Raw genomic sequence first — 57671 nt, 5'->3', positions numbered from 1 at the left:
GAATTGTCTATTTTCTTCTTTAAAACTGGTTTGTTTTTTACAGGAATATTTGGATTGTGCATGGTTTTTCTGTTGGGTCGCGAAATGTATTTTTATGTTCAAAATATGGTTTTGCTTTACAATAAAACCATTTCATCGATTTTGCAGAACGATTTTACGTCAGATTTTTCAAAACATAAAATCAACAAAAATTATGGCGATTTATTTCAGCTCTATGAAACTCTGAAAGACAATCGTAACGAACAGATTTCTAGAGATATTATTTATCGCTCTATTTTGAATAATATTGAAACGGGAATCATAATTTTGCAAAAACAAGAAGACGACTGGAGTATTTTTTTAATGAATGATTATTTTTCGAGTCATTTTAATGTTCCGAAAGTTTCAAAATGGAAATATCTTAAAAATCAATTGCCGTCTTTGTGTGAAATTCTGGAAGAAGATGGTTTTCATGAAGTTAAAACTTCATTAGAAATTAGTATCAACGAACAAAGTAAACATACCTTTGTTCTTCAAGCTTCTCGAACTGAAATTTTTGAACAGGATTATTTTATCGTTTTATTAGATTCGATTCAGAATGTGGTCGAAAAAAAGGAAAAAGATGCTTGGATAAATTTGATGAAAGTCATTTCGCACGAACTTTTAAATTCGATTACGCCAATTCGTTCCATTTGTCAAAATTTGGAAGATTTGGTAGAGCAAGATTCGCTTTCTACAGAAGATTTGGAAGACATCAAACATAGCGTGCAAACTATGCTCAGAAGAAGCGATCATTTGCAGAAATTTGTTGAAGGCTACCGAAAGCTGGCGATGCTTCCATCTCCTAAAAAAGAAGAGGTAACCTTACAGGATTTGATTGACAACTGTATTCAAATCATGAATCCGTTGTTTAAGAAAGAAAATATTGAAGTTGTTAATACTATTAAAGGGAAATATCGAATTTATGTAGATCAGCAGCAGATTGAGCAAGTATTGATTAATCTGATGACAAATTCGATTAATGCATTAGCCAATACGATTTCCAAACAAATTATAATTTCGGCTGAAGCCAAAGACAATCGAATTTTTATAAAGATTTTGGATAATGGAAAAGGAATCGAGAAAGAAATTGAAGACAAAATATTTCTTCCGTTTTTTACTACAAGAAACGAAGGCGCGGGAATAGGCTTGACTTTATCTAAAAATATTGTTGAAGCGCATGGCGGTTATATCAATCATTATACTAAAAATGAAACAACAATTTTTGAGATTTGTCTGATTGAATAGCATTAAAAATGTTTATTGAAAAAGGCATTTTAAAAGCTCATATTTTTTTTTAAATTTGTGAAAGAAGAGTTGCCAATAAACTCTCCTAAATAAAGAAATTTTCAAAAAATGAGTATAAATTCAACTTCTTCAATAACTTCTAATTTTCTTAGTGATTTAAAAACACAAACTTCTGATTCTCACAAGAAATTAGAAGAACTTCCAGTTTCTATGTCGATTATGTCACCAAACATGAAAATCGAAGAATATACTTATTATTTAAGTTTAATGCACGACGTTCATAATGATACGGAAGGTTTAATTTTTCCTCTTTTTTCTGATTTAATTGATGATTTAGAACAAAGAAGAAAGAAACATCTTATAGAGAATGATCTTTTATTTTTAAATTCAAAGAAAACTAACTCAGAAAAAGTTTTTCAAACGGAAGGAATTTCAACTCCTTTTGCGTTGGGAATTTTATATGTTGTAGAAGGTTCGACACTTGGAGGAAGATTTATTTTAAAAAATGTATCCAAATTGCCTGAACTTTCAGGAGAAAATGGTGTTTCTTACTTTAACGGTTATGGCGATAAAACAGGAAGTTTTTGGAAATCTTTCCTGAATTTTCTTGCCGAATACGAACAAGAACATAATTGCGGAGATGAGATTATAGAAGGAGCAATTGTTGCTTTTGATAGTATTTACAAGCATTTTGATCGAACATCTACAAATGAAGATTAAGGATATAGTTAATCGCGATCTTGTTAACTTAAGCAATTGCGAACATGAACCCATACATATTCCAGGCAAAATACAGCCACACGGCTTTTTACTTGGCATTACACTAAAATGGAAAATAGATTTCTGTTCAGAAAATGTTGCCACTTATTTTGGAATTTCTCATACTGAGATGTTAGGCAAAGATTTTTCAGCAGTTTTTGGCGTTACAGCCGAGGAAGAAATTTTAGCTTACACTAATGGTGATGAGTTTAGAGATGCTTTTCCTTTAGAAATAGAATTATTGGGTAAATTATTTCAAATCAACATTCATAAAAGTGACGGTATTTATGTTCTTGAAGCCGAATTGCTGTTTGTTGATAGAGAAAAATTGGCAGATGCTTACAAACAAACCATTCAGTTTGTAAGTCAGATGAACAAAACCACTTCACTTAAAGATTTGTGCGCACTTGTAGCACAGGGAACACGAGAAATTACGGGTTATGATCGCGTAATGATTTACCGTTTTGATGAACAATACAACGGAGAAGTATTTGCAGAAGATTGTCGTGAAGACCTAGAACCTTTTTTAGGATTACATTATCCACATACAGATATTCCAGCTCAAGCCAGAGAATTATATATTAAAAATCTGCTGAGATTGATTGTAGATATCGATTATCTACCTGTTCCTATTTATACAGTTGATGATAAAGAGGGGAAAAATCTCGATTTAAGTCTTTCTATTTTAAGAAGCACGTCACCGATTCATGTAGAATATTTAAAAAATATCGGAGTTGGCGCAACATTGACTATTTCTCTTATTCATCATGGAAAATTATGGGGATTAATTGCCTGTCATCATTATTCAGAGAAAAACATATCTCCTGAAATTAGACTTGCAGCAAAACTTCAAGGGCAATTTATTACTTCTCAAATAGATATAAGGCAATCAAATGATGAATATATTAGTGCTCAGAAAACGAATCTAGCATTAGAACAATTGACTAGTCTAGATCTTCCTGTTTTAAAGGAATCAATAGAGAAGATTGTGCAAGCTCCACAATTGTTAGAAATTGCAAATGCCTCAGGAGTATCTATTATTACCAGAGATAAAATCTACAAAAATGGTCTTACGCCATCTGATGATCAAATTATTAGTTTAATAAGGCAACTGAAAAGTAAAGATATAACTGATTTTTTCTCAACAAATAAAATTAGTGACCATTTTCCGGAATTTGATGAAAATTCGAATTTTGCGGGAATTATTTACAATACATTAGGTAATAATGGACACGTAGTATGGTTTAGACCAGAAACGGTTTCAGAAATTAAGTGGGGTAGTGACCCGGAAAAGAGGATTTTAAAAGACAGTACGGGACTACATCCTGGGAATTCATTTAATATTTACAAACAAATTGTAAAAAACCAAAGTAGCAACTGGAAACAGTATGAAATTAATGCTACGATTCAATACACTCATACTTTGCATAATCAGTTGATATTGATTATGTTGAGTGAGGAGGAGGAGAAATATCGCAGCCAAAGCGAAATCTTAAAAGAAACCAATTCTGAACTTGAAAATATCAACTGGATTAGTACGCATGATTTGCAAGAGCCTTTGCGTAAAATTCAGCTGATTACTTCTAAAATGTTATCAGAAATTGATGTTATTTCGACAGAATCGATTTCAAATTCATTAGAAAGAGTTTCAAAATCTGCCAATAGAATGAGCGGATTATTGGAAGATATTTTAAAATATACCCGAATTAAAAACACAAGAGATACTTTGCAAGAAGTAAATCTGAATGAAATTCTAGAATCGACAATCAAAGAAATGAGTGAAGCAATTCTAGAAAACAATGCGATAATTGAATCTGAAAAACTACCAGAAGTTCAAGCTATTGGTTTTTTAATGAGACAGTTATTTGTTAACATCATTCAGAATTCGCTAAAATATGCATCGCAAGACAGAACACCGAAGATTACAATTACGGCTTCTCAAGAGCCTGTAATTATACATGATTTGTTTAAGGTATATTGTCATTGGGTTCGTTTCTCTGATAATGGAATAGGTTTTGAACCTCATTATTCCCAATCTATTTTTAAAATTTTTACCAGACTTCATACGCAAGAAGAATATACAGGATCGGGTATAGGTTTGGCATTATGCAAGAAAATCATGCAGGCAGTTGGCGGAGATATTCGAGCCGAAGGAAAACCTGGAGAAGGAACTGATATTATAATTTATTTTCCTTGTGATCCTGAGGATACACTTTTGCCATTGTAAGATATATTATTTTAAACACATAGAAACATAGATTTATTCTTTTACAAACAGTTAATCGAAAGAAACTAGTTTCTAACACATAGTCAACTATGTTTGTTTAAACAAGTGAAACGCCTTTACTAATAATAGTGAGCTATGTTTCTATTTGTTGAATAAATTCTCGCTTATTGATTTAATCGTATTTAATCTGCTAAAATCTGTTTAAATCTTGGTGAAATAATAATATCTAATTTTTATCAGCGACAATTTTGATTTTAGGCTTTTTAAAATTGACTTCAGAAATAATGGTCGCCGAAAAAATTAAAGTTCCGCCCAAAAGCAAACGCCACGACAGATTTTCTCCTAAAATAAAAAAAGCACCAATAGCACCAAAAACAGGTTCAAACAGATAGATTACAGCAACGCGTTCGGCAGATAAATAACGTTGAGAAATATTAGAAACCGTATACATAAAAGCTGTAGAAAACAAAGCACAATAAACAACGCCAAGCCAGAAAGTATCACTTTTTGGAAACCATTCTGCATGTGGATCTGTAAATGCCAAACAAAAAGTAAACAAAGCACAAAACGAGAACATTGGAACAATCGAATACAAAAGATTTTTTGATATGGAATGTTTTTCGACTGAAATCAAGTAAACAGCAAAAGCAAATGCGCCCGCTATAGTTAAGAAATCACCAAAATTTATAGTGAATTTGTCCTGTATTGCGATGATTGCCAAACCAGTTAAAGCAGTCAAAGCGGCAATCCAGATTTTTAATGGTGTATTGGTTCTATAAAGAGCTAATTTTAGAATTGGAATAATGATCACCGTTAATCCTGCAATAAAAGAACATTGAGAAGCTGTTGTGTATGTTAGAGCAACAGTCTGTAATTGGATGCCTAAAAACATTGGAACAGCAAGAACAAAACCTGTTTTGATGGCTTCCAAATTCATGTTTTTAACGTATTTCCAAAAAACAATACTCAAAACTATTACCGCCAGAAAGAAACGATAAAACAAAAAAGTGTTAGGAGAATAATTGCCTATTGCCATTTTGGTAATCGAATAGGAGATACCCCAGAAAGCAGTGCCAAGAATTAGCAAAAGCAGTAAAAATTGTCTTTTTTTCATTTAAATTGAGGTGTCTTTTTGTTTAGATTAAAAAATCCTGCCAATCTTGTCATTTCTCGGAATGACAAACTAAGGGTTTAAATTTAAACTGCTAGCTAGATTTATAGAACTTTTTTCATCATTAAATCAGTTTGTTCATCATTTCCTAATTTAAAAATATGGGTGTCAAATTGTACAAAACCATTTTTGGTGTAGAAACTAACGGCTCTGAAATTTTTTTCCCAAACACCAAGCCACATGTAAGATGCTCGTATTTCTTCGGCAGTTTGTTCCGCTTGAGCGTAAAGTGCTTGCGCGACTTTTTTTCCGTGAAATTCTTTGGCAACGTAAATACGTTCAATTTCCAAAGCATTCAAATCTTCTTTTTCCGTTTGAGCAGCATCCGTATTTAATTTTAGATAACCGACTACTTTTTCTTCTAATAGAGCCAAATAAAAATAAGAATTAGGGTTATTTAGTTCTGATGAAAGCTTTTCAGTTGCAAAACTTTCATTCAGATATTTATCCATATTTTCTTTGCTATTCACTTCCGCAAATGTTTCAGAAAACGTTTGTCTGCCAATTAATTGAAGCGCGTTTAAATCTTCTACTGTTGCTTTTTTTATTTCTAATGAATTCATTTTTTTATTCTTTAATGCATTAAAAGCTATTTTTGTTCTTAATAAATGTGTAAATTGCATCAATGGATTTACAGCAAATTAAATATTTTTTAGCGTTGTCACGCGAACTTCATTTCTGGAATACAGCCGGAAAAATGAATATCACGCAATCTGCACTAAGTCGCCAGATTCAGTCTTTAGAGAATCAGCTTGGTGTTCAGTTGTTTGAACGCAATAAACGAAATGTCAAGCTTACTGCTGCTGGCCAATTCCTAAAAGAAAAATGGGAAGTCGAATTGAATAAATTAGAATTTATTCATCAATCTGCCCGCCAGATTCAGTTGGGAGAGAGCGGTACGATTACCATTTCTCATCCGGATTCTATTTCAGCTTCCATTATGCCTGAGATTTTATCTCGTATTTCTGATGCTTTTCCGCAACTTAAAATCAAATTGGTTCAAGTTCTTTATGAGAATCAGCAGGATTTTCTTCGCAATTATAAAATTGATTTGGCAATTACAAGAGATATCAATAATGCAAAGGATATTGAATCTCAAAAAATCCATACAGACCATTTAGCGATTGTTGTACCCGAAGATCATCCGTATCAAACTCCCGAAGATTTAACCAAAGAAACGCTTGCCTCTCAAAAGTTTATCTTGCCAACTAATGATGAAGGAAGCAGTTACAGTGACCTTATTAGACGATTATTCAATTCTTTAGAGAACGCTCCAGAAGTCTATCTTCATTCCGAATTCGGTTCAGCCATTATTGCTTTGGTTCGAAAGGGGCTCGGAATTGCGATTTTACCTGATTCTTATCTTTTCCATGAAATTCCAGGAATCCGATTTATTAAACTTCCGTTGGAAACCGATTTGTATATCAACTGGCGAACCGAAGATCATAATCCAGTATTAGCTAATGTTTTAAAATTGATTATTCCCTAAATTTTAGGCACGAAGCATTCCGATATGTGGAATTCCATCTTCATCATAAACTTCTCCTTGTTCTACAAATCCTAAAGATTGATAGAATTTGGATAAATGATATTGTGCACTAATGCGAATTGAACCCTTTCCAAATTTTTCTTCACAGCCAGCAATTGAAGCTTCCATTAATTTTTTTCCTAAACCCAATCCGCGATGCGATCTTGCAATTACAACTCGCCCTATGGCAATTTCATTGTATGATAAACCGGCGGGAAGTAAACGCGTAACACCTGCCAATTCGTTATCAACAAAATATAAAAGATGAAAACTTTTTTGGTCTTTATTATCTAAATCAAGATAAGGACAGTTTTGTTCGACTACAAAAACGTCACTTCTTAAACGAAGTAAATCGTACAATTCGTGATTGGTTAATTCATCAAATGATTTAATAGAATGGCTAAATGTCATTTTTATTTTATGCTTTAATTTTCAACAAAGATAAAATAGAGAATAATGATTAAAAATGCTATTTTTTTATCATGTGATGCTAAAAATGCATTAATATTTAAAAGGAAATTTTGTCTAATTGGTAATTTCAAGTTTATATCCTTTACCTCGTACAACAACAATATTTACGTTGGCATCGACGTCTAATTTTTTTCTAAGTTTTGATATAAACATATCCAGACTGCGTCCAACAATGACACCTTCATCTTCCCAAATTTCTTTTTGAAGTCGATTTCTCTCTATTGTATTGTTGGGAGAAAGTGCAAAAATATGAAGCAGTCGCGATTCGGTTGCGGTCAATTCTATTATTTTATTGTTTGTAAGTAGTTTTCTGTTTTTTACTTCAAACTGTAATGTGCCTAATTCTAATACATCACTTTCTTGATTTTCCAGTAAAGGTTTTCGTGATTTAATTGATTTAAAAAAGATGAAACCTACAAGAGCACAAAGAGGCAAACTTAAAAGATATCTATTTTCGACAACCTGTATGTTTGATGGTTTGAATTTAATATTTATGGTGTAATTTGCTTTCGGTTGCATTCTTTTTCGACATGGTACAGCATCATTTTTTTTGTTTTTTGCTACTGCGTATCCATAAATTACACTAGAATTTTGAGAATTCAAAACAGTCACAACATAATCTGACGCTCGAGGATCTTGAGACAAAAAACGACGGATAATATTAACTAAAGTGTCGGGTTGAAAAGTAAAACTCTTTTCAAACTGGATTTCATATTCATTCTCGTCAATCTTTTTTATCGGAAGAACTCTAGATGTACTATCTCCTGATTGTAAAAGTACTTCATGCCCGATGCTGCGAAGCAAAATTTCCCTTTTGGCACTATCAAAAGAATTATTGCCAGTCTCGTTGAAAGCAAAGCAGATTACAGTAATAAACACAACTGCGATCACTCCAAATAGATATTTGTACTTCTTCTGCAAGATATTTTGGCTATAAAGCATATTGTCAATAGTTTATTTACAAAGTTTACAATTTTATTTACAATTCAAATTGCTTCAACCGGAAAATATGAAAGTAATTTTGCCTCAACAATTTTCTAAAACAATAAAAAAATGAAGCAATATGCACCCCTTTACACTTTGTTCTTGATGTTTATTTTTTTTACTTCTTGTAAAGATTCCAACCACACAAACAATCCGATTCAAATTAGCAAAGCAGAGAAAGATACAGTTTCGCTCTATGGACCGACTGGAATGGTTAGAAATATAAGGCAAGATAAAAAAGGAAATATTCTGATTGCTGCTTTCAAAGGTGTTTTTCGATACGATGGAAAAACGTTTACGAATCTAACAAGTAAGATAAAATCGCCCACTTTTTGGGATGTGTTGGAAGATCGCAAAGGAAATCTTTGGTTCGCTTCTAAAGATTCAGGTGTTTATTATTACAATAAAAAAGGCTTTCAACACTTTACAATCCGAAACGGACTTGCCAGTAATTTCGTCGGATCTATTTATGAAGATAGGGCTGGTAATATTTGGTTTGCTACTGGCGGCGGCGCAAGCCGTTACGATGGAAAATCTTTTCGAAATTTTACAACAAAAGATGGACTTTCAAGTAATGCTGTTACTTCGATTATGGAAGATAAAACCGGAAAATTATGGTTTGGAACCAGAGAAGAGCCTTGTTATTATGATGGAAAGAAATTTACGGTGTTCAAAAAAATAAACGGGAAGCCTTTTTACAATGTTTGGTCTATAATCGAAGACAAAAAAGGCAATATTTGGTTTGGTGGCTCTATACTCAAAGACAGAAAAGGCGAGAGAGGCGACACTTTGGTTCTTGAATTTGGTCTTTGGCGTTATGACGGAATTGATTATACAAAGGTTTCAAATAAAGGAACTTCGATGATATTACAAGATAAAAATGGAGATATTTGGACAACGGGTGCATTAAAGGTCAACGGGAATTGGGTATTTTCACGTTATGATGAAGAATCTTTATATGATAAAAATCCAAATGTTACTGAAATATTTGCACAAAAAGGATTGGGAATGCTTTGCGGTATTTTGGAAGCTAAAGATGGAAGTATTTGGTTTGGTTCTATGAATGGCGTGTATCGTTATAATGGAAAGACACTTACAGATTTTTAAAATAAAAAAAAGAGTTTATTAATGTATAATTTTTTTCTTTGTAAGCTTCAGAGAAGCAAAATATTTATAACAAAGGATAAAAGTTTACAGCAAAAAGCTCCGGAGGAGTGACATATTTTGTGCGATCTTTATATAGCACTCCTTCGGAGATTTTTTTATTTATGTTTTTTGTAAATCTATAACCATTTCACCCTGCCGGGATTTTACAGATAAAATAAATTTTATAATATTCCGTCCAACAAAAAACTGTGTTTTGAGACAGCTTCTGTTTTACGATGAACAGTTTTTCTTAATGCGAAACCGCTTTTAAACCAACAATAGAACCAACTAAAGTTGCTAAAAAGAACAATCTCCAGAAAGCTGCTGGTTCTTTAAAAACAAAAATACCGACTAAAACTGTTCCAACGGCTCCAATTCCTGTCCATACCGCATAAGCTGTTCCTAGTGGAAGAGTTTCTGTCGCTTTCATCAATAAAAGCATACTAACAGTTAAGGAAATAAAAAATCCAATATACCAATAATACATTTCAGTTCCAGTAGTTGCTTTTGCTTTTCCAAGACATGAGGCGAAGGCTACTTCAAATAAGCCAGCGATGATTAAAATAATCCAGTTCATATAGTTAAAATTTTGTGGTGCAAAGTTCTTTTATCGAATTCGGAAAAAATTTAACAAATGATAAAAAATCTATTTATTTTAATCCGTTAGTTGAAATAAGATTAAATAGTTTCGTTCAACAGTTAAAATCTAATTTATCTGCTAAAATCTTTTAAAATCTGCGTGAAATATTTTTTTAGATATGAAATTTTTCACGCAGATTACACAGATTAAAGCAGATTTGCTCAGATTTAAATATAATCTAATGGGTAGAATTGAAAATAAATTCTTAAGAGATTATTTTAATTCTGCCCGAATTCTGCTTAAACTCACTTGCGTAATTCCTAAATAAGATGCAATATGGCCTAATTGAACTCTTTTTATGATTTCTGGATGATCTTTCATCAACTCCAAATAACGTTCTGAAGCATTTTTGAATTGTCTAGAAATCAAACGTTCTTCAGTTTTGATCAGTTCTTTTTCAGCAAATTTTCGTCCCCAATTGGCAATATGAACATCTTCATGGAACAGTTTTCGAAGATTCTCGGTTTTAAGTTCGTACAATTCGCAATCTTCCAGAAGTTCAATGTTTTCGTATCCAGGCTGGTCTTCGACATAACTTTTCATCGAAATTACTGTTTCGCCTTCTTTTCCAAACCAGAAAGTTACTTCGTTATCTCTTTCAATAAATGCTCTTACCAATCCTTTTTTTATAAAATAAATATTGAATTCTATTTTGTTGGCTTTTAGTAAAATATGCCCTTTCGGGAAAGCGATTTCCGAAATATTATTTTGAAGCTCCAATTTGGATTGCTCAGGAAGTAAGTGTATTTGGTCTAGAATATTTGAAATATCCATTTTATTTTTTCATTAAAGATAGTAGATGTAATGACTACCAGAAAATTTCATTCAAAAAAAATCCCATTTCAAAAAGAAATGGGATTTAAAATCACCTCTGCGATGAGCTATAAAACAGAGGCAATTTTGACCAATATAAACACTAATTAACTCCTCCGCCTAAAGCTTTGTACAACAATACTTGTGAGTTTGCATTTCGCAATTGAATATCTACAAAATCCAGTTCTGCTTGCAGTTTGTTTTTCTGAGCATTAATAATTTCGAGATAATTGGCGTAACCACTCAAATACAGATCGTTTGAAACATTTACAGCAATTTCAAGATGATCAATTTCTTTTAATTTATATTTCAAAACATCTTCATAAGCTTCGTTTCTGTGCAATAATGCACTCAATTCGTTAAAAGCCGTTGTTACGCTATTTTGATATTGCAGAAATGAAATTTCTTGTCTTCTATTCGAAACATAAAATTCCTGTTTGATCTGACCTTTGTTGAAAACAGGAGCCGTTAATCCTCCCAAAATCTGCCAAGCAAAAGAGCCTGCATCAAATAAAGTGTTGAAAGAAAATGAATTAAAACCTGCATAACCACCCAAATTTACAGTTGGAAAAAACGCTGCACGAGCTGATTTTGCGTCTGCATTACTGGCCAATAATTCAAAATAAGCTTCTGAAACATCGGGCCTTTTATGAATAATAGAATCTACGCTGATTTTTTGATTTAAAACCTCTAAATGACCAGCTAAGAAATCTCTACTTCTGTCTATTTTTCCTCCGTATTCACCTAAAAGTGTTAGCAAAGCTTTTTCCGTCTGATCAATACTTAGTTTCAATTCAGAAGCTTCGGCATGAATATTATTGTTTTGCGCATTAAATTGCTGCACAGCTAATTCAGTTGCTTTTCCGACAGACCTTTGAGCCGAAACAATGTCTAGTGCTCTTTCCTGTGTTTTTAAGTTATCATCATAAATTGTAGCTTGTTTGTCTAAAGCGATAAGCTTAAAATACAAGTCGGCAACATCTCCTAAAAGACGTGTTTGCAATAAACGCATTCCTTGCTGAGAAACAAAATAACGTTGCTGTGCCGCTTTTTTGCGATTACTCAGTTTTCCCCAAATATCAGCTTCCCAAGAAACTTTTCCTCCTAAAAATAAATTAGGGGTAAGATCTTCGTTAATTCTTTGTTTTTCGCTAATATTCTGCGAAAAATTGGTGTCGTAATTACCAACGCCATCCATAGTATATTTTCCGTAATGCGTTCCAGAAGCATCAGCCACTAGTTCTAAAGAGGGCAGAAGTGCCAATTTCGCGACTTTTAAATGCGAATTGGCAATCAGGATTCTTTCCTGCATAATTAAATAATCAGGATTTTTGGCAATCGCTTTTTTTAGTAATTCCTCTAATTTGGGATCTTTAAAAAAAGTTTCTGTTTTTAGTGGAATAAAATTTTCTGTTGAAGCTTCTTTTCGTTGAGTATCAAAATTCTCTGGAAGCTTTGCAGCGTCTAATTTTGTACTGACTTTAGGCGCAGAACAGGCTGTCAAAAGTGAAATTGCGGTTATTACAACGGCACTTTTGGTTGTCCTTAGAAAAGGCATATTTGCATTTTTATATTGATTTAATATCTCTTTCATTGTTTAATTTTGTTTGTTCAATCTGCTAAGCAATTTTTAAAAAACACTAAAAACATTAGTTTTTAATTCTACTAACTAGCTTAGTTTTAATCTGCATAAATTTGCTTTAATCTGTATAAATCTGCGTGAAATACTTTTGCATATAGATTTTTTCACGCAGATTTTAAAAGATTTTAGCAGATCAAATAAGATTTTATTTGTTGGCTGAAACTATTTTATTCTATTTTTTACTCAACGAATTAATTGTTAGACTTATTCACTCGTTTTTCCAATTTTGCAAACAGTATATAAAGTCCCGGAATAATCAAGAGACCAAACACAGTTCCTATTAACATTCCTCCCGCAGCTGCTGTTCCGATGGAGCGGTTACCAATTGCACCTGCGCCAGAAGCAATACACAGCGGAATTAATCCTGAAATAAAAGCAAAAGAGGTCATCAAAATAGGTCTGAAACGAAGTCTGGCTCCTTCAATCGCGGCTTCGACAATGTCACGACCGAGTTTGTTCTGTGCCATAGCAAATTCTACAATCAAAATGGCATTTTTGGCGAGCAGACCAATCAGCATGACGAGTGCTACTTGAGCATAAATATTATTGTCGAGTCCGACCATTACAAGCGCAATGTAAGAACCGAAAACTCCAACCGGAAGACTTAATAATACTGGGAACGGAAGCAATAAACTTTCATATTGCGCTGCCAATAGTAAGTATACGAAAAGTATACAAAGCGCAAAAATGTATATGGTTTGATTTCCAGATAAAATCTCTTCACGTGTCATACCAGACCATTCCAGTTCAAAACGGCTAGGCAATTTTTCTGCTGCGATTCTTTCAACAGCAGCGATGGCATCTCCAGAACTGTAACCCTCAGCAGGTTCACCGTTAATCATAGCCGACATATACATGTTGTAACGCGTTAAAACTTCTGGACCATAAACTCTTTCTAATTTGATAAAGGTTGAAAAAGGAATCATTTCGCCTTTATCATTCTTCAAATACATATCTAAAATGCTTTCTGGATTTTGACGAAACTGCGGACTTGCCTGTACCATCACTTTATACATTTGAGAGAAACGGATAAAATTGGTTGCATAAAAAGAACCTAACATCGTCTGCAAAGTGCTCATGGCATTGTCTACCGAAATTCCTTTTTTAGCCGCAAGATCATAATCAATATGAATTAAATACTGCGGAAAAGTGGCGTCAAAACTCGAAAATGAATTCTGAATTTCTGGAGAAGCATTCAGTTCTTTGATAAACTCTTTGGTTACTTTATCGGTGTTGGTAATACTTCCGCCAGATTTATCCAGTAAACGAAGCTCAAAACCACTGGTGTTACCAAATCCAGGAACTGTTGGCGGTGCAAAAATCTCGATTTGCGCATCAGAAATTCCTTTTGTTTTTTCGGTAAGTTCTGCCATAAATTCGGTTACAGAAATATCACGTTCGCTCCAGTCTTTTAAGTTGATCATTCCCATTCCGTACGAAGCTCCAGCAATTTCAGTTACAATACTGTATCCTGCAAGAGTGGTTACGTTGTCAACTCCTTTAATTTCTTTTGCAATTCGTGTTACTTCATCTAAAGCTTTTTCAGTACGTTCTACCGTTGCGCCTTGTGGCGTTGTAACGCTTACATAAACCATTCCTTGATCTTCGGTCGGAATAAATCCAGATGCCAAGAATTTGGTTGTTCCCCAAGTTAAGACACAAAACAGCACTAATAAACCAACTGTAACGGTGTTACGATCTGCAAATTTCACTAATACTTTGATGTATTTTGAAGTGATATTATCAAACCAGTTGTTGAAACGTTGGAAAAAACGATCCAATAATGATTTTTTCTCTTTATTAGGATCGTGCGCTTTTAGCATTATAGCGCAAAGGGCAGGAGTAAGGGTGAGCGCGTTAATTCCCGAAATCACAATACTAATTGCCATCGTTAGAGAAAACTGCCTGTAGAAAACTCCCACTGGACCGCTCAAGAAAGCAACCGGAATAAACACGGCAGCCATTACAATCGTAATCGCAATAACAGCGCCTGTAATTTCTTTCATGGCGCTAATAGTAGCATCCATTGGTGACATATGTTCTTCGGAGATTTTTACGTGAACGGCTTCGACGACGACAATGGCATTATCTACTACAATTCCGATGGAAAGAACCAAGGCGAAGAGCGTCAATAAGTTAATCGAGAATCCCATCATCGACATAAAAGTAAATGAACCAATAAGCGCGACAGGAACTGCCAATACCGGAATCAAAGTCGATCTCCAATCTTGAAGGAAAAGGAAAACGACGAATGCTACTAAGATAAAGGCTTCAACTAAAGTTCTTAATACTTCATGAATAGAGGCATCAAGAAAACGAGAAACGTCATAAGCAATGTTGAATTCCATTCCAGGAGGAAAAGAAGAACCTTTCAATTCTGTCATTTTTTCTTTTACGCTGGCAATAACTTCAGAAGCATTAGAACCTGGGCGTTGTTTTAGCATGATCGATGCAGAAGGTTTTCCGTCGGTTTTAGAAACCATTCCGTAACTCATGGCACCAAATTCAATTTTAGAAATGTCTTTCAATCTTAAGATAGTTCCGTCAGCATTTGCTCTTAAAGGAACTTCTTCATATTGTTTAGGTTCGAAAAATTTTCCGCCGTATTTAATTACGTATTGTAGCTGATTGTTCATTTGTCCTGAACCTTCACCAACTTTTCCCGGAGCAGCAGAAATGTTTTGTTTTTGAAGTGAACTAATCACTTCATTTGCCGAAATATTATACGAAAGCATTTTTTCTGGATCCAGCCAGACACGCATCGAATATTCTTTTTGTCCCATGATTTCGGCGCGTCCGACACCGTCAATACGCTTTAATTCCTGCAGAATATTAATATCCGTAAAGTTGAAGATAAACTGCTCATCTTGAGTTTTGTCGGTACTTGTGATATTCAAATACATCAACATACTGTTTACTTCTTTTTCGGTCGTAACTCCCGCACGAATTACCTCTTCGGGAAGTTCGTCTAATATTGTTGTTACACGGTTTTGGACGTTTACGGCAGCCAGATCGGGATCGGTTCCTACTTCGAAGAAAACCTGAATTAAAGTCAAACCATCATTAGAAGTTACCGTAGACATGTACGTCATTCCGGGTACGCCATTGATAGCTCTTTCTAACGGAAGGGCGACAGCATTAGCCGAAACCTCTGCATTTGCTCCTGTATATTTTGCTGTAACGGTTACAGACGGTGGTACAATATCTGGAAATTGGGTAATAGGAAGCTGAAACAATGCCAGCAATCCCAAAAGGACTATCATAACCGAGATGATTAATGACAATATTTTCCTTTTGATAAATAACTCTATCATTTTAATTTTTTTAGATCAATAATTAAATAACTGTTTTACAGGTCGATAAACTACATTTGTTTGATGTTGATTTTATCTCCATCTCTCAACGATTGTGTGCCTTCTTCTACAATTAGGTCGTCTCTTTTTAGACCTTCATTCAGAATATAAACATCATCAAGAGTGGTTTCGATTGTAACATTCGTCATTTTAACTACTCCATCTTTTTTTACCACAAATACATACTGTTTGTCCTGAATAGAAAAAACAGCTTTCTGCGGAATTAAAATTGCATTCGTTTTCGGTTCTGAAATAATTAGTTTTCCAGAAGTCCCGTGTTTGATAAATCCTTGTGGATTGTGAAATTTTGCTTTGTATTGAATAGAACCAGTTTCTCTGTCGATTTCTCCATCAGCGGTTCTTAATTCTCCTTTTTTGTCATAAACTAGTCCGTTTGGCAATATTAATTTGATATCGCCTTGAGTGTTTAAAGTTTTGTCTTCCATCATTTGGAAATAGGTATTCTCAGGAATTGAGAAATAGGCATAAACATCATCCAATTGAGAAACAGTTGTCAATAATGAACCATTTTCTACCAAACTTCCTTCTTTAAAAGGAATTCTGTCTACAGTTCCATCAAATGGCGCACGGATTGTGGTAAAGCTAATCTGCTGATTAATTGCTTTTCTTTCTGCGGCGGCGTGCGCTAGTTTTGCTGAAGCAGCTTCGTGTTTTGCTTTAGATAATTCTAATTCTTTGTCAGCGATTACTTTTTTATTAAAAAGAGTTTGTGCTTGTTCGAGTTCTACAGTTGCGATTCTTAAATCGGCTTTGGCACTTTTGAAAACAGCTTCAGCTTTAAGAAGTTGGATCTGCAATTCAACATCGCTTATTTTGAAAAGAATTTGTCCTTTTTTTACTTTTTGTCCTTCGCTTACATAAACCTTGTCTAGTAAACCAGGAATACGAACGTGTATTTCTACGTTATTTTTTGCATGTACATCGGCAACAAATTTGCTCGAAACTATAGTGTCTTTTAAGGTAACTTTATAAACAGGAACTGTTTTTCTGTTATCTGAATTCTTTTTGGATTTGTCCCCGCACGAGACTAAAACGAATAAAGCCAAAGTGCATAAAAGGAATGGATTTTTATAAATGCTCATCATTAGGTTTTTAATTTTTGAATAAATAGATCTTCTTCCTAATACAGAATAAAAGGAAGTGAATTTGGATTTTTGATATAAAATGATGTTCGGATTCTTCAAGTTTAGAAGTTCCGTTTTTGGAGATATTTTTATATAAATGATCTTCTCAAAATACGAGGTGAACGTACACGAGGAATTGTTTCAGAGAACGTCTGAATTTTAATTATATAAAAACAATAAAATTTTGAAGCCTAGAAAAGTTGGTACAAATGCAGATAAGTATGCCTTTGAACCTGGTATATTGAAGCTATACCATATATTAAGCTCTTTTTGTAAAGCTTGAAGTTGACTAAATTGCTAAAATAAGGAACTTTGATCGTACTTTGTTCTAAAGTAGTTGCGCGTCCTTTTATCTTCTTTTTTACGACACAATGAAGATCAATTGTTTTAGAAGTAGAAAAGTCTGAGGAAAAACTTAGTAAATCGTCTGCCGTAACGCTGTCAAGTGTAATACAGCTGCTGGCATGATGAATCGGCTGATACGTCTCTGTTCCTCTAAAAAAAGAAAGCAGCGAAAGTAAAACGACATATATGAACTTTATAGGTTTCATTTACAGCACAGCAGATTAATTTTGTTCCTTAGAAATAGGCTTATAATTGTTTATAGTGCGCCAAATATAGCAAATTGAAAAGCAAGGATTCTTAAAATTTTCTAAAAACCTTATAAAATTAAGAGTTTGATAATAATTGAAGTTGGTTTTTAATTTTTCATTTTTTATTCAGTTTTACATTAAAAAGTATTAATTTCTATCTTATTTTTATGGAACTAATTAAAAACAATCAAAATGTCAAATCAGTTCGAACAAATAATTGAAGAAGCTTACAATGCTTTTAACGAAAGAAATATCAACAACTGTTTATCAACCATGCAGGAAGACGTTCAATGGTCAAAAGCTTGGGAAGGCGGTTACATAAGTGGTCACGACGAAATCCGTCAATATTGGACGAGACAATGGACCGAAATTAATCCGAAAGTAGAGCCAGTTGGTTTTGATGAAAGAGAAAATGGATGTCTGGAAGTAAAAGTACATCAAAATGTCAAAGATCTTCAAGGCAATTCGATGTTCGACGGATTTGTAAAACACGTTTATACTTTTGAAGATGGTTTAATTAAAACTATGGATATTGAGTTGGTGGAGAACTAATTGGCAAATAGATAATTTTTAGAATTTGGTAAACTTAATTTAATGGCACAAATAATTATACTACTATTACTGATGATAGCAATTGGCGTTTTCATTTATATCACAAAATATAAAGATGGAAAACCAAAAGTGGGAATAAAAAGAAATAATTATTCAGATTATTTTAAAGATTATAGTAGTTTAAAGTTGTATTGGACTTCCATATGTTTCATTTTTTTTGGTATTGCTATGTTGATTGCTATTTTGATTTTAGAAATAGTTTTTATTTAATGCTTTATCTGTAGCTGTGCGAAGTCTCAGACTTCTTACTCGCAGCTATAATCTTTTTCGAATTTATTTTTCTTTATGTCTAATGGGAGTGGGTACGAAGTCTGAGACTTCGCACAGCGAGTTGAAATTACAATTTAATATTCCGTAGGAATATATGGTCGGTAGAAAAAAATAATATCGATTTGCATGTGTCCTGTAAGGACACCTGTTTTTAACACAAAATTTATATTAATCAATCGTTCCTACGGAACGCATTAATCGTATTCGCATATAATTCTACCGACGAGACATTCCTACGGAATGAATTGTAGCTAAGGTGTTTAAACTAAAAAAGGTTTATACTTTTCAGCATAAACCTTAAATTCTTATAGTTATAAAAACATATTTCTTAATTCTGTCCAGCAGCAACTTTATCTACCAAAAACAATAATTCTCCAGAAACTGGCTTAATCAATTGCATTGGATATAACGTTGGATTAAACTCTCCAGTTGTAACTTCTTTCAAAGCATGAACTTTCTTTTCGCCAAAAGCCACCACAACAATTTTTTCTGCTTTGTTGATTAATGGGGCAGTTAGTGTAATTCTGTACATTTTCTGCGGAGCTAAATAATAAGCGTCAACCCATTTTGTTTGTTCTTCTAGAACAGCTTCACCAGGGAAAAGAGAAGCCGTGTGTCCGTCATCTCCCATACCTAATAAAATAAGGTCAAATTTACCTTCTTCACCCAAAATCTTTTTAATGATTCCTTCGTAAGTAACGGCATATTCTTCAGGCGTAACGCCGTCTTTGTACATTTCAAAAATATTTTCTTGCGGAATGCCAACATGACTTAATAAAGTGTAGTAAGACATTTTAGCATTACTCAAATCATCATTAAGCGGAACCCAGCGTTCGTCTCCCCAAAAAATATAAACTTTACTCCAGTCTATTTTATTTTTGTAAGCATCAGAAGCCAATAATTTGTAAATTCCTGCTGGAGAAGAACCTCCTGTAAGCACAGCTGTAAATTTGCCTTTTGTAGCAATTGCTTTCTCGGCTGATTCTACAAATAAATCTGCGGCAACAGTATTTATTTCTTCTGTATTATTGTATATCTGTATCATTTAAAACTTCTTCTTTTGTTTGTGTATTCGGAATCCATGCATGTCCTTGGCGTGCTAACAATTCGTCAGCTTCTTCAGGTCCCCAGCTTCCTGCTTTGTAATTCGGGAAATTTTTTGGAGCAGTTGTTTTCCAAACTTGCTGAATGGTATCGATTGCGTCCCAAGCTTCTTCAACTTGATCCCAACGCATAAATAGAGTAGGATCGCCTAGTAATGCATCTGCAAGTAATGTTTCATAAGCTTCTGGCGACATTGTTGAACAAGAAAAATAATCAAAAACCATTTCAGCAGGTCTTAAAGACATTGATAAACCTGGTTTTTTGGTCATAAACTGCAGTTTAATGTCCATTGAAGGCTGAATGTTGATAATCAATCGGTTTGGAGTCATACCTTCTTTTCCATAAGAAAATGAAGAATGCGGAACTGGTTTAAACTGAATAATGATAGAAGACTGTTTTTCTTCCATTCTTTTTCCAGAACGCAAATAGAACGGAATTCCCTGCCATCTCCAGTTGTCCAGATAAATCTTCATTGCTACATAAGTTTCTGTATTAGAATCTGGTGCAATACCTTTATCTTGACGATATCCTGGAACTGGAACGCCTTTTATTTCCCCTGCATCATATTGACCTCTAACAATATAGTGGTCAACTTCGTCTGGTTTGATACGGCGAATTGATTTTAAAACATCTGCTTTACGATTACGGATATCATCTGCATTTAAAGATGCAGGTGCTTCCATAGCCGTCATACATAAGATCTGAAGCAAGTGATTCTGAATCATATCTTTTAATGCTCCAACACCTTCGTAGAATCCGCCTCGTTCTTCAACGCCAACTTCTTCTGCAACTGTAATTTGCACGAAATCAATGAAATTACGACTCCATAGAGGTTCAAACATTGAATTTCCAAAACGGAAAGCCAAGATATTCTGAACGGTTTCTTTACCTAAATAATGGTCAATTCTATAAATCTGCTCTTCTTTGAAAGTCTGCGAAAGCATTTCATTCAATTCAATTGCAGAAGTTTTATCGTAACCAAAAGGTTTTTCTATAATAATACGGTCTTGTTTCGGGTTTGCCGCAAGTCCGATTTTTTTGATATTGCTAGAAATTGTTGAAATAAAAGAAGGTGTAATCGAAAGATAGAAAAGACGATTGGCACGTTCGCCAAAAGCCTGATCGAAATTGTTGATTTTTTCATTCAATCCGACATACGATTCTTCTTTATCAATATCAAGACTGTGGTACGTTATGTGCGAAAGAAATTTTTCCGTTTCTGGATCATCAATTCCTTTTCTTCTTGAAAAAAGATTTAAGTTTTCTGCGACATAACTGCGAAAATCTTCATTGGTTTTTTCTGCTCTACCAAGAGCAATAATCTGAAACTTTTCAGACATACGTCCGTCAAGGTACAGATTTTGAAATGCGGGAAAGAGTTTTCTCTTTGCCAAATCTCCGGTTCCTCCAAAAATAACAATGATTGTTGGATTCTTAAGTTTATTTTTAGTCATTGTGGTGTAGTTGTGTTGCTTAATTGTTATTCAGCCCATTGTGTATGGAAAACGCCTTCTTTGTCGATACGTTCGTAAGTATGAGCTCCAAAATAATCACGCTGTGCTTGAATTAGGTTTGTTGGCAGATTAGCAGATCGGTAAGCGTCGAAATATGCTAACGAATTCATTAATCCTGCTACAGGCAATCCTTGTTGAACCGCAAACTGAATTGCTGTTCTCATTCCTGCTTGGTTTTCTGTTAATTTTGAAGCGATTCCACCATCTAAAAGCAAGTTTGGTAAATCTGTTTTTGCAACGTATGCTTTTCTGAAATCTTCTAAAATAGTAGCACGAATGATACATCCGCCACGCCAGATTTTAGCAACCGTTTCTAAATTTAATCCGTAGTTGTATTCTTTAGAAGCGGTGTGAAGCTGCGCTAAACCTTGAGCATAAGTTACAACGATAGAAAAATACAAAGCCGATTTTAAAGCAGCAATTGCTTCGCTTTGAGGAACATTCGTTTCGTCAGCATTCCAAACTAATTTTTTAGCAGCCTCAATTCTTTCTGGTTTAGTTTTTGACATATCACGCATATTAACAGCTGCGTCGATTGTCGGAACTGGAACTTGTAAATCCATCGCATTTTGCGAAGTCCATTTTCCTGTACCTTTAGATCTTGCCCAATCCGAAATCTTGTTGATTAACTGTGTTCCGTCTTCGTCTTTTTGTTTTAAGATATTTCCGGTAATTTCAATCAAATATGATCTTAAATCATCCGTTTGATTCCATTCAGCAAACGTTTTTTGAATCGTTTCATCATCTAGTTTATAACCTCTTTTCATTAAGTCATAAATCTCAGAAATCAATTGCATGATTCCGTATTCGATTCCGTTGTGAACCATTTTTACGTAGTTACCAGCAGAACCGTTTCCTAAATATTCTACACAAGGTTCACCATCTACTTTTGCAGCAATCGCTTCAAAAATAGGGCGAAGTCTTTCATATGCTTTTTGATCTCCTCCTGGCATCATTGCAGGACCGAAACGAGCTCCTTTTTCACCGCCAGAAATTCCCATTCCGAAGAAATGAATTCCTTTTTCAGATAATTCTAAAAATCTTCTGTCAGTATCGGTAAAATAAGTGTTTCCACCATCAATAATAATATCTCCTTTATCTAAATGAGGAAGTAAACTTGCAATGGCACTATCAACAGGTTTTCCCGCAGGAACCAATAACATAATGGCTCTAGGCTGTTGAATAAGTTCTACAAAATGCTTAACGTCTGTAGTCGCTTCAATAGTATGGTCTGCATCAGCTTCTTGCTGAAGAGAATTGACTTTTTCTGTATCTAAATCTAAACCTGCCGCCGCAAAGTTGTGGCTAGCAATATTTAAAAGTAAGTTACGGCCCATTACACCGAGTCCTACAATTCCAAAATCAAATTTGTTCATAGTTTTCAATTAACTAAATTATTAGAAGATGTTGACTGCAAAAAGTAAGAGAAAAAACAGTAACGTTTTTTTATTCAGTGTTTTGCAGAAAAACAAAGTTTATTTTAATCTTACATTTCAAAATGTAGACCGCTAAGTTAGAGAAAAATGCTGAAAAAGAAGGAGTAAAATAGTTCACTTTTGGTCTTTATTGTGATACTTTTATAGGTGTTAAAAATACACTTATAACGCTGTTTATGAACTATATCGTTGTAAATGGTATAATCATATTTAACTTTGTAAAAGTTTCATACTTTGATAAGATTGATCTAATGGCTGTTCTATTTCTCTCGCAGATTTAGCTGATAAAGCAGATTTATTTTGATCTGAAAAATCTGCGAGAGAATATATTAAAAGAAAAGTGATGTTTTTAAAAAATCAAGGATAAATCATTAAAAACATAAAGGCAAATAAATTGACCAGAAGGACAACGCCATAAACGATATTCGATTTGCCTTTGCTTAAAGAAAGCATAACTGTAAAAACAGATAGTGCTAAAAGTACAATCGATTTAATATCAAGTCCGAGAACAATTGGCATTCCCATTATAATACAAACCGCTGCGACACTTGGAATTGTCAATCCGATACTGGCTAGGGCAGAACCTAAAGCTAGATTAAGACTTGTTTGCAATCTGTTTTTTCTTGCTGCAATGATCGCTGCAATAGCTTCGGGTAATAATATGATAATTGCAATGATAACTCCAACCAAAGATTTCGGAAGATTGTAACCTATAATAATAGTTTCAATAGTAGGAGAGAGCGTTTTGGCTAATAAAACTACAATTCCTAAACTGATCAAAAGAAAAATAAGACTGGTATAAAATGTTTTGTTATTGATTTCAATTGGATGTGTTTTAGATTCATCTTCACTAGTCGCATTGGTTAGAAAATATTGACGATAACCTTTTGTTTGTGCAAATAAAAATGAGCCGTAAATAACCAAGCAAGCAATAGAAGCAAATATTAATTGTGGAGTAGAATAATAAGATCCGTGAACACTTTCTGTAAATGTTGGAAAAACTAATGTAAATACAATAATAGAAATCAAAGAAACTAAACCAATGGTAACAGAAGAAGTAGAGAAATTCTGTTCGTAATGTTTGATGCTTCCAATAAGAAGACACAATCCGATAATACCATTCAAGATAAGCATTGTCGCGGCGTAAACCGTATCTCTAGCCAAAGAAGCTGCTTCAGAACCTTCTGAAAGCATTAAAGAGACAATAATAGAAACTTCAATCACAGTAATAGAAATCGCCAAAATTATCGTTCCATAAGGTTCGCCAACGCGTTCTGCAATAATTTCGGAATGATGAACGGCAGACATTACGCTAAGAATAAGCAAAATACTAGCAACAATTTGAAATATACTGCTGTTGTCTACTAATCCGGTAAATAAAAGAACCCACGATAGAATCGGAATTATGATGGTCCACTGTAATAATTGTTTCATTAGTTTTCTTTTTTAGTTTTTAGAAATTAAGCCGATAGGGCCAACAGAATCGACTTTTATCTTTTCTGTAAGATAGGACTTTTATGGCTAAAAAACATAAGAAAACACATTTTTAAGCACTTTTTAAGTTTCCAGAAGTATGCTTTTATGATTCTTTATTTAAATTTTATATTTCTTTCGCAGATCAAGCAGATTTTTTTAATTAATAAAATCTGCAAATCTGCGGGCGAATATTTAAAAGTTTCTAATGATTTCTTCTCTATGCGATTTTCCCCATTTAATCATTTCTTCAATAACTGGCGCAAAAGATTTACAGTAAGGCGTAGATTCATATTTTACCTGAATTTCGGCATCGCGATCTTCGGTTCTTTTAATCAGCATGTTCAATTCCATTTCTTTGAGTTCTCTCGAAAGCATACGCGTTGTGATTCCTGGAATACTGCGTTCTATTTCTCTAAAACGATTATTCCCGTTACAAATTGAGTTGATAATCGGCAGTCGCCATTTACCGCCCAAAACATGCAAAGTGTCTTGAAGCGCTTGTACTTCTTCTTTCTGATTTCTTTCCATAACAAAATACCATTAGTTTAGAATGTTAAATGGTTACAAAGTTATACCATAAATTCTAAAATAATGATAAAAAGTAAAAGCGATTGTTTTTAATGTTTTAAAGTGAATTTTACGATGCAATAATACTCAAAATAGTCTTCGGAATTTCAGCGAAAGCTTCAAAAGAATAAGGCTTAATTAAGTAGGCTTTAACGCCAAGATCATCGCATTTTTCTTTATAAGAAGGATTGATGCTGGTTGAATAAACAAAACACGGAATATCTTTTAATTCTTTAGTTTTCAGAATCTCCTGCAAAGCTTCAATGCCGTCGACAAGTGGCATATTAATATCAGTAAGAATAACGTCAGGATTTTGTTTGGAAGTATCTTTAAGGTAATTTAATAATTCCTCACCATTCGCCACAAGACTAACTTTGCTAAAACTTGGATTGTTGTTAAAGGTTTCTGTAATAACATCCGCATCATCAAGATCGTCTTCTGCAATTACGATATGTAAATTATATTTTTCTGGCATTTTATAAAATCGGGAAGAAAAGGTTAAATGTTGTGCCTTCGTTTAATATACTTTGTACGGTAATGTTTCCAGAATGGTTTTCCATAATCTTTTTACAGATAGCCAAACCAATACCGTTTCCTGAATATTCGTTTCGGGCGTGCAGTCGCTGAAAAATGACGAAAATTTTAAGCAAATGGGTTTCTTCCATTCCGATGCCATTATCTTTGATCTGTACTTTGACAAATTTAGTATTTTGATTTGGTATTTCAGTATTTAAATTCTCTTCTTGAAAAATTTCTATTATTGGAGGGATATTTGTTTTACTATACTTAATCGCGTTCGAAATAAGATTAGAAAAAAGCTGTCTCATCTGAACTCTTGAAGCTTTGATAACAGGCAATTTTCCTGTTTTGATAATCGCCTTCTTATCTGAAATTACAATTTCAAAATCTTCTATAACCTCAGAAATTACAGTTTGTAAATCTATTTCTGTTCGTTCTTCCTGAGCGGTATGAGACGAATATTGCACTAAATCGTCTACAAGAGAATTTAATCGAAGTGCAGATAACTTCATTACACTTACAGCTCTAGCATCTGATTCCTTAAAATAACTATCGTCAATTCTGCTAGTATTCATTACAATTTTTCGCAATGGTTCTTTCAAATCGTGCGATATCACATGAATAAACTCCTCGAGATTGCGATTTGTTTTATTCAGTTCATGTATTTTTTCTTCTAATTCTGTCTGATGTCGCAGTAAAGCTTCTTCGTGTTTTTTCTTTTCTGTTAAATCGGTAATTACGATTCCGATTGCTTCTACAGCAGGTTCAAGATCTGTTAAAGCAATATAAGCGGGGAAAATCTTTTTTTCATTCTCCGATTTAAAAAGAATCTCGTGAGTGGTAATGCCGTAACGCAAAGCCTCAATTATAGAGACAAACTGTGAGGGACTAATAAAATATTCACTAAGATAATTCCCAATTATTTTTTCTGATGGAATTCCAACTAATTTAGAAAAGTACTCATTACAGTACAAAATAAGTCCTTTTCGGGAAATGCTAAGTGCGCCTTGACCAAATTTTTCGATAAGAAGACGATAAGTATAATCGGCTGTTTCCAAAGAATAAATCTCAGGAACCCCATTGCTACTCACTACAAGTGCATCTACATCTCCTTGTTTTATCGCATTAACAATGCTATTTGATTCATAAAGTTCTTCCTTTAATGATTCAATTTCTGCTAATAATGCGGCTATATTTTTTTTATCTTCCTTCAAATTATTCACTTAAATTAAGTATGTATAATACTTTTTCTTTATCTGATAAATCGCCTAAAATGATTCTTTTAGGTTCTGGGTGTGTTTTTATCAAAGTAGGAATGGCTACAATTTGATGAATCACCGCCTGTTCTTTATCACGGCTAATATCAACAATTTCTAATTCATAATTGTTAGTGAGGTATGTGTCGCAGATTTTGCGTATATTTTCGATTGCATGTCCTGATTTAACAGACATACCTGAAACAAAAAGCTTAAACTTATGTTTGGTTGTACTAGTGCCATCAGATGAATCTTCCATGTTTAAGAGTTTATGGGTTTGATGTTAAGTCCAACAAGCACTCTTTCTTCATTAGAAAGGTCACCAATAATTTTACGAATAGGTTCGGGAAATTTACGCACCAAAGTCGGTACTGCCAAAATCTGATCGCCTTCTGCCAATTGTGGACTCTTCAGCAAATCGATAATTTCGATGCTGTATTTTCCTTTTAAATGTTCCTCGGCGTACTTCTTTATATTCTCAAGTGCCTTGATCGATTTTGGCGTTTGCCCTGCTATATAAAGCAATAATTGCCATTCGGCTACTTCTTTTTTCATTTGATTTATTTTTTCTTAGAAGACAGTTTTTCCTGCAATTCTTCTGTTGCTTTAAGGATACTTAACTCTTCTTCTGCCGATTCAAATTCGTTTCTCAACGCTTCGATATTCGCTTCAAGAACTTTGCGTTTGCGCTCAATTTCCCTGTCTTTTCGACTGATTTCGTTTTGAAGTTTAATATCAGACATGGTCTTTTTGAATTGATAAGATTGTCTTGCAGCTCCCGTTAAAATTCCCTGCGGACCTAATTCTACATCTAGCAATTCAATTCCTTTACTTGTAATTACAAATTCTCTTACTTGGTTAGAATGACCCATTCCACGCGCTTTGATAATGAAAATGCCACGGTTTCTTTCGCCAACGCCTTCCATATCACGAACGGTAATCCAAGTATCCACTAATGAAGAAACTGATTCCTCTGCCAAATCCGGTCTAAAACTGTCCGTTTGTTTGTTTAATGACGTAAACATGGCTGTAATATTATTGGCTTTCAGCATATCAATCAATCGAACAAGCATTGAACGCACTTCGTGTTCGCTTCCCACCGAAATAAGATTACTAATAGGATCTATAATAATTGTCGTCGGCTCAAACTCTTTAATTAATTTTCTAAGGGTAAGCAAATGCAGTTCCAAACCATTTAAAGATGGGCGTGAAGAATGAATTTGCAAAATACCTTTTTTGATGTGTTTTTCCAGATCGATTCCGATCGATTTCATGTTACGGACCAATTGATGCGGCGATTCCTCAAAAGCAAAATAAATTGTTTTTTCGTTCTTTTCGCATTGTTCATTGGCAAAATAGCAGGCAACTGTAGTTTTGGCCGTTCCAGCAGTTCCAGAAACCAAAATGTTACTGCCACGATAAAATCCGCCGCCATGAAACATTTCATTTAATCCAGGTACACCTGTAGAAATGATATCTGAGGAAACTTCGTTATCTAGTTTTAGAGATGTAATTGGAAGTACTGAAATTCCGTCTTCATCAATTAAAAACGGGTATTCGTTTGTTCCATGTGTTGACCCTCTGTATTTTACAATGCGAAGTCTTCTAGTCGAAACCTGTTCAATTACACGATGATCAAGGACAATTACACAGTCGGAAACGTATTCTTCCAGACCTTGACGGGTCAATGTCGCTTCACCGCGTTCTCCTGTAATAACAGCCGTTACGCCTTTTGTTTTTAACCAATGAAATAATCTTCGCAATTCGGCTCTTAATATGGCTTGATTGTCCAAACCTGCAAAAAGAGATTCGATTGTATCGAGTACAACACGAGTTGCTTTTATAGAATCGATGGCATGTCCTAAACGAATAAACAAACCGTCAAGATCGTATTCGCCTGCTTCTTCAATTTCCGATCTTTCAACGCGAACATGGTCTACTACGAGTTTTTTATCTTTTTTAAGTTGTTCAAGGTCAAAGCCTAATGATTTGACATTCAGGGTAAGATCATCCGAAGGTTCTTCAAAAGACATGAAAACTCCAGGTTCGTCATATTCTGTTATTCCTTTAATAAGGAACTGCATGGACAATAATGTTTTGCCGCACCCGGCACCACCGCAGATTAAAGTTGGACGTCCCTTCGGAAATCCCCCATCCGTAATCTCGTCTAGTCCGTCGACTCCAGTAGGAGTTTTTGGAAATATAAAACTATGTGATTTTGTTTTTTCTTGCACGATAATAAATTTCTGTATTAACTCAAATATACGTTTTCTTCGAAGATTTTCAACGGATTCTTATTAAGTTTTAACAGCTGTTTAATGAAGTTTTAAAAATAAATTAAGAGAAATGATTTAAAAATATGAATAAATTGAAGAATTTTAACCAAAATTGCTAAGAAGAATCACTCAATATTTAACATAAAAATGCTATTTTCTAATAGAATAAATTTTTTAATGCTGTTTTAATGTTAAAATGTACTTCTGGTATACTCTGTTATACTGGTTACAAAGTTATACCATTTTGATTTTACCTTTGTCTCATTAATTATAAAAATTTAAAAAATGGACAATTTAAAGAATAAAGTGGCAGTAATAACAGGAGGAAATAGTGGAATTGGATATGCCACAGCCAAACAATTAAAAGAACAAGGCGCAAATGTTATTATTACAGGGAGAAGAAAAGAAGCGATAGAACAAGCAGCTTTAGAATTAGGAGTTACGTCAATCGCAGCAGATCAATCGAATGTTTCGGACATTGAAAAATTAGCCAATCAAGTAAAAGCAGATTTTGGTTCGATTGACATTTTGTTTGTTAATGCAGGAATCGCAGGTTTGGGAACAATTGAACAAACTTCAGAGGAATTATTTGATAGTATAATGAATGTTAATTTAAAAGGTGCTTATTTTACTTTAAGCAAATTTATTCCAATTTTGAAAGAAGGTGCTTCAGTTGTATTTCTTTCTTCAAATACGGCAAGTATGCCAGGTCCAGGATCATCAGTTTATTCTTCTAGCAAGACGGCCTTAAATTCGGTTATGAAATCGGCGGCTGTAGAATTAGCTCCACGAAAAATCAGAGTCAATTCGGTTAGTCCAGGTCCAACCGAAACCGAAGTCATGAAAAAAGTAGGTTTAGACGAATCAACCGTAAAAGGTATTATGGATGTTGTAGTCGACAAAATTCCATTAAAACAAATGGGAAAACCAGAAGATGTTGCCAAAATGGTTTCCTATTTAAGCAGTGAAGCCGCAGTCTTTATTACTGGCGCCGATTTTATTATGGATGGGGGAATGGTTTTAGCTTAATTTTTTAGTGACAAAGTGACAAAGTGACAAAGAGACAAAGAAACAAGGAGACAAAGAAACAAAGGTTCAAAGGGACAGAGGTTCATAGGTTTTGTTTGATGAAATAAATAATTCTTACTACAAATACTAGTAAAAAACCTTTGTATCTTTGAGCCTTTGTTCCTTTGAACCTTTTTCAGAAAAAATGAACTCCAAAGAAATTCTTCAAAACCACATTTCCAAAACTATTTCGTTGACAGACGAAGAGTTTGAGTATTTCTTTTCTCATTTTAAGGTTCAATCTTTTAAGAAAGGACAAACTGTAATTAGCGCAGGTGATAAAGTCAATTGCGAATATTTTGTTATTTCAGGTTGTTTAAAGGCTTTCTTTATTAATGATGAAATCAAAATGTACATTCTACAGTTTGCCATGCCAACGTGGTGGACTTCTGATTATGATGCCTTATATAATAAAACAATTGCTACTATAAATGTAGATTGCATTACCGATGTTGAAGTGCTTTGTCTTTCTAATGAAGATCGTGAAAAGCTTTGTAAAGAATTTCATCAAATCGAACATTTTTTTCGCTGGCGCACCAATAAGGGATATATCGCGTCGCAAAAAAGACTCTTGTCTTTTATGAATAACAACACCAAAAAACGCTACGAAGAACTTTTAGCGCTTTATCCGCAATTGTATAATTTAGTTCCAAAACATTTAATTGCAGCCTATTTAGGAGTGTCCAGAGAAACTTTAAGCCGACTTTATAATTCGTAGTTTTTTATTGCCACAGATTTCGCAGATTATAAAGATTTATTTTGGTAGATTTTGCTAATTATTTATTGATTTATCTACATAAAACATAGGCTGTGGTTTCAACCACAGGAATCTATAGAATAAAAAAACCTTTGCGTTCCAGCGGTTGAAAAAAACTTAGCACCTTAGAATCTTAGCTCCTCAGCACCTCAAAAAAAAAGAATGTGACCTACATCACGTAACCCATTTTAATAACCGCCGTTCCTTTGTATTGTACTTTTAAATACAATAAAAATGGAAACAATACAATTTGAAATCGAAAGCGCAAAAAGCCAAATCGATTGGACCGGAAGAAAAGTAACCGGCGCTCATAATGGTACAATTGGTATCAAAGAAGGTAATTTCATCCTTAATGATGGAAAAATTATCGGAGGAAATATTGTCATCAATACTGCTTCAATAAAAATATTGGACGTAACAGATGCAGCAACGAATCAACAATTCGCAGGACATTTAGCATCAGACGATTTTTTCTCTATTGAAAAATTTCCAACCGCTTCGTTTACAATTAGCAATACCAGACAACTTACCGCTAATACGTATTATCTAGAAGGTAATTTAACCATAAAAGACATTACGCATCTTACAGGTTTTGAAGTGACTGTTGAAGAAAATACCGAAAATGCTTTATCGCTAAAAGGTAAATTGGTAATCGATCGTACGAAATACGATATTAAATTCCGTTCAGGAAATTTCTTTAAAGATTTAGGCGATACCTTAATCTACAATGATTTTGACTTAGATTTTACTATTACAGCTCAAACTTCTAAAAACTAAAGCCATGCCTTACGTAAAAATCGAATTGACCCGCGAAGGTGTTACTCGCGAGCAAAAACAGGAATTAATAAGTGGCATAACCAATTTAATTACAGATGTTTTAAACAAAGATCCGCATTTAACCCACGTGGTGATTCAAGAAATCGATCTTGACGATTGGGGCTACGCAGGAGAACAAGTATCTGTATTAAGAGAAAAAGGCATTACAGCCGATAAAAAATAAAATCATGAAAAACAAACTATAATCGTTACTGGAGCAGCTTCTGGTATCGGAAAAGGAATCGCTAAATACTTTTTAGATCGTGGCGATAATGTGGTAATCAATTCGTTTACGAATACAGCATTGCAAAATGCATTCAACGAATTTGGAGCAGGAGACAACCTTGCAATGTTTGCAGGAGATGTAAGCAATAAAAAAACAGGAGAAGAATTGGTGAAAATCGCTCTTGAAAAATTTGGTTCTGTAGACGTATTAATCAACAATGCAGGAATTTTTGAAAGCAAACCCTTTTTAGAAGTGGATGAAGCTTATTTAGATAAATTTTTATCTACCAATTTAAAAGGAACGTATTTTACAACACAATCCGTTATTCCGCAAATGTTGAAACAAAAGGGCGGAGTAGTCATAAACATCGGAACACCTTTGGTCAATCACGGTTTGGGCGGATGGCCAGCTACTGCGCCAATTGCCAGTAAGGGAGCGATTCATGCGCTGACAATTCAGTTAGCGGCCGAATTCGGAAAACAAAATATTAGAGTCAATACCGTTGCGCCTGGAGTGATTCGTACGCCAATGCACGGTGAAAAAGCCGATTTGAGTGCTGGACTGCATTTGTTAAACAGAGTAGGAGAAATCGATGATGTTTCTGAAATGGTGTATACCGTTGCCAAAAGTAATTTTATTACGGGCGCTATTATAAATGTTGACGGCGGTAAAGGTTCGGGACATAATTTAAACTAAATTGAAAACTATAGTATTAACCGCTTTTATGCTCTGTTTTTGGCAGGGCATAAAAGCACAACCAAATACAAAAATGGAAAATCAAGCAGCAATAGCAGCGATTACAGATGCAATTGAAAACTATTATTTTAAAGGAATTTACGAAGGCGATGAAATACTGTTGGGTAAAATTTTTCATCCGGGAACATTGCTTTTTGGAGATGTAAAAGGAGAACCGTATTTTAAAACAATAGATCTTTATCTCGATGGCGTTAAAAACAGACAAAGTCCCAAGTTTTCTGGGAAACCTTTTAGAGGAGAAATTATCAATATTAAAGTCATAAATTCTATTGCAGTGGCAGAAGTCAATGTAAAAATGTATGATTTTAATTATCGTGATCTTTTATCTTTCCATAAATTTGATGGAAAATGGATTATTGTCAATAAAATGCTGACGGATCTTAGTAAATAAAAACGAAATGCGATGTGGAATAATACAAAAGTAACCGAATTATTAGGAATCGATTATCCAATACTGCAAGGGCCATTTGGAGGAAATCTTTCTTCTGTCGAACTTACAGCAGCTGTTTCAAACGCGGGCGGATTGGGCGGATACGGCGCTTACACCATGAGTCCGCAAGAAATATTCGATGTCGATAAACAGATTAAAGCCGCAACCAACAAACCTTACAATATCAATTTGTGGGTTTCTGATCACGATGTTCCGCAAGGTGGACTTACAGATGAGCATTTTCAAAGGGCGAAAACAATCTTTAAGCCTTATTTTGATGAAGCAGGAATTCCGTTGCCAGAAAAACCAGCACCATTTCAATCAAGATTTGAAAACCAATTAGAAGTTATATTAGACATTCGTCCGAAAGTATTCAGTTTTATGTTCGGAAAAATCTCCGAAGAGGTGATGGAACAATGTCGCAAACTAGGAATTTCCACAGTTGGTGCAGCGACGACTTTAGATGAAGCTATTTTTCTGGAAAATTCTGGCGTCGATATGATTATTGCATCTGGTTTTGAAGCAGGAGGGCATCGTCCTTCATTTTTGGATAATGCAGAATCTTCTTTGACAGGAACTTTTGTTTTGCTACAGCTTATTCGCGAAAAAGTAAAAGTTCCGATAATTGCTGCAGGCGGAATCGCAACGGGAAAAGGCATCGCGGCCGCACTCACATTAGGAGCAGATGCCGCACAAATTGGAACCGCATTTTTAGCCACAGATGAGTCTAATGCATTGCCTGTTCACAGAGAAATGTTGTTTTCGGATGCTGCAAAATACACGACTTTATCGCGTGCGTACACAGGAAGATTAGGCCGTGGATTAACAAGCAGAATTGCAAAAGATTTAATTACAAAAGAAGCTGCTATTTTGCCGTTTCCTTTGCAAACTACTTTTATGTCGCCATTGCGAAAAGCAGCTTTAGACCAGCAAAAATGGGATATGATTTTATTTTGGGGCGGACAAATAGCACCTATTTTAAAACATAGAAAAGCCACAACTTTAATGCATTCTTTAATTGAAGAAACTACTGCGTACTTTGATAATTTAAAAAGTTAATTTGCAATCTTTCAAGTCATAAAAACAAAAGCGATCTTTTAAGATCGCTTTCTTATTTTGGTTAGTTTATTTTAAAAACGTTATTTTAAGAATGATAAACGCAATATGCTCCAAAAACTACTTCCATTTGAATTTACAGCATTCTTTCAATCCGTTTTATTAATGTACGATAAATTGGATGTTATGGATTTCATTTTCTATGAAAAAGATGATAATTATTTTAATTCTAAATAAGATACTAAGATTCTAAGATTATCTGTGTCTTAGTATTTTAGTTTTTCAGAAACTCACTATCTCACTATTTCAAAATTTCAGCATCTTAGAAGCTAAGAACCTTAGAATCTTAGAATCTTAGTATCTTAGCATCTAAAAAAAAAACATGACCATTCAGCAATTAAAATATATTGTCGCTTTAGACGAAGAACGCCACTTTGCAAGAGCTGCCGAAGTTTGTATGGTAACACAGCCCGGACTCACAATTCAGCTAAAAAATCTCGAAGAAGAAATCGGAATCAAGATTTTTGATCGAAACAAAGTTCCGCTGACACCAACTGTTTTAGGAATTGAAATTATCAACAAAGCGAAAAAAATTCTTCGTGAAGTAGATGAAATTCGTGATTTTGTGGTGAATGAAAAAAATCTGCTAGAAGGGGAGTTGAAGCTTGGTATTATTTCGACTTTATCGCCGTATTTGATTCCACTATTTATTCAAGCCATGAAAGAAGTAGCACCCAAAGTACATTTTATTATAAAAGAAGGTTACACGGGACACTTAATGAGGGATTTAGAAACGGGTGCAATTGATGTGGCGATTATGGCAACGCCGACCGGAAATTCCAATTTAATAGAACATGTTGTTTTTAAAGAACCTTTTGTAGCCTATTTGAACCAGACGCATCCAATGGCGAATGAGGAATTTTATGAGATGCAGCCCGGAGATAAAACCGAATTATTATTACTTCATCATGAATATTGCTACAACGCACAATTGCTTGACATTTGCGGATTAAAAACCTCAGATAAAATAAAAGAACAATTTACGTACGATATTAATTCCATAGAAACCTTAAAAAATCTCGTTCGCGCCCATTTGGGATTTGCGATTATTCCTAAACTTTCTACGTTGAATGAGTCAGGCGGACTTTTTAAACCTTTTAAAGAACCCGTTCCCGTAAGAGAAATAAGCCTCGTAGTTTCCGATTCGTTTTCAAAGAAATTATTACTAGAAAAAATGAACGAAGCCATTTGGAACTGTCTTCCCGAATCGCTTAAAAAAGATTTCTCGTATAAAAAGATCCGCTGGAACGATTCGCCTTATTTTATAAAAGCAGTTAGTAAATATTCATAAAATTCCAAAATATAAATTCCAAATTCCAACTGTCAGTAACGTTTGGAATTTGGAATTTTAAAATTTGGAATTTAAAGTATTATTTCTGTGATGCTTCAATAATCACATTCGCAACTTTCTGAGGTTGAGAAATAAACACCACGTGACTACCTTTTATCTCTGTGATTTTTGTGTTAGAACGTTTGTACATAGCGTGTTGAATACTTGGCACAATACTTTTATCTTCAGTTGCAACGATTCCGTAAGAAGGTTTAGTTCTCCAAGCCGCTTTTGTAATTGGAGTTCCAAAACCTTGCGCATGGAAAGCACCTTGAGAAGCATACATAAAATCGGCTTGTTCTTTGCTTAAATCTCCTGCAAAACCAGCGTGGAATTTAGCTTTGTCATAATATGCAATACCTTTATCATCTGGAGGCAATACACCATTTTCTGGAGCAGGAGGCGCAGTTTGCAGCCATTGAATAGAATTTTCACCGTTATCAGGCTGTAAAGCCGCTACATAAACCAAAGCCGCTACTTTAGGGTGATTTCCAGCTTCCGTAATTACAGTTCCGCCCCAAGAATGTCCAACCAAAATTGTTGGTCCGTCTTGTTTGTCTAAAGCCAAATTGGTTGCTTTTACATCATCTTCCAAAGAACTCAACGGATTTTGAACGATGGTTACATTATAACCTTTTTTAGTCAAAATCTGGTATAAACCCTGCCATCCAGAACCGTCTGCGAAAGCGCCGTGAACTAATACAACGTTTTTAATTTTAGGAGTTGTTTGTGCGTTTACGTTTGTAAAGGCTAAACTAAAGATTATTACTGCGAATGCTAAAAAGCTTTTAAATATTGTTTTCATGATTTTAAAAATTTTAGATTGTTGATTTTAGATTTTAGATTGTTGTTGAAATCTCAATCTTGTCATTTCGACCGAAGGGAGAAATCACACGCGGGATTCCGCAATAAGAGTCACCAATCTTTGTAGATTCTCTAGTGTTATTGCTTCGCCAGTTCGCTATCGTTCGTGTCTTCGTTCCTCAGAATGACAAGATTATGATTGAATTTGTTTATAGAATTAATTTAAGGTTACTTGTAAAGTAATTTCAGTATTCAGCAATTTAGAAATAGGACAAATTTCTTTTGCTTTTTGAGCTGTCTGTTGAAAAACTTCTTCAGAAATTCCAGGTACTTTTCCAGTCAATTCTAACTGAATTAAAGTAATGGTTCCGTCTTCAAAAGTTACTTTAGCAGTAGTGTCTAAATCTTCTGGTACAAATCCAGCTTCAGATAATAAAAAGCTTAATTGCATGGTAAAACAGCCAGAATGTGCCGCTGCGATTAATTCTTCAGGATTGGTTCCGACACCTTGCTCAAAACGAGTTTTAAAAGACAATTGTGCATTATCTAAAGTTGTGCTTTGTGTACTAATTGTACCTTTTCCTTCCATTCCTGTACCTTTCCAGTTTGCGTTTGCTCTTCTTGTAAATTTCATGATTGCTAATTTTTTAAAGTTATTTTTTAAGATGATCAAATCATTTCTTTGATTTTGATGAAGCAAAGGTATGGTGAAGGTAATTATTAATCAAATTAATAATTTTTTGTTATTATAAAAATAATTTATAATTGTTGGATTTATTACTAAACTAGAAGGAATGTTCAATTTATATTTTATTCACTTTTACGGATTACCCCACTCTTATTAATTAAATAATCGATATTTTAGCCAATCAAAAAAAAACAGAATAAATACAAGTTTTACAATATTTCATGACCCAACAACAAATAAAAAATTTAGAAAAAGAACTCTGGGATGCTGCAGATGAATTAAGAGGAAATTCTAAATTGACCGCTGCTGAATACAAAGACCCTTTACTTGGTTTAGTATTATTACGTTTTGCACAAAATCGCTATGAAGATGCAAAGGTAAGTATTGCAAATTCTTTACCTATAAACCCACGCACAGGAAAACAACGCGAAGCAACAAAAGATGATTTTGCGGGAGCAGGAGCGATTCTTTTACCTGAAAAAGCTAAATATGAATATCTAGCATCTCTTCCTGAAAGTGAAGACATAGCCGAAGCCATCAACAATGCAATGAAATTGATTGAGGCCGAATATCAAGATTTAGCTGGTATTCTGCCAAAAAGTTATCAAGAGTTTGATGATAAATTATTACGTGATTTAGTCCGCGTTTTTAATAAAGATGCTGTTCGACATGCGAAAGGTGATGTATTTGGACGTATCTACGAGTTTTTCTTAATGAAATTCTCTATGCAAGGTGCCGGTGCGCAAGAAGGTGGTGAATTCTTTACACCTCCGTCGCTGGTAAACCTTATTGTTAATTTTATTCAGCCTAATCATGGTATTATCCTGAAAATGAAGTTTATGTTGATTTAAGTTTATTAAATTTTGAAAAGCTAAAAGAAGCTTTTGCAAAGATGCCAAATAAAAATACATTTGTTTACGATTTGCAAAATGCAATAGATCAAAAATTGCAACAGATGCTTAAAGAAAATCCTTTAAGATTGGAATTTTATGAACGTTATAAAGAAATCGTTGATGAGTATAACAAAGGAAAGTCTTTAGAAGATACATTGACTGCATTTAATAATTTGAACAACTTTTACAACGATTTAACTTTTGAAGAGAAAAGAGTAGTCAGAGAGCAATTAGCGGATCAGGAAACACTTGCAATTTTCGATTTGCTTCGCGAAGGAAAAGAGTTATATGGAGATGATCTTAAACAAGTTAAAAAAGTAGCAAGTGAAACTCTAGACAAACTAAAAGCTGAAAAATTGAAAATTGATCACTGGCGAGAAAAAAGAGAGGTAACTGCACAAGTAAAAAGTGAAATATATAATCAATTACTTTGGCTTCCTCAAGAAGTTTATACAGATGAAGAAGTTAGTCTTAAAACAGTTACTATTTATCAGCATATTTATTCAAACTATTACGGAGCTGGAAAAAGTGTTTACATTAGAAGTGCCTAAAAATTAGCTTTAAATACAAAAAAACAAAACCCTCAATCTCCAAAAAAGACCAAGGGTTCTAATTTTTTTCAAAAAAGAACAAACCTTATTACTCCAAATCCAGATAAGGATCTAAAATTTCGGCTAGTTCATTGAGCCAATAGAAGCTGTCTCCAAGTTTGGCAGCGTTCAACTGAATGTTTTCTTGATCGTTTAGAACGCCCAATGCGAGGGTTAGATTTACCTGTCTTATGGCTCTCGCCATATCGAGTGGGTCAATTCTGTCGTTGAAGAAATTCATTAGCCTTGTTTCAGCTTCTTTTGAAAGGGTTTTGTGAGGAATGAGATTATTATTATTATTATTATTATTATTATTATTATTATTATTATTATTATTATTATTATTATGTTTTCGTAATTATACTTGTGTCAAAGCTTTTTTTGATTGGAATTTTCCTCTTGAAAACGATTGCCCTAGCCCTGATAGTAGCGGCATCCTTTTGCTTTCTACTTTAGCAAGGAAAAGATACAGCGGATAGCAGGAAACAGCTCCTAAATAATATCAATTTCAATTTCAATTTCAATGCTTCACTTTGCCATACTTATTTAGGAACAGATTAAAATTTTGGTTCGATAAGAAATGATCATTTAGGGACTTATTTGGTTTCAAATTACAATGTGAAACAAAGTAAGCGGCTGATTTGTAGTTTTATTTATGCGGTGCATTTAATTTTATAGATACAATTTTATGAGACGATTGGAAAAATAAATTTTCTATGAATAATCTAACTTTTAAATTTATGAGAAATGCTTTTCTACTAATTGGAGTTTGTTTGAGTTCAATTTTGTTCTCCTGCAAGAAAGATAAAGATACAGCGCCATCAAGTCCAGAAACGGTAAAGTCTGATGCTGCCGACACAACATTAATTGCAGATCGCGGCTGGCCTCGTGAAGCTGAAAGTAACGGTACAAAACTGGTGTATTATCAGCCTCAGGTGGATGACTGGAAAGATTATAAAGAAATTACTGCCCGAGTGGCTTTTTCGCTGACTCCAAAAGACGGAAAACAGGTTTTGGGTGTGGCTTCTTTAAAAGCGGAAACGTTGGTAGACAAAGACAATCGAAGCGCTTTTATTAAAAATATTCAGGTTACGGATGTTCGGTTTCCGGCTTTGGACGAAAAGAAAGTTCCCGAAATGGAAAAACTGTTTAAAGCAACGCTGCCTCAGAGCGGAGATCCTATTTCGGTAGATCGTATTTTGGCCGATTTAGGTCAGACCAAAAGTCCGCCAAAAGGAATTGTGGCCAAAAACGATCCTCCTGCGATTTTTTACAGCACGAATCCAGCCATTTTGCTTATTGTGCAAGGCGAACCGGTTTTGGTGCCTATTGAAAAATTGGATATTCAATATGTGGTGAATACCAATTGGGATTTGTTTTTGGATAAAACAACCAAAGATTATTATTTATTAGCAGAGAATATCTGGCTGACTTCGAAAAGTATCGAGGGAAAATGGACCAAAACGACCAAACTGCCTTCGGGTTTAAGTAATCTGCCTTCGGGACAAAATTTTGATGATGTCAAAAAAATGATTCCGCCTCCGTCTTCTGGAAACGCTCCAGAGGTTTTCTACAGCAATAAACCAGCTGAATTGATTGCGGTAAACGGAAATCCGAAGTTTGTTAAAATTGAAGGAACTAAATTGTTATACATTGACAATACCGAAAATGATGTTTTTGCCAATGAAGCCGATGGTCAGTATTATGTGTTATTATCGGGAAGATGGTTTAAATCTAAAGGTTTGACTGGACCGTGGGCGTATGCTGGAAATAATCTTCCTGCTGATTTTGCTAAAATTCCGAAAGATTCACCGCGTGCCAATGTATTGTCATCTGTGCCAGGAACACAGGAAGCCAACGATGCGGTAATGTTGTCGCAGGTTCCGACAACGGCTATTTTAAAGAAATCGGAGGCTGAAGCCAAAGTAAAAGTAAACTATGACGGAACGCCTCAGTTTAAACCTATTGAAGGTACGAAAATGCAGTATGCAAGCAATACGCAGGAGAAGATTGTAAAAGTGGGCGATTTGTATTATTTGTGTTTTCAAGCCGTTTGGTTTATGTCGACAAGTCCGAACGGACCTTGGAAAACATGCGATTCTGTTCCGAAAGAAATTTATACGATTCCGCCAAGTTCTCCAGTATACAATGTAACGTATGTAACGCAGACTACAACCGACACGACGGTTGAAAGCAGTACAACAGCTGGTTATTTTGGTGCGTTTATAATTGGCGCAACGGTAGGCGCTATATTGACGTATGGTACTGGATGGTATTATCCGCCTTATATGTATTACGGCGGTTTGTATCCAATTTATCGTCCGTGGCCTTATGCGTACGGAGGTGGAGCAGTTTACAATCCGTGGACGGGAGGTTACGCGGTTGGAAGACGCGTTTACGGACCTTATGGCGCTGCAGGAACTTCGGCTTGGTATAATCCGGCAACGGGAAGATACGGGCGTTCTGCAAGTGTGCAAGGCTGGTATGGCGGACGTACAGCTGCAAGCACATACAATCCGTGGACTGGAAATTATGCCAGAACGAACCAAGGACATAATGCGTATGCGCAATGGGGACATTCGGCAGCGACAAACGGAAATCAATGGGCGCAGACAGGTCATATCACAACCCGACGCGGAACGGCAATTGGTTATGAAACTTCGGGTGGCAATAAAGGAGTGATTACACACAGAAGAGGCGGTGGCACAACGATTCATACGAACAATAATGTTTACGCTGGCCACGATGGACATATTTATAAAAAAGATGCTAACGGAAACTGGAGTCATTACAACAACGGAAACGGCGGCTGGACGCAAGCGGGAACTTTAGGTTCTTCAAAAAAATCAGGTGACGCGATGCAGCGCAACAAACCGAATCAGGGTCTTGGTGCAAATGGAGCAGGAGAGCGAATTCAGCGCGATAACTTGCCAAAAGCCAGTCAAAATCTTGGAGGTGAAACCCGAATAGGTGAAGGATTGCAACGTGATAATTTCCCTAAAGCAGATCAAACGCTCGGTCAGCCAAATAAACCGCTTGGCGAAGCGGGTCGTCCTGATATTACACGTGATCTCGATCGCTCGGCGCTTTCTAGAGATCGCGGAGAAACGCAAACTCGAAATTTTCAAAATATCCAAAGAAGCGGAGGCGGTCTTAATGGCGGCGGTTTCGGCGGTGGAGGTTTTAGAGGCGGCGGGGGCTTTAGAGGAAGAAGGTAAAAGAATAAAGAATAAAGAATAAAGAATAAAGAATAAAAGTTAGTTATAATTCAAAGAATCAGGGATGGTAGAAATACTGTGCCTGATTTTTTTGTCTAAAGTTATTTAACCGCAATCCCGATAGCTATCGGGAGCTAAGGTTTTTTTTTATATCAATGCTGTAGATTTTAAGTTCGCAAAGTTCTTATTGGCTATAAAGCTTTGCGCTTAAATTTTTTTCTCACGCAGATTTAGCAGATTTAAAGGATTTTTTCATGTTTAAAATTATAATCTGCTCAATCTGCAAGATCTGCGAGAGAGAAATCTTTTTAATCTTAATAATCAGTGGCTAAAAAAACTTGCGAACCTTGCGTAAGCCTTTGCGTGCCTTGCGGTTAAATTCAAATTTGACATTCTCACAAACCCACAACTCATAGCCTGTCCATTTCACCTTGAAGTTTGTCCGTTTCAACTATTTTCTGATTTCGTAAGAAGGGTTATCGAAATACTTTTGACGAAGAAATTAACGGAAAACAAATTATTTAAATCAGAAGTTATGGAAGCTAAAAAACAAAAAAACATGGGTTGTAATCGCGATTATCGTTTTGGGAATCATCGCCTTTTTGATTCCGAATCAAATTGCGGCGCAAACGGGTGTTAAAAGAACCGATTTACAAAAACACGACCTAAGTACGCCAGGACATGAAATGGTGCAAGCTCGAATCGATTTTGATGCACATTCGGCATTTGGGAATCATTTTCATCCGGGAGAAGAAGTGATTTATGTTCTGGAAGGTTCTTTAGAATATCAGATAGAAGGAGAGAAGCCTGTGACGCTAAAAGCGGGTGAAGTACTTTTTATTCCCGCGGGCGTTGTGCATTCGGCTAAAAATAATACCAATGCGAAAGCGGCCGAACTGGCGACTTATATTGTAGAAAAAGGAAAACCAATCTTGACGATGAAGAAGTAGTTTTTTGTTTCAGATTGGAGCGCGTTTTTTTTAACGCAAAGAGCGCTAAGAATTTTTTGCTTTGAGATTTTATAAAATGCGAAAAGTTCGCAAAGCTTTGTGTTAATCGGATACTTTTTTAATCTCGCAAAGTCGCGGAGTCGCAAAGTCGCAAAGTCTAAAGGCAAAGCTTTGTGAACTCACCGACAACCAAAATTCATCTCAAAAAAACTTAGCGCACTTTGCGAAAATCCTTTGTGCTCTTTGTGTTAAAAAAAACTCCTGTCCATTTCAACCTTTACTTTGTCCACTTCACCTTTTTTCTCCTTTAAAAGCGAGCATTCTCAAAATACCTTTGACAAAGAAATTAACTGATAATCAACTAATCAAAAAATAAAATTATGAAAACGCTATTAAAAATTACAAACAGCATTTTAATGAAATCAATCTTAATTGCAGTTCTTTTTATGAATGCAACGTTAACTAATGCACAAGCTCCAAAACAGAAAATAGAAGTAAATGGTTCATTGGGAACTTTTAAACAAATTAATGCAGGTTTATTAAACGTCGGTTATACTGAAGCAGGACCTTCAACAGGAACTCCAGTTATTCTACTTCACGGTTGGCCTTACGACATTCACAGTTACAACGAAGTCGTTCCGATTTTGGTAGCGAAAGGATATCACGTTTTTAAGCCTTATTTAAGAGGTTTCGGAACTACGACCTTTCTTTCAAAAGATACATTCAGAAATGGTCAGCAATCAGCTTTAGCGAGTGATATTATCGCTTTTATGGATGCGCTGAAAATCGACAAAGCTGTAATTGGCGGTTTCGATTGGGGAGCGAGAACGGCGGTTGTAGTTTCGGCTCTTTGGCCAGAACGCGTAAAAGGTTTGGTATCGGTAAGCGGTTATTTGGTGGTGAATTTAGAAGCCAATTTAAAACCGCTTCCGCCAACAGCTGAGTTGGGCTGGTGGTATCAATACTATTTCGCAACCGAAAGAGGAAAACAAGGTTACACGCAAAACACTTACGATTTCAATAAGCTAATATGGAAAATCGCTTCTCCACTGTGGAATTTCGACAAAGCAACTTACGATCAAACGGCGCAGTCTTTTGATAATCCAGATCACGTGGCGATTGTGATTCACAATTACAGATGGAGACAATCTTTAGAAAAAGGCGAAGCAAAATATAACAGTTTAGAAAAACGTCTTGCTTCAAAACCTGAGATTAAAGTTCCAACAATCACAATTGGAAGCGATTTTGACGGCGCTTTCGCGGATGGAAAAGCCTATGCCAACAAATTTACAGGAAAATACGAACACAGAATCTTAAAAGGAATAGGACACAACTTGCCACAAGAAGATCCAAAATCATTTGCGCAAGCAATTATCGATGCAGATAATCTGAAATAAATTCCAAATTTTTTAAAATTCCAAATTCCAAAATTCAATTTCAATATCAAAAATCAATTTCAATCTTAAATAATCTAAAATCAACAATCTAAAATCTAGAATTATCATGGACACAAAAGTTTTATACACAGGAAAAACACACACAACAGGTGGTAGAGAAGGCGCTTCTCAAAGTTCAGATGAACATTTGAATATCAAATTAAGTTCGCCGGGATCTTCACGTCCGGGAACAAATCCAGAGCAGTTGTTTGCTGCAGGATGGTCGGCTTGTTTTATTGGCGCTTTGGGAATTGCGGCTTCTAAATTGGGAGTTAGACTTCCGGCAGAAACCGCTGTAGACGCTGAGGTCGATTTATGTGTAACGGAAGGCGAATATTCTTTGCAAGCAAGATTAAATATCAGTCTTCCTGGAATTGATACAGAAACGGCAAAATCTCTGGCAGCGCAAGCACATCAAACGTGTCCGTATTCTAAAGCGACGAGAGGAAATATAAACGTGGAGATTAATATTCTTTAAACCTAGTTGATTGTTGTTGGTTGATAGTTGTTAGATTTTAAACAAATGCAATCCATCAACCAGCAACTATTAACCCAAAACAAAAAACATGAAATTATTAATCGCTTTTTCGATGCTGTTTTTCTTAACTGGAAACAGCATTTTTAGCCAAACCAATCAAAAAGGTTTTGCACTTTTAGAATTGTATACTTCAGAAGGCTGTTCGAGTTGTCCGCCCGCAGATGAATTGCTTGGGAAAATTCAAAATGAATATCGAGATCAAAATGTTTATGTTTTGGCCTATCATGTGGATTATTGGGACAAACAAGGCTGGAAAGATATTTTTAGCAATGCGAGTTTTACACAAAGACAATACGATTATGCCCGATTTATGGGAAAAGACCCCATTTACACGCCTCAAGTAATCATTAACGGAAAAACAGATTATATCGGTTCTCAGGAAACCAGTTTGCGAAATGGCATTAAATCGGCGCTTTCAAATCCTGCAACAGTTAATTTGTCTTTAGAAGCCAAACAGCAAAATAATACGCTCGTTCTGAATTATGCTATTAATGGAAATTTAAAAAATAGCCGTTTACTAGTTGCAATCGTTCAGAAATCGGCAAAAAGCAATGTGAAAAGAGGGGAGAATGCACATCGTGTTTTATCTCACTTTCAAATTGTACAGCGTTTGCAAACAATCGATTTGAAAAGTGGAAAAGGAAATGCAATTATTGCTTTACCAAAGAATTTTAATGCACAAGATTTTGAAATAATCGGCTTTGTTCAAAATGTCAATAACGGAATTATTTTAGGTGCAGAAAAAGCAAATTTGCAATCCCTTTCGATATGAAAATGAACTAAAATCAATTTCAAAACATCGCAAAAAAGTCTCTTAATCGAGGCTCTTTTGTGTTTGCTATTTGTACCATTTTGATTACTGAAAAAGATGAGATTTTTATTGAAAATCAGCTTCTAAAAGTGCTTTTTTAAATAGTGACGAAATGTCAGTATGCTGTTTTTTATGTTTGTTATATGTTTAAAAATCAGTTTTTTTTAAATAATTATATAAAGTAATTAATTACGTTTAAAATGGTTACTTTTTAAAAAGTAATAATCTTGTAATAGCAACAAAGTTCCTTTCAAAATGTTCTATCTTTGGCAGAGCAAGATCAAAAAAATAAACCTTAATTATGGAAAAAGTTAAACGCTTTCAGGTTTCTCAAAAAGTCATTTGGGGAAGTTCTATAGCACTCGCCATTCTTGCTTCAATTCCGAAATTGTTTGATGCCGTTTCAACGCTTCATGACATTATAATCAATTCTTCGATTACGCTTTTGTTTTCCATTTTTATATGGTATTACAATATTTATAGTCTTCCGAGATTTTCCAATCAGCGAACTGGCAGAAGTCTTTTTAATATGCGATTGCTGTTAAGTGTATTTGCTGGAATTGCAATTATGGTCGCGCTAGTAATCGCGCATCAGGAATTGTTTCAAGTGGCAAAAATGGACGCGCCAATTATGTTTGAGTTACGTGGAATCTTAATCAACTTGATTGTGTACATGTTTCTGCATCTGCTTTTTCAGAATTACCAAACACAGCAAATGGGAGTAGAATTAGAGCGTACAAAAGCTGTAAATCTGGGTGCTCAGTACGAATTATTGAAACAACAGGTTAATCCGCATTTTTTGTTTAATAGTTTGAATACGCTGAAATCGATGGTCGATATTCAAGATCCGCAGAGTTCTGATTTTATATTGAAATTGTCTGATTTTTATCGGTTTACGTTAGAAAGTCGAAAAATGGATTTGATTCCGCTAAGCGAAGAACTTCAGATTTTAGATTCGTATGTTTATTTGCTGAAAGCTCGTTTTGAAGACGGATTTGTTTTAGAAAACGAAATCGATACAAAACAATACTATTCTGCAATTCCGCCTTTTACCTTGCAATTATTGATTGAAAACTGCATCAAACATAATGTTGTTTCTTTAGATAAACCGCTAAAAATAAAGCTTTATACTGAAAATGAGTTTTTAGTAGTTGAAAATAAAATTCAGTTAAAAAGAGGTGCTGTTTCTACAGGAGTTGGTCTGGATAATATCAACCAGCGTTTTATGCACCTCATTCATAAAGAAATTGAAATTGATAAAAACGAAAGCACGTTTAAAGTAAAAATACCACTGAATTATGACTATCATAGTAATTGAAGATGAAGTAAAAACGGCCAAAGCCCTTGGTCAGCTTATTCTGAGCATCAGGCCTGATGTTCAGATTTTGTCTTATATGCAAAGTATTGACGGTGCGGTTGAGTATCTTTTAGAAAACGATCAGCCTGATTTGATTTTTATGGATATTCAATTAGCAGACGGTCAGTGTTTTGAGATTTTTAAGCATGTTGAGGTTTTGTCTCCTGTTATTTTTTGTACCGCTTTTGATGATTATGCGATTGAAGCGTTCAAGTCAAACGGAATCGATTATGTTTTGAAGCCTTTTTCAAGAGAAAGTATTTCGCAGGCTTTAAAGAAGGCAGGTGAACTGAAAAGCTTCTTTCAAAGAAATAAAAAAGCAATGCCTGATTTCGAATATTTATTGACTAGAACTGGCGAAAACAAAGGGAAAAGCAGTTTTTTGGTTTTTAAAAACAATAAATACCAAACGGTTTTAACGGAGAATATTGCGTTTTTTTACATCAAAAATGAAACGCCGACGATTATGACTTTAGATAAAAACGAATATCCGTTAACGCAGTCATTAGACGAAATTCATAAGCTTTTATCGCCAATTCAGTTTTTTAGAATGAACCGACAGTATTTGGTGAATTTTGCAGCAATACGTGAAGCAGAACATTATTTCTCGCGTAAAATAATCGTGAAATTAACCGTTCCGACAGAAGAAAAAATATTGGTTGGAAAAGAAAAAGCAACCGCATTTTTAAGTTGGCTAGAAAATAGATAACCAATTAAAGCATCTTAAAATGATGATTTAATTGGCTAATTTTTATAATCCTGGAAACATAAAACAGCTGATAAAAAACAAAGCCGAAAGTATAAAACAGAGAATTAAAATAATCTTTTTCATAATGATTGATTGTTGAATTATTAATTGAAATAATAGATTGTAAAATGCCTAATATCAAATATTAGGCATTTTACATTTTAATAATAATTTGTTTTAATTTAAAGAAGTAGAAGTGTAAGTAGCCGTATATAATTTTCTGAAAGTAAAATACGTCACACTCACCATTATAAATGCAATAATAGCGTCTACAGTTGCTGGAAATCCGAGTACGGCAAGTTTAGAAAAGAAGGCAAAAATGATGTCGAAAAAAACGCCTGCGAAAACCCATTCTTTCAATCGTAATAATTTGTTTGGAATTAAAAGTGTAATAACACCAGACAATTTAAAAACACCAAGAATGTAAATGAAATGTGCTGGATAACCTAATTGCTGAGTAATTCCCCAAACCAATGGATTTTTGGTTAATTCGAAGAAACCGCTTGCGCCAAACCATAAAGAAGTTAGAACTGTTCCTGTCCAATAGATAATTTTTGTTGTTTTTGAGTTCATGATTTTGATTTTTAAAGTTATTTAACGGTACAAATCTGCGTTTTAAGCGTTAAATACCACATCAAAATCTTAGTGATCCGGACAAATTGAAATTCGAACTGGACAGTCTTTAATTTGAATAATTCGATAAATGTAGCTTTATCGAATTATTTATACGTTACCACTTTCTCAAAACGTCCGTGATGACTGATTGAAATGTCTTTCAATAGAGAAGAACTTTTTAAATACGGAATACCGAATTCGTCTTTTATAATTCCCTTTTTTTCGACTTCAATAACATTATTGATTTCTTTTAAATCATTTACAGCAACGGTATGAATGCTTTCTGGTGAAATTATACTTTGAGTGTAATACTTATTTTCAAGACAGGAAACTTCGCCAAATGCTTCAATATCCTTTATAGAAATCAAATTGCAGTTTAATTTTTGAGGACTAAATTCTCTTATTTTAGTTTGTCTATAGTAGATTTTATAGGCCGCTTCTTTCATGCTCCAAAGCAACCATACCATAATTTCGGGATCATGGTAATTTTTTATAAGCTGTTGTTCTGGTGGAGTAAAAAGCTTTTCAATTAAACCTTTGCGCGACCATCTGCTTTCTAGCCGAGATTGCGCAAGATCTACAATATCGTTGCCTATCATTTTGCTGCAAGTTTGGTTTCGATAATTTCAATAGCTGTTTTCACATCGAGCATTCTTTCCATGTCGGCGTTGTCGATTACAACATCAAATTTTTCTTCAATATCCAATACAATATCAACAAGATTAGCCGAATTGATATTTAAATCTTTGATGAAATCGGTTTCTTCGGTTAGATTTTTGTGTGCCTCTGTATTAGCTGCATACGGTTTTATAATCTCTTTTAGTTTTTCGGTAATTTCTGTTCTGTTCATTTTATTTTTCGAATTTTTTAAATAGTATACAGGCATTTACATCGCCAAAACCAAAACTGGCTTTTGCAATTATTTTTGGATTGATATTTATTGTTCTTTGAGGCACTTTTGATGAATCAATAAGGGCCGAAATTTCTGGATGAAGATCAGAAGAATTTAGATTTCCGAATAAAAAACCTTCGTGAAGCTGTAAAACAGAAGCTACGCTTTCAATGCTTCCTGAGGCGCTTAAACAATGTCCAGTTAAGCTTTTTAAAGAATTAATGTATGGAAAGTCAGCGCCATTTCGTTCTAAAGCTTTCGTCCAATTTTCAATCTCCAGACTGTCTTTTGTGGTTGCGGTAAGATGACCGTTGATAGCATCAATTTCGTTAGGATCCACATTCGCATTCAAAACAGCATCTTTTATACATTTTTGCACGGCAATACTATTTGGAGCCGTCATGCTTCCGCCGTCGCGTTGTCCACCCGAATTGACATTTCCTCCTAAAATTTCGGCGTAGATTACAGCATTGCGTTCTAAAGCACTTTCTAAATCTTCTATAACTAAAGCTCCTGCGCCACTTCCTGGCACAAATCCGCAAGCAGAATTGCTCATAGGTCTTGAACCTTCTTCTGGATTTTTATTGTATTTAGAAGAGCAAACGCGAAGCGCATCAAATCCCGCCCAGATATACGGACCGCTGTCTGAAGTGCTTCCTGCCAAAATTCGTTTTGCTTGTCCAGATTGTATGCGATCGTACGCCATTAAAATAGCTTCAGTTCCTGTTGTACAGGCAGATGAATTTGTAGTAACCTGATTTCCGAGTCCAATTTTCCCGCCTAAATAAGCGCTGACACCACTATTCATGGTTTGAGCGACGACAGTACTTCCTAATCTTCGTGTTTGTAAATCATCGATTTTATAAATGCTTTCTCGAAACTTTTCGATTCCAGAAGTTCCAGATCCGAAGATCGTTCCGCTGTCCCAATCGGGAGTTTCATTTATAGGCAAACCAGCATTTTTCCAAGCTTCCAAACCGGCAATTACGCCGTAAAGAATTCCTGTGCTGTTGAATCCGCGGAGTTCGAGTTCAGTGAAATACTGTGATTTAAGTTCTTCAGAAATCTGTGGCTGACCCGCAATCTGGCAAGAAAACTGCAATTCGGCTAACTGCGCATCATGGCGAATTCCTGAAATACCGTTTTTAATGGCATTTGTAAATTCAGGAATTCCGACACCGTTTGGTGCAGCAATACCCAAACCAGTTATTACGACTCGTTTTTTCATAATCTTTTCGTTATCATTCCTGCCAAAATTCCTCTGCAAACTTCTTGTCCCGCTTCATTTTTCATTACTGCACTACATTTTAGTTTTCCAAAACGGAAAAACATTTTCTCTGAAGTTACCGTTACTTTTTCATTCGGATAAACAGGTTTTAAAAACTCCATTTCGGCTGAAGTGAAAGCAATTACAGTGTCGCTTTGCAAGTCATTATTCAATAAAAAAATACCCAAACAAACCATACCGATTTGCGCCATTGTTTCTGTTAAAATAACGCCGGGCGTAACTGGATTATTTTTAAAATGACCTTTATAAAAATCAAGATTTTCTTTAAAAGTATAGGCTCCTGTAACACCGTTTTCGTCAGCGGACAGTAATTCATCTACAAACAAAAAAGGTTCGCTGTACGGAAGCTGTTTTATAATATCGTTTAATTCCATAATTTTAAAATTACCATTGTAATAAAACGCGTTGCGCAGAAAATCCAGGGCCAAAACTCAGCATTAAGCCTTTTTCTCCTTTTTGAGGTTTTCTGTCCATAATGCTTTCTAAAACATACAAAACCGTCGCGCTAGACATATTTCCATATTGTTTTAGAATTTCTTTAGTATCATCTATATTTTTATTCAAACCTGAAAAAAGTTCTTCGACCGTATTTACAATTTTTTTTCCTCCAGGATGAAAAATCATGTGGTCAACATCTTTAATTTCAAGATTATTCTGTTTTAAAAAGGGATGAATAATGTCGCCAAAATGAGATGCAATCGTATCTGGAACTTCAATATCCAAAACCATTTGCAGTCCGCCATTCGTGAGTTTAAAGCCCATCATATGTTCGGCATCATAAAAATGATACATTTGTTCGTCTATAATTTCTGGGCCTTCATCATTTTCATCCGAAGACAATAAACAGCAAGCGGCGCCGTCTCCAAAAATGGCCGCACTCACAATATTTGGCATAGAAAAATCATCGAGCTGAAAAGTAGCTGTCGGCGATTCGACGGCAATTACCGCCGCACGTTTCCCAGGATTGGATTTCAAGAAGTTTTTTGCATAAATAATTCCAGAAATACCTGCTGCACAACCCATTTCGGTAACGGGAAGTCGCACAATATCTTGACGCAATTTCATTTTATTGATCAGATACGCATCTAGAGACGGAATCATAATTCCGGTACAGCTTACCGTGATAATATAATCTAAACTCTGCGGATCCCAATTGGCCTTTTCAAGTGCTTTTTCTAAAACCTGATGTCCTAAAACGATCATTTCTCTGCTGTAAATATCATTTTTTTCTTCAAAAGAAGTGGCGGTAAAAACTTCGGACGGTTCCATAATCGAATATCTTTTGTCTACCGATGCACCTTCAAAAATCTTCTTTACTTTTTTGATAAAACGTTCTTCTTGTCCTTCCAGCCAAACATCTACAAGTGGTAGAATATCTTCTGTGGTACGTGAATATTGCGGAAGCTGTTTGACAGCGGTTATTATCTTTACACTCATATTTTAGAAATTATCCACTGGTAGCGAAAAGCCCATTTCCAGTTGATGGAATAGTTATTTAATTTTAATTTTTTAGAAAAATGCACCAATTCGTTTTTTTTAAATCCTCGTAAAATAGAAACCAAACCGTCATTTTTAGACATTTTATTGAGGTTGAAAACAAAACAAACTCCTTCAAAAAGACGATAAGCCAATTTACTGCGATGAAGATCGTTAACCACGATTCCGACCGCTGCATTTTGATGGAGCAAATCGAGCATATTTTCTATTTCTTCGTTTGAAAAATGATGCAAGGTCAAGGTACACAATGCAATGTCATATTTTAAATGACGAAATTCTTCACTAAAAATATCCAAACACAAATAATCAATATTCTTGAAGTTTTGAGAAAGTTCTTTGGCATAATTTATCGTAAAGGCGTTTGCGTCAATACCAATTAATTGGAACTTGATTCCTTGTTTTTCACCGTATTCCGCTAACATTCTCAGCATATCGCCATTGCCGCATCCAATATCTGCAATTGTAATGGTTTTTGAAATAGCTGCTTTTTTTAAAAGCTCTTTTATGCCGTGTAATGTGAGTTTGTTTCCGCCCAATAATCGGTTAATTGCCGCAATTTTATCTAGCGCATGAATCAATTCTTCGCCTTCCAGCGAAAAATCATCCATTATTTCAGGTTCTTCGGTTCTATATTGCGTGTTTAATGCCATTTAATTTACGGTCACGGGATCGCCGTGCGTTTGTTTAATGATTGTTGAAAGTAAAGATGGAAAAGATGCTGCGATAGTAGTTATGAAAGAAGTCAATTTTTTGTGCGTTAAAGCTTTGGCCAAAATTCTTCCGAAGAAAAGACGTTTACTAAATTGCTTTTTCCAATCTGCTGTATATTTTTTTTCTAATGCATCGCGCGAAACAATGTTTCCATTATAAAATTCAGTAATCAATTCTGATGCAATCTTTGCACTGTGAATTGCCATTGCCATTCCGTTGCCGCACATCGGGTGAATAAGTCCGGCTGTATCTCCAATCATTAAAATATGATTTTCAACGGGCAGTTTTTTGTCGAATGAAATTTGGCTTATAGTTAAAGGTTTATCAAAAAGGGGAGTGCTGTTTTCAAAAATTGCTTTCAAATTTTTATTTTTATAAAGAACTTCTTTCTGATATTCTTCTATATTTTTATAATTTTTAAAGGTTTCATAATCCGCCAGATAACAAATGTTTATAATGTTGTTTTCGACAGTTGAAACACCACAATAACCTCCATTAAAATTATGAAGTGCTACTAAATTAGGATCGAAATCGCCATGATAATGTCCTTTTACAGCCAACCAAGGTGATTTTTTAACGAAAAATTTTCTCCCTAATTGCTGATCGATATTAGCACGTTTACCATAAGCGCCCAAAACTATTTTTGCTGTAAAACTTTGTTCTGGAGTTTTTACTGTAAAAAGATCATTTTCAAAAGAAACCTCAGTGGCATTTTCATTTATAATAATACATCCATTTTTGATAGCATTTTCAAATAAAAAGTGATCCAAAGTATATCGGCTAATTCCAAATCCGCCTAACGGAAGTTTGGTTTCGGCGCTTTTGCCGTTTTGAGCTGTAAATTCAAAATTGGTGATTTGAGCAGGATCAAGAACGGAAACATCCGCACCAAGCCATTTTAGATAAGGCAAAATTTCGTTGGAAATGTACTCACCGCAAACTTTGTGTTTGGGGTAATTGTTTTTTTCTAAAAGCATGACTTTTAATCCAGCTCTAGACAAATGAATACCGCTTGCTAAACCAGCAAGACCGCCGCCTATAATAAGTACATCTGGATTTTTTTCCATACCACCAATTTAGTCATAAAATATCGAATATTGTTTATATAATTAGGCGAAAATTATTTTTTAAAAATTGAAATTATGCAAGAGAATTTGTTAAATAAAATATTATTTATAGGCGTAAAAATTAATTTCATGAATATAAGGAGAGAATTGTTTTAATATTTATCAAATAGGATAAAAACATCTTTTATTAGATAAAAAAGAATCATTTAGTTAAAATAAATACAAAATTGTATGTACTTTTGTCTCCGAAACATAATTCAAGCAGTTGAAAAGATTATTAATCATAGTACTTTCCATTTTAATCTTGTCGCCATCTTTTGGCAGCTTGTTCATTTATGCTTCCTTCAAAATAAATCAAAAAGAAATTGCACAAACTATTTGTGTGCAGCGTAAATCAGTTTTTAATTCTTGTAACGGTCGATGTGAACTTCAAAAAAGCATAAAAAAGTATGCTGATAATGAGAAAAAACAAGACAGTCTGAAAGAAAAACTAGAATTGGTTTATGTTCAAAATTCTCCTGAAGTTAAATTTTCAGTTATTTCTTTAATAGAATCAAAAGAAAACTCTTCAATTTTATTCGAAAAGAAACCTATCAAGGCTTCTAATCTTACTTTTCATCCACCGCTCGGTCTGGTATAGATCAGAGTTTCTATTTTAAATTGTAAATTATTTAAATCATGTATTCGTTTCATGGTCATAAATAATGCAATCTAAGTGTTATATTTTTTTTAGAACATTCAAATGCAACGTTTATTCAACGGCATTTATTCTATTTGCACTTTTCTTTTCATTTGAAACTGTTGATCTTATTCTCATAATTTCACGGCATTTTGTCATGTTTTGATTTTCGAAACTTTATGGCATTCTGCTACAATTTAAACAGTTTTAAAACATTCATTACAAAATGAAATCTTTTAATTTTCTAGTAATTGCAGTACTTTTTGCAATTACTTCTTGCACCATTGACAAAACAGATTACGAAGCCGAAATAGGCTCTCAATTTCCAGAATATTACGAATTTAAAGAGGCCGTTTCCTTTACAAGCGGCAATTATAAAATTACTGTTGACGCTTTAAACGGAACATTTTATAGAGGTTATAATGAACTTCATCTGAAAGTCGTAAATACACAAACGAATCAGAATATCAGCACTTCTGAGGTTACTTTTTTGCCCATAACAACGAATGCCGACGGAAGTAAAAGTTCTTGCCCGCATGAATATAAGGTAGCATACGATGCGACAAATAAATATTATACAGGATATTCCGTTTTTACTGGCGAAAGCACAACTACAGCAAGTTGGAAATTGTATGTAAGTTTTATTGCTGATAATCAGAAATATGAAATCAATAAAGATGTTATTGTTCAAAAACAAAGCAATAAAAATCTAAATATGACAGCATTTACAGGAAATGACGGCGAGCAGTATTTTATCGCTTTGGTTTCTCCTCAAAAACCAACGGTTTCAGAAAACAAATTGGTTGCGGGTATTTACAAATACAATAAACCGACAACTGCTGCGGGAATTTTTCCAGATCCGACTCAATTCTCGTATTCAGAAGTAACGGGTTTTACTTTAAAATTAGATCCGAGAATGCCCGAACCTTCTATGGGAAATCACTCTTCGCCAAACAACAAAGATTTGGTACAGGAAAACGATGGATTGTATCACGGTATTGTCAATTATACGATGACGGGAAATTGGACTCTGAATTTGATTATGATGAATCAAAACGGGTTGATCTTAAAAGGAACTGTGGTTTCAACCGATTTTACGCCTGGAATTGAAGGAGTTAAAAGTGAACTTTATATTGATACTTTATTCTAAAAACATGAAATATATTATAATGCTGCTTTTTTTGGGAATGTCAGTAACTGCTCAGAATCCGCATGCGCATCACGACAGCATCAAAAATTTAGAAGAAGTAACCGTAAAAAGTGCCACGAAAAAGAAAATCGAAACAGAAATGAAAATGGCGGTTTCGGTTGATGAATTTTTATCTTCTTCAGATAATATAAGTTTCATAAAACGTGGAGCTTACGCTTGGGAACCTTTATTAAATAACATGAGTACGGAGCGTTCGACCGTTACAATTGACGGAATGCACGTTTTTGGCGCTTGTACCGATAAAATGGATCCGATTACGTCTTATGTAGAAAGCAATAATCTTTCGGCAATTGATATCAAATCAGGGCAAGAAGGAAGTCTTCACGGCGCAACTGTTGCTGGAAGTATTGATTTAAAAAGAAAAAGCACGCCATTTAGCGCCCAAAGAAAATGGAACGGTGCCTATCAAAGCGGATTTGAATTCAACAACAAACAGTTTTTTAATCTTGGAAATGTCTCGTATTCCAGCAATAAATTTGTTTTCGACGGAAGTATTTCGTACCGAAAAGCAGACAATTATTATGACGGAAATGATGACGAAGTAAAACATTCACAATATAAAAAGTTCAATACTTCGATTGGTCTGGCGTATAAAACAAGCGAATTATCTGCCGTAAGAGTAGATGCGATTTTTGATATGGCTAAAGATGTTGGTTTTCCAGCGCTTCCAATGGATTTATCGCTTTCTAGAGCGTTGATTACTTCAGCTGCTTACAAACAATTATTTGAAAATGGTTTGGTAAAAGTGATTGATACGAAAATCTATTTTAATGCCATCGAACATTATATGGATGATACGACGCGTCCTGAAAATCTGGTTCATATGGATATGCCGGGTTGGAGTACGACGTATGGTTTGGTTTCTAAAGCCAATTTGAAAAAAGACAATTATGCCGCTGAAATTCAATTGAATGCGTACGATAATTTGTCTATTGCAGAAATGCGAATGTATCCGCAAGATCGAAGCAATAGAACGATGTTTGCGTACAGCTGGCCTTGGTTAACAACACGTTACGCGGGACTTTCGATGAATAATTCTTGGGATATTTCGGAGAAAAGTCAGGTGAATTTGGGCGGTTCTTTGGGTGTGAACTACAATTACTCAAAATATGTAGAATTCAACTGGATTTTTCATCCTGGAGCACCTCAGGAAAAAACGAGATTTTTACCAAATCTTCATGCGGGTTATCAATTGAATATTGATCAGTTTGATTTTTCTATTGGAGCTGGTTATGGACATAGAGCGCCTTCTGTTTCTGAAGGTTACGGATATTACATTTACAATAGTTTTGACCGTTACGATTATATTGGAGATCCCAATTTGAAAAATGAAATTTCGTATGAAGGAAATGCAAGCGCTGGTTTTAAAAACGAGAGATTCAGTCTTCAAGGAAAAGTAAATTATTTCTATATCCAGAATTATATTATAGGTAGAATTTTGAGTATGGGAAGTCCGATGAATTATCAATCGGTTGGTGTAAAAGGTTATACGTCATTAGATTATGCGACACTTTTAAATTTTTCTGTGAATGCAGGTTACGATATTTTAGAGCATTTGCATTGGAAAGGAACATTAATGTATGCTCGTGGAATGGATAATTTAGGTGGAAATCTTCCTTTTATTCGCCCGTTGAGTTACCAGACTTCGCTTCATTTTATGCACAAAAATTTCGGAATCCAAACTTCTGTAAATGGCGATTTTGAACAAATTAATTACAGTCCAGAATATGGAGAAGATCAAACGGATGCTTATACGATCTGGAATCTTTCTGCTAATTATACATTCAAAATCAATAAAGTAAATACAACTATTCAGGTTGGTGCAGAAAATTTATTAAATCAATATTATAGCACGTATGCCGATTGGGGAAATATTCCGAGAATGGGACGTAACATTTTTACTTCTTTAAAATTTACTTTATAAAATGAAAAAAGTTTTTAGTTTCACAATGACGATTTTGTTCTTGTTGGTTTCGTTCCAACAGGGGCTTATTGTTGTGCACTTCAAACTGAATCAGCAAGATATAGAAAATCAATTCTGCGAAAATAAAGCCAAACCAGCATTACAATGTCACGGAAAATGTCATTTAAATAAAGAATTAGAAAAGTCTGAAAAAAACGATTTAGAACTGAACAGCATTTTTAAAAAGATAGATATGCTTCAGCATCAGAATTTTGAGTTTCCAATTCGCATTCTAAAAATGATAAATGATAAAGTATTGATTTATAAAGAATTTAGTCATTTTGAACCTTATTTAGAAATTTTTGTACCGCCACCTATTTTTTTACTAAACGTTGAAAAACATTTTAACACATAGAAACATAGGTTTGAATGCTTGGAAAAAGGCGTTTCACTTGCATTAACAAATCCCGAAGCTTCTGGACTATATGTTAGAAACTAGTTTCTTTTTA

Annotated in this window: 59 protein-coding genes (1 of these 59 cut by a window edge); 28 read left to right on the top strand and 31 right to left on the bottom strand. The window is 34.6% G+C overall.

Translation table 11 applies throughout. The features are described from left to right. The 3 genes from LL966_RS06240 to LL966_RS06230 form a co-directional block, all read left to right on the top strand. Nucleotides 1-1266: the 3' portion of a sensor histidine kinase gene (locus LL966_RS06240; RefSeq protein ID WP_229351305.1), read on the top strand. 66 nt of this gene lie to the left of the window's left edge; 1266 of the gene's 1332 nt are visible here — the last part of the coding sequence; its start codon lies beyond the left edge, outside the window; the stop codon is at nucleotides 1264-1266. A gap of 108 nt (nucleotides 1267-1374) precedes the next feature. Next, a complete protein-coding gene (locus tag LL966_RS06235; protein ID WP_229351303.1) occupies nucleotides 1375-1986 on the top strand; it encodes a biliverdin-producing heme oxygenase in 612 nt (203 codons plus the stop codon). Further along, nucleotides 1976-4252, top strand: a complete 2277-nt coding sequence (locus tag LL966_RS06230) for an ATP-binding protein (RefSeq protein WP_229351301.1) — start codon at nucleotides 1976-1978, stop codon at nucleotides 4250-4252. The genes LL966_RS06235 and LL966_RS06230 overlap by 11 nt, the downstream gene beginning before the upstream one ends. 226 nt (nucleotides 4253-4478) lie before the next feature. On the opposite strand, the gene LL966_RS06225 is transcribed toward LL966_RS06230, so the two are convergent. Next, nucleotides 4479-5366, bottom strand: coding sequence for a DMT family transporter (locus tag LL966_RS06225; protein WP_229351299.1), 888 nt, complete (start codon nucleotides 5364-5366; stop codon nucleotides 4479-4481). Nucleotides 5367-5467: 101 nt separating this feature from the next. After that, on the bottom strand, nucleotides 5468-5986 hold the full coding sequence (locus tag LL966_RS06220) for a GNAT family N-acetyltransferase (RefSeq protein ID WP_229351298.1): 519 nt from the start codon (nucleotides 5984-5986) through the stop codon (nucleotides 5468-5470). 62 nt (nucleotides 5987-6048) lie between these two features. Between LL966_RS06220 and LL966_RS06215 the strand changes: the two genes are divergently transcribed. After that, the gene (locus tag LL966_RS06215; protein WP_229351296.1) at nucleotides 6049-6912 is read left to right on the top strand and encodes a LysR family transcriptional regulator; all 864 of its coding nucleotides are present in this window, start codon (nucleotides 6049-6051) and stop codon (nucleotides 6910-6912) included. A 3-nt stretch (nucleotides 6913-6915) separates the two neighbouring features. Here the strand turns inward: LL966_RS06215 and LL966_RS06210 are convergent, their stop codons facing one another. Together LL966_RS06210 and LL966_RS06205 are read right to left on the bottom strand one after the other, a co-directional pair. Next, a complete protein-coding gene (locus tag LL966_RS06210) occupies nucleotides 6916-7362 on the bottom strand; it encodes a GNAT family N-acetyltransferase (RefSeq protein ID WP_229351294.1) in 447 nt (148 codons plus the stop codon). Between the two features lie 114 nt (nucleotides 7363-7476). Continuing rightward, nucleotides 7477-8343: a helix-turn-helix domain-containing protein gene (locus LL966_RS06205; RefSeq protein ID WP_229351292.1), complete on the bottom strand. Its 867-nt coding sequence runs from the start codon at nucleotides 8341-8343 to the stop codon at nucleotides 7477-7479. Between the two features lie 132 nt (nucleotides 8344-8475). Here LL966_RS06205 and LL966_RS06200 point away from each other — a divergent pair, with 132 nt between their 5' ends. Beyond that, a complete protein-coding gene (locus LL966_RS06200; RefSeq protein WP_229351290.1) occupies nucleotides 8476-9513 on the top strand; it encodes a ligand-binding sensor domain-containing protein in 1038 nt (345 codons plus the stop codon). 289 nt (nucleotides 9514-9802) lie between these two features. Here the strand turns inward: LL966_RS06200 and LL966_RS06195 are convergent, their stop codons facing one another. From LL966_RS06195 to LL966_RS06170, 6 genes are all read right to left on the bottom strand, one after another. Next, nucleotides 9803-10129, bottom strand: coding sequence for a DMT family transporter (locus LL966_RS06195; RefSeq protein ID WP_026728926.1), 327 nt, complete (start codon nucleotides 10127-10129; stop codon nucleotides 9803-9805). Between the two features lie 276 nt (nucleotides 10130-10405). Then, nucleotides 10406-10966 (bottom strand): Crp/Fnr family transcriptional regulator, encoded by a 561-nt coding sequence (locus tag LL966_RS06190; RefSeq protein WP_229351288.1) that lies wholly within the window; start codon nucleotides 10964-10966, stop codon nucleotides 10406-10408. A 142-nt stretch (nucleotides 10967-11108) separates the two neighbouring features. Further along, a complete protein-coding gene (locus tag LL966_RS06185; protein ID WP_229351286.1) occupies nucleotides 11109-12599 on the bottom strand; it encodes a TolC family protein in 1491 nt (496 codons plus the stop codon). 239 nt (nucleotides 12600-12838) lie between these two features. Beyond that, nucleotides 12839-15961 carry an efflux RND transporter permease subunit gene (locus LL966_RS06180; RefSeq protein WP_229351284.1) on the bottom strand — a complete coding sequence of 1041 codons (3123 nt, stop codon included), beginning with the start codon at nucleotides 15959-15961 and terminating at the stop codon, nucleotides 12839-12841. A gap of 50 nt (nucleotides 15962-16011) precedes the next feature. Next, nucleotides 16012-17103, bottom strand: coding sequence for an efflux RND transporter periplasmic adaptor subunit (locus tag LL966_RS06175; protein WP_229351282.1), 1092 nt, complete (start codon nucleotides 17101-17103; stop codon nucleotides 16012-16014). Between the two features lie 233 nt (nucleotides 17104-17336). Beyond that, complete coding sequence (locus tag LL966_RS06170) at nucleotides 17337-17696, bottom strand: hypothetical protein (protein ID WP_229351280.1); 360 nt, start codon at nucleotides 17694-17696, stop codon at nucleotides 17337-17339. 234 nt (nucleotides 17697-17930) lie between these two features. Here LL966_RS06170 and LL966_RS06165 point away from each other — a divergent pair, with 234 nt between their 5' ends. Then, nucleotides 17931-18290, top strand: coding sequence for a nuclear transport factor 2 family protein (locus tag LL966_RS06165; RefSeq protein ID WP_229351278.1), 360 nt, complete (start codon nucleotides 17931-17933; stop codon nucleotides 18288-18290). A gap of 658 nt (nucleotides 18291-18948) precedes the next feature. On the opposite strand, the gene pgl is transcribed toward LL966_RS06165, so the two are convergent. The 10 genes from pgl to kaiC all read right to left on the bottom strand — a co-directional run bounded on the left by pgl (nucleotide 18949) and on the right by kaiC (nucleotide 28726). Further along, nucleotides 18949-19665, bottom strand: coding sequence for a 6-phosphogluconolactonase (gene pgl / locus LL966_RS06160; RefSeq protein WP_229351276.1), 717 nt, complete (start codon nucleotides 19663-19665; stop codon nucleotides 18949-18951). Further along, nucleotides 19646-21178, bottom strand: a complete 1533-nt coding sequence (gene zwf / locus LL966_RS06155; protein WP_229351274.1) for a glucose-6-phosphate dehydrogenase — start codon at nucleotides 21176-21178, stop codon at nucleotides 19646-19648. The genes pgl and zwf overlap by 20 nt, the downstream gene beginning before the upstream one ends. 26 nt (nucleotides 21179-21204) lie before the next feature. Then, nucleotides 21205-22614, bottom strand: a complete 1410-nt coding sequence (gndA, locus tag LL966_RS06150) for an NADP-dependent phosphogluconate dehydrogenase (RefSeq protein ID WP_229351272.1) — start codon at nucleotides 22612-22614, stop codon at nucleotides 21205-21207. 417 nt (nucleotides 22615-23031) lie between these two features. Further along, nucleotides 23032-24108: a calcium:proton antiporter gene (locus LL966_RS06145; RefSeq protein WP_229351270.1), complete on the bottom strand. Its 1077-nt coding sequence runs from the start codon at nucleotides 24106-24108 to the stop codon at nucleotides 23032-23034. A 234-nt stretch (nucleotides 24109-24342) separates the two neighbouring features. Then, on the bottom strand, nucleotides 24343-24678 hold the full coding sequence (locus LL966_RS06140; RefSeq protein ID WP_229351268.1) for a winged helix-turn-helix transcriptional regulator: 336 nt from the start codon (nucleotides 24676-24678) through the stop codon (nucleotides 24343-24345). Between the two features lie 109 nt (nucleotides 24679-24787). Continuing rightward, nucleotides 24788-25192 (bottom strand): response regulator, encoded by a 405-nt coding sequence (locus LL966_RS06135; RefSeq protein WP_229351266.1) that lies wholly within the window; start codon nucleotides 25190-25192, stop codon nucleotides 24788-24790. Between the two features lies 1 nt (nucleotide 25193). Beyond that, nucleotides 25194-26459, bottom strand: coding sequence for a sensor histidine kinase (locus tag LL966_RS06130; RefSeq protein WP_229351264.1), 1266 nt, complete (start codon nucleotides 26457-26459; stop codon nucleotides 25194-25196). Beyond that, nucleotides 26452-26751, bottom strand: a complete 300-nt coding sequence (locus LL966_RS06125; protein ID WP_229351262.1) for a circadian clock KaiB family protein — start codon at nucleotides 26749-26751, stop codon at nucleotides 26452-26454. Before LL966_RS06125 ends, LL966_RS06130 begins: the two co-directional genes overlap by 8 nt. 2 nt (nucleotides 26752-26753) lie before the next feature. Beyond that, entirely contained in the window at nucleotides 26754-27047 is a 294-nt protein-coding gene (locus LL966_RS06120; RefSeq protein ID WP_229351260.1) for a circadian clock KaiB family protein, read from the bottom strand. 5 nt (nucleotides 27048-27052) lie between these two features. After that, nucleotides 27053-28726, bottom strand: a complete 1674-nt coding sequence (gene kaiC / locus LL966_RS06115; RefSeq protein ID WP_229351258.1) for a circadian clock protein KaiC — start codon at nucleotides 28724-28726, stop codon at nucleotides 27053-27055. A 327-nt stretch (nucleotides 28727-29053) separates the two neighbouring features. Between kaiC and LL966_RS06110 the strand changes: the two genes are divergently transcribed. From LL966_RS06110 to LL966_RS06075, 9 genes are all read left to right on the top strand, one after another. Then, nucleotides 29054-29797 carry an SDR family NAD(P)-dependent oxidoreductase gene (locus LL966_RS06110; RefSeq protein ID WP_229351256.1) on the top strand — a complete coding sequence of 248 codons (744 nt, stop codon included), beginning with the start codon at nucleotides 29054-29056 and terminating at the stop codon, nucleotides 29795-29797. A gap of 184 nt (nucleotides 29798-29981) precedes the next feature. Then, nucleotides 29982-30554 (top strand): Crp/Fnr family transcriptional regulator, encoded by a 573-nt coding sequence (locus LL966_RS06105; RefSeq protein WP_229351254.1) that lies wholly within the window; start codon nucleotides 29982-29984, stop codon nucleotides 30552-30554. 273 nt (nucleotides 30555-30827) lie between these two features. After that, nucleotides 30828-31370: a YceI family protein gene (locus LL966_RS06100; protein ID WP_229351252.1), complete on the top strand. Its 543-nt coding sequence runs from the start codon at nucleotides 30828-30830 to the stop codon at nucleotides 31368-31370. Between the two features lie 4 nt (nucleotides 31371-31374). Further along, nucleotides 31375-31593, top strand: a complete 219-nt coding sequence (locus LL966_RS06095) for a tautomerase family protein (RefSeq protein ID WP_229351250.1) — start codon at nucleotides 31375-31377, stop codon at nucleotides 31591-31593. 18 nt (nucleotides 31594-31611) lie between these two features. Continuing rightward, nucleotides 31612-32331, top strand: coding sequence for an SDR family NAD(P)-dependent oxidoreductase (locus LL966_RS06090; protein ID WP_229352908.1), 720 nt, complete (start codon nucleotides 31612-31614; stop codon nucleotides 32329-32331). Nucleotides 32332-32404: 73 nt separating this feature from the next. After that, on the top strand, nucleotides 32405-32782 hold the full coding sequence (locus LL966_RS06085; RefSeq protein ID WP_229351248.1) for a nuclear transport factor 2 family protein: 378 nt from the start codon (nucleotides 32405-32407) through the stop codon (nucleotides 32780-32782). Nucleotides 32783-32794: 12 nt separating this feature from the next. After that, on the top strand, nucleotides 32795-33880 hold the full coding sequence (locus LL966_RS06080) for an NAD(P)H-dependent flavin oxidoreductase (RefSeq protein ID WP_229351246.1): 1086 nt from the start codon (nucleotides 32795-32797) through the stop codon (nucleotides 33878-33880). 105 nt (nucleotides 33881-33985) lie between these two features. After that, nucleotides 33986-34114 (top strand): hypothetical protein, encoded by a 129-nt coding sequence (locus LL966_RS22745; protein WP_262909453.1) that lies wholly within the window; start codon nucleotides 33986-33988, stop codon nucleotides 34112-34114. 145 nt (nucleotides 34115-34259) lie between these two features. Further along, nucleotides 34260-35228, top strand: a complete 969-nt coding sequence (locus LL966_RS06075) for a hydrogen peroxide-inducible genes activator (protein WP_229351244.1) — start codon at nucleotides 34260-34262, stop codon at nucleotides 35226-35228. A gap of 79 nt (nucleotides 35229-35307) precedes the next feature. Here the strand turns inward: LL966_RS06075 and LL966_RS06070 are convergent, their stop codons facing one another. Both LL966_RS06070 and LL966_RS06065 read right to left on the bottom strand, forming a co-directional pair. Further along, nucleotides 35308-36072, bottom strand: coding sequence for an alpha/beta hydrolase (locus LL966_RS06070; protein ID WP_229351242.1), 765 nt, complete (start codon nucleotides 36070-36072; stop codon nucleotides 35308-35310). Nucleotides 36073-36288: 216 nt separating this feature from the next. Then, on the bottom strand, nucleotides 36289-36705 hold the full coding sequence (locus LL966_RS06065) for an OsmC family protein (RefSeq protein WP_229351240.1): 417 nt from the start codon (nucleotides 36703-36705) through the stop codon (nucleotides 36289-36291). Between the two features lie 275 nt (nucleotides 36706-36980). Here LL966_RS06065 and LL966_RS06060 point away from each other — a divergent pair, with 275 nt between their 5' ends. Then, on the top strand, nucleotides 36981-37610 hold the full coding sequence (locus tag LL966_RS06060; protein ID WP_229351238.1) for a type I restriction-modification system subunit M N-terminal domain-containing protein: 630 nt from the start codon (nucleotides 36981-36983) through the stop codon (nucleotides 37608-37610). Between the two features lie 41 nt (nucleotides 37611-37651). After that, nucleotides 37652-38203, top strand: a complete 552-nt coding sequence (locus LL966_RS06055; protein ID WP_229351236.1) for a hypothetical protein — start codon at nucleotides 37652-37654, stop codon at nucleotides 38201-38203. An 88-nt stretch (nucleotides 38204-38291) separates the two neighbouring features. Here LL966_RS06055 and LL966_RS06050 read toward each other — a convergent pair whose 3' ends face one another. Beyond that, entirely contained in the window at nucleotides 38292-38525 is a 234-nt protein-coding gene (locus LL966_RS06050) for a hypothetical protein (protein WP_229352907.1), read from the bottom strand. A 433-nt stretch (nucleotides 38526-38958) separates the two neighbouring features. Here LL966_RS06050 and LL966_RS06045 point away from each other — a divergent pair, with 433 nt between their 5' ends. The 7 genes from LL966_RS06045 (at nucleotide 38959) to LL966_RS06015 (ending at nucleotide 47261) form a co-directional block, all read left to right on the top strand. Further along, entirely contained in the window at nucleotides 38959-41460 is a 2502-nt protein-coding gene (locus LL966_RS06045; RefSeq protein ID WP_229351234.1) for an LGFP repeat-containing protein, read from the top strand. Between the two features lie 584 nt (nucleotides 41461-42044). Next, on the top strand, nucleotides 42045-42410 hold the full coding sequence (locus tag LL966_RS06040) for a cupin domain-containing protein (protein ID WP_229351233.1): 366 nt from the start codon (nucleotides 42045-42047) through the stop codon (nucleotides 42408-42410). A gap of 380 nt (nucleotides 42411-42790) precedes the next feature. After that, nucleotides 42791-43807: an alpha/beta fold hydrolase gene (locus tag LL966_RS06035; RefSeq protein WP_229351231.1), complete on the top strand. Its 1017-nt coding sequence runs from the start codon at nucleotides 42791-42793 to the stop codon at nucleotides 43805-43807. Between the two features lie 106 nt (nucleotides 43808-43913). Then, on the top strand, nucleotides 43914-44324 hold the full coding sequence (locus LL966_RS06030; RefSeq protein WP_229351229.1) for an organic hydroperoxide resistance protein: 411 nt from the start codon (nucleotides 43914-43916) through the stop codon (nucleotides 44322-44324). An 88-nt stretch (nucleotides 44325-44412) separates the two neighbouring features. Then, nucleotides 44413-45156 carry a DUF1223 domain-containing protein gene (locus LL966_RS06025; RefSeq protein WP_229351227.1) on the top strand — a complete coding sequence of 248 codons (744 nt, stop codon included), beginning with the start codon at nucleotides 44413-44415 and terminating at the stop codon, nucleotides 45154-45156. Between the two features lie 340 nt (nucleotides 45157-45496). Further along, the gene (locus tag LL966_RS06020; RefSeq protein WP_229351225.1) at nucleotides 45497-46513 is read left to right on the top strand and encodes a sensor histidine kinase; all 1017 of its coding nucleotides are present in this window, start codon (nucleotides 45497-45499) and stop codon (nucleotides 46511-46513) included. Continuing rightward, nucleotides 46494-47261, top strand: coding sequence for a LytR/AlgR family response regulator transcription factor (locus LL966_RS06015; protein WP_229351223.1), 768 nt, complete (start codon nucleotides 46494-46496; stop codon nucleotides 47259-47261). The genes LL966_RS06020 and LL966_RS06015 overlap by 20 nt, the downstream gene beginning before the upstream one ends. Before the next feature lie 216 nt (nucleotides 47262-47477). Here LL966_RS06015 and LL966_RS06010 read toward each other — a convergent pair whose 3' ends face one another. From LL966_RS06010 to LL966_RS05975, 8 genes are all read right to left on the bottom strand, one after another. Beyond that, nucleotides 47478-47873: a DoxX family protein gene (locus tag LL966_RS06010; protein WP_229351221.1), complete on the bottom strand. Its 396-nt coding sequence runs from the start codon at nucleotides 47871-47873 to the stop codon at nucleotides 47478-47480. A 146-nt stretch (nucleotides 47874-48019) separates the two neighbouring features. Continuing rightward, nucleotides 48020-48514, bottom strand: a complete 495-nt coding sequence (locus LL966_RS06005; protein ID WP_229351219.1) for a 4'-phosphopantetheinyl transferase family protein — start codon at nucleotides 48512-48514, stop codon at nucleotides 48020-48022. Further along, nucleotides 48511-48765 carry an acyl carrier protein gene (locus tag LL966_RS06000; RefSeq protein WP_229351217.1) on the bottom strand — a complete coding sequence of 85 codons (255 nt, stop codon included), beginning with the start codon at nucleotides 48763-48765 and terminating at the stop codon, nucleotides 48511-48513. Before LL966_RS06000 ends, LL966_RS06005 begins: the two co-directional genes overlap by 4 nt. Nucleotide 48766: 1 nt before the next feature. Further along, nucleotides 48767-50035 (bottom strand): beta-ketoacyl-[acyl-carrier-protein] synthase family protein, encoded by a 1269-nt coding sequence (locus tag LL966_RS05995; protein ID WP_229351215.1) that lies wholly within the window; start codon nucleotides 50033-50035, stop codon nucleotides 48767-48769. Then, entirely contained in the window at nucleotides 50032-50469 is a 438-nt protein-coding gene (locus LL966_RS05990) for a 3-hydroxyacyl-ACP dehydratase FabZ family protein (RefSeq protein WP_229351214.1), read from the bottom strand. The genes LL966_RS05995 and LL966_RS05990 overlap by 4 nt, the downstream gene beginning before the upstream one ends. A 10-nt stretch (nucleotides 50470-50479) precedes the next feature. Next, the gene (locus tag LL966_RS05985) at nucleotides 50480-51532 is read right to left on the bottom strand and encodes a type III polyketide synthase (RefSeq protein ID WP_229351212.1); all 1053 of its coding nucleotides are present in this window, start codon (nucleotides 51530-51532) and stop codon (nucleotides 50480-50482) included. Then, nucleotides 51529-52242, bottom strand: a complete 714-nt coding sequence (locus LL966_RS05980; RefSeq protein ID WP_229351210.1) for a methyltransferase domain-containing protein — start codon at nucleotides 52240-52242, stop codon at nucleotides 51529-51531. Before LL966_RS05980 ends, LL966_RS05985 begins: the two co-directional genes overlap by 4 nt. After that, on the bottom strand, nucleotides 52243-53370 hold the full coding sequence (locus LL966_RS05975) for an NAD(P)/FAD-dependent oxidoreductase (protein ID WP_229351208.1): 1128 nt from the start codon (nucleotides 53368-53370) through the stop codon (nucleotides 52243-52245). Between the two features lie 265 nt (nucleotides 53371-53635). Here LL966_RS05975 and LL966_RS05970 point away from each other — a divergent pair, with 265 nt between their 5' ends. The 4 genes from LL966_RS05970 to LL966_RS05955 all read left to right on the top strand — a co-directional run bounded on the left by LL966_RS05970 (nucleotide 53636) and on the right by LL966_RS05955 (nucleotide 57577). Then, a complete protein-coding gene (locus LL966_RS05970; protein ID WP_229351206.1) occupies nucleotides 53636-54010 on the top strand; it encodes a hypothetical protein in 375 nt (124 codons plus the stop codon). Between the two features lie 265 nt (nucleotides 54011-54275). Next, a complete protein-coding gene (locus LL966_RS05965; RefSeq protein ID WP_229351204.1) occupies nucleotides 54276-55199 on the top strand; it encodes a hypothetical protein in 924 nt (307 codons plus the stop codon). Nucleotides 55200-55203: 4 nt separating this feature from the next. After that, nucleotides 55204-57183: a TonB-dependent receptor plug domain-containing protein gene (locus tag LL966_RS05960; RefSeq protein WP_229351202.1), complete on the top strand. Its 1980-nt coding sequence runs from the start codon at nucleotides 55204-55206 to the stop codon at nucleotides 57181-57183. 1 nt (nucleotide 57184) lies between these two features. Next, a complete protein-coding gene (locus tag LL966_RS05955) occupies nucleotides 57185-57577 on the top strand; it encodes a hypothetical protein (RefSeq protein ID WP_229351200.1) in 393 nt (130 codons plus the stop codon). The last annotated feature ends 94 nt before the right edge of the window (nucleotides 57578-57671 follow it).

It is taken from the genome of Flavobacterium chungbukense, from assembly GCF_020805785.1.
GTDB lineage: Bacteria > Bacteroidota > Bacteroidia > Flavobacteriales > Flavobacteriaceae > Flavobacterium > Flavobacterium chungbukense.
Note: the sequence above shows the minus strand (reverse complement) of the source record. Positions and strands in the feature narration are given on the sequence as shown.

Bases quoted from the DNA above. Each gene is read 5' to 3' on its own strand.
- LL966_RS06015 (WP_229351223.1), top strand. From the start codon at position 46,494: ATGACTATCATAGTAATTGAAGATGAAGTAAAAACGGCCAAAGCCCTT.
- LL966_RS05990 (WP_229351214.1), bottom strand. From the start codon at position 50,469: ATGGAATTAAACGATATTATAAAACAGCTTCCGTACAGCGAACCTTTT.
- LL966_RS22745 (WP_262909453.1), top strand. From the start codon at position 33,986: ATGCTCCAAAAACTACTTCCATTTGAATTTACAGCATTCTTTCAATCC.
- LL966_RS06030 (WP_229351229.1), top strand. From the start codon at position 43,914: ATGGACACAAAAGTTTTATACACAGGAAAAACACACACAACAGGTGGT.
- LL966_RS06120 (WP_229351260.1), bottom strand. From the start codon at position 27,047: ATGAAAAAAGAAGTAGCCGAATGGCAATTATTGCTTTATATAGCAGGG.
- LL966_RS06145 (WP_229351270.1), bottom strand. From the start codon at position 24,108: ATGAAACAATTATTACAGTGGACCATCATAATTCCGATTCTATCGTGG.
- LL966_RS06230 (WP_229351301.1), top strand. From the start codon at position 1,976: ATGAAGATTAAGGATATAGTTAATCGCGATCTTGTTAACTTAAGCAAT.
- LL966_RS05980 (WP_229351210.1), bottom strand. From the start codon at position 52,242: ATGGCATTAAACACGCAATATAGAACCGAAGAACCTGAAATAATGGAT.
- LL966_RS06045 (WP_229351234.1), top strand. From the start codon at position 38,959: ATGAATAATCTAACTTTTAAATTTATGAGAAATGCTTTTCTACTAATT.
- LL966_RS06020 (WP_229351225.1), top strand. From the start codon at position 45,497: ATGGAAAAAGTTAAACGCTTTCAGGTTTCTCAAAAAGTCATTTGGGGA.
- LL966_RS05965 (WP_229351204.1), top strand. From the start codon at position 54,276: ATGAAATCTTTTAATTTTCTAGTAATTGCAGTACTTTTTGCAATTACT.
- LL966_RS06105 (WP_229351254.1), top strand. From the start codon at position 29,982: ATGAACTCCAAAGAAATTCTTCAAAACCACATTTCCAAAACTATTTCG.
- LL966_RS06140 (WP_229351268.1), bottom strand. From the start codon at position 24,678: ATGGAAAGAAATCAGAAAGAAGAAGTACAAGCGCTTCAAGACACTTTG.
- LL966_RS06180 (WP_229351284.1), bottom strand. From the start codon at position 15,961: ATGATAGAGTTATTTATCAAAAGGAAAATATTGTCATTAATCATCTCG.
- LL966_RS06005 (WP_229351219.1), bottom strand. From the start codon at position 48,514: ATGATAGGCAACGATATTGTAGATCTTGCGCAATCTCGGCTAGAAAGC.
- pgl (WP_229351276.1), bottom strand. From the start codon at position 19,665: ATGATACAGATATACAATAATACAGAAGAAATAAATACTGTTGCCGCA.
- LL966_RS06000 (WP_229351217.1), bottom strand. From the start codon at position 48,765: ATGAACAGAACAGAAATTACCGAAAAACTAAAAGAGATTATAAAACCG.
- LL966_RS06200 (WP_229351290.1), top strand. From the start codon at position 8,476: ATGAAGCAATATGCACCCCTTTACACTTTGTTCTTGATGTTTATTTTT.
- LL966_RS06215 (WP_229351296.1), top strand. From the start codon at position 6,049: ATGGATTTACAGCAAATTAAATATTTTTTAGCGTTGTCACGCGAACTT.
- LL966_RS06235 (WP_229351303.1), top strand. From the start codon at position 1,375: ATGAGTATAAATTCAACTTCTTCAATAACTTCTAATTTTCTTAGTGAT.
- LL966_RS06170 (WP_229351280.1), bottom strand. From the start codon at position 17,696: ATGAAACCTATAAAGTTCATATATGTCGTTTTACTTTCGCTGCTTTCT.
- LL966_RS06025 (WP_229351227.1), top strand. From the start codon at position 44,413: ATGAAATTATTAATCGCTTTTTCGATGCTGTTTTTCTTAACTGGAAAC.
- LL966_RS06055 (WP_229351236.1), top strand. From the start codon at position 37,652: ATGCCAAATAAAAATACATTTGTTTACGATTTGCAAAATGCAATAGAT.
- LL966_RS06095 (WP_229351250.1), top strand. From the start codon at position 31,375: ATGCCTTACGTAAAAATCGAATTGACCCGCGAAGGTGTTACTCGCGAG.
- LL966_RS06195 (WP_026728926.1), bottom strand. From the start codon at position 10,129: ATGAACTGGATTATTTTAATCATCGCTGGCTTATTTGAAGTAGCCTTC.
- LL966_RS05955 (WP_229351200.1), top strand. From the start codon at position 57,185: ATGAAAAAAGTTTTTAGTTTCACAATGACGATTTTGTTCTTGTTGGTT.
- LL966_RS06085 (WP_229351248.1), top strand. From the start codon at position 32,405: ATGGAAAATCAAGCAGCAATAGCAGCGATTACAGATGCAATTGAAAAC.
- LL966_RS06060 (WP_229351238.1), top strand. From the start codon at position 36,981: ATGACCCAACAACAAATAAAAAATTTAGAAAAAGAACTCTGGGATGCT.
- LL966_RS06185 (WP_229351286.1), bottom strand. From the start codon at position 12,599: ATGAAAGAGATATTAAATCAATATAAAAATGCAAATATGCCTTTTCTA.
- LL966_RS06035 (WP_229351231.1), top strand. From the start codon at position 42,791: ATGAAAACGCTATTAAAAATTACAAACAGCATTTTAATGAAATCAATC.
- LL966_RS05960 (WP_229351202.1), top strand. From the start codon at position 55,204: ATGAAATATATTATAATGCTGCTTTTTTTGGGAATGTCAGTAACTGCT.
- LL966_RS06075 (WP_229351244.1), top strand. From the start codon at position 34,260: ATGACCATTCAGCAATTAAAATATATTGTCGCTTTAGACGAAGAACGC.
- LL966_RS06210 (WP_229351294.1), bottom strand. From the start codon at position 7,362: ATGACATTTAGCCATTCTATTAAATCATTTGATGAATTAACCAATCAC.
- LL966_RS06190 (WP_229351288.1), bottom strand. From the start codon at position 10,966: ATGGATATTTCAAATATTCTAGACCAAATACACTTACTTCCTGAGCAA.
- gndA (WP_229351272.1), bottom strand. From the start codon at position 22,614: ATGAACAAATTTGATTTTGGAATTGTAGGACTCGGTGTAATGGGCCGT.
- LL966_RS06110 (WP_229351256.1), top strand. From the start codon at position 29,054: ATGGACAATTTAAAGAATAAAGTGGCAGTAATAACAGGAGGAAATAGT.
- zwf (WP_229351274.1), bottom strand. From the start codon at position 21,178: ATGACTAAAAATAAACTTAAGAATCCAACAATCATTGTTATTTTTGGA.
- LL966_RS05995 (WP_229351215.1), bottom strand. From the start codon at position 50,035: ATGAAAAAACGAGTCGTAATAACTGGTTTGGGTATTGCTGCACCAAAC.
- LL966_RS06070 (WP_229351242.1), bottom strand. From the start codon at position 36,072: ATGAAAACAATATTTAAAAGCTTTTTAGCATTCGCAGTAATAATCTTT.
- LL966_RS06100 (WP_229351252.1), top strand. From the start codon at position 30,828: ATGGAAACAATACAATTTGAAATCGAAAGCGCAAAAAGCCAAATCGAT.
- LL966_RS05985 (WP_229351212.1), bottom strand. From the start codon at position 51,532: ATGAGTGTAAAGATAATAACCGCTGTCAAACAGCTTCCGCAATATTCA.
- LL966_RS06225 (WP_229351299.1), bottom strand. From the start codon at position 5,366: ATGAAAAAAAGACAATTTTTACTGCTTTTGCTAATTCTTGGCACTGCT.
- LL966_RS06220 (WP_229351298.1), bottom strand. From the start codon at position 5,986: ATGAATTCATTAGAAATAAAAAAAGCAACAGTAGAAGATTTAAACGCG.
- LL966_RS06165 (WP_229351278.1), top strand. From the start codon at position 17,931: ATGTCAAATCAGTTCGAACAAATAATTGAAGAAGCTTACAATGCTTTT.
- LL966_RS05975 (WP_229351208.1), bottom strand. From the start codon at position 53,370: ATGGAAAAAAATCCAGATGTACTTATTATAGGCGGCGGTCTTGCTGGT.
- LL966_RS06080 (WP_229351246.1), top strand. From the start codon at position 32,795: ATGTGGAATAATACAAAAGTAACCGAATTATTAGGAATCGATTATCCA.
- LL966_RS06135 (WP_229351266.1), bottom strand. From the start codon at position 25,192: ATGCCAGAAAAATATAATTTACATATCGTAATTGCAGAAGACGATCTT.
- LL966_RS06175 (WP_229351282.1), bottom strand. From the start codon at position 17,103: ATGAGCATTTATAAAAATCCATTCCTTTTATGCACTTTGGCTTTATTC.
- LL966_RS06065 (WP_229351240.1), bottom strand. From the start codon at position 36,705: ATGAAATTTACAAGAAGAGCAAACGCAAACTGGAAAGGTACAGGAATG.
- LL966_RS06010 (WP_229351221.1), bottom strand. From the start codon at position 47,873: ATGAACTCAAAAACAACAAAAATTATCTATTGGACAGGAACAGTTCTA.
- LL966_RS06125 (WP_229351262.1), bottom strand. From the start codon at position 26,751: ATGGAAGATTCATCTGATGGCACTAGTACAACCAAACATAAGTTTAAG.